51 protein-coding genes (1 of these 51 only partly in view) are annotated in these 49,879 nt (G+C 71.6%); 23 read left to right on the top strand and 28 right to left on the bottom strand.

Translation table 11 applies throughout. The features are described 5' to 3' along the window. Positions 1-237 precede the first annotated feature (237 nt). Genes ACFW16_RS15765 through ACFW16_RS15750 form a run of 4 tightly spaced genes read left to right on the top strand, consistent with a single transcriptional unit; the run spans position 238 to position 4,844 of the window. Positions 238-813 (top strand): lytic transglycosylase domain-containing protein, encoded by a 576-nt coding sequence (locus ACFW16_RS15765; protein WP_380306548.1) that lies wholly within the window; start codon positions 238-240, stop codon positions 811-813. Continuing rightward, positions 810-2,939, top strand: coding sequence for a flagellar biosynthesis protein FlhA (gene flhA, locus ACFW16_RS15760; RefSeq protein ID WP_380306546.1), 2,130 nt, complete (start codon positions 810-812; stop codon positions 2,937-2,939). Before ACFW16_RS15765 ends, flhA begins: the two co-directional genes overlap by 4 nt. A gap of 2 nt (positions 2,940-2,941) precedes the next feature. After that, positions 2,942-3,724, top strand: a complete 783-nt coding sequence (locus ACFW16_RS15755) for a flagellar biosynthetic protein FliR (RefSeq protein WP_380306544.1) — start codon at positions 2,942-2,944, stop codon at positions 3,722-3,724. A gap of 1 nt (position 3,725) precedes the next feature. After that, positions 3,726-4,844, top strand: coding sequence for a flagellar biosynthesis protein FlhB (locus tag ACFW16_RS15750; RefSeq protein WP_380306542.1), 1,119 nt, complete (start codon positions 3,726-3,728; stop codon positions 4,842-4,844). A 1-nt stretch (position 4,845) separates the two neighbouring features. Here ACFW16_RS15750 and ACFW16_RS15745 read toward each other — a convergent pair whose 3' ends face one another. From ACFW16_RS15745 to ACFW16_RS15730, 4 genes are read right to left on the bottom strand one after another with little or no spacing between them, the layout of a single operon-like run. Continuing rightward, on the bottom strand, positions 4,846-5,481 hold the full coding sequence (locus tag ACFW16_RS15745) for a chloramphenicol phosphotransferase CPT family protein (RefSeq protein WP_380306540.1): 636 nt from the start codon (positions 5,479-5,481) through the stop codon (positions 4,846-4,848). 60 nt (positions 5,482-5,541) lie between these two features. Continuing rightward, positions 5,542-6,060 carry a MotE family protein gene (locus ACFW16_RS15740; protein ID WP_380306538.1) on the bottom strand — a complete coding sequence of 173 codons (519 nt, stop codon included), beginning with the start codon at positions 6,058-6,060 and terminating at the stop codon, positions 5,542-5,544. Further along, on the bottom strand, positions 6,060-6,965 hold the full coding sequence (locus tag ACFW16_RS15735) for a flagellar motor switch protein FliM (protein WP_380306536.1): 906 nt from the start codon (positions 6,963-6,965) through the stop codon (positions 6,060-6,062). The genes ACFW16_RS15740 and ACFW16_RS15735 overlap by 1 nt, the downstream gene beginning before the upstream one ends. Beyond that, positions 6,962-7,447, bottom strand: coding sequence for a flagellar basal body-associated FliL family protein (locus ACFW16_RS15730; RefSeq protein ID WP_380306534.1), 486 nt, complete (start codon positions 7,445-7,447; stop codon positions 6,962-6,964). The genes ACFW16_RS15735 and ACFW16_RS15730 overlap by 4 nt, the downstream gene beginning before the upstream one ends. Before the next feature lie 182 nt (positions 7,448-7,629). Here ACFW16_RS15730 and fliF point away from each other — a divergent pair, with 182 nt between their 5' ends. The 5 genes from fliF (at position 7,630) to ACFW16_RS15705 (ending at position 12,170) form a co-directional block, all read left to right on the top strand. Then, complete coding sequence (gene fliF / locus ACFW16_RS15725; RefSeq protein WP_380306532.1) at positions 7,630-9,225, top strand: flagellar basal-body MS-ring/collar protein FliF; 1,596 nt, start codon at positions 7,630-7,632, stop codon at positions 9,223-9,225. After that, positions 9,222-9,827, top strand: coding sequence for a hypothetical protein (locus ACFW16_RS15720; RefSeq protein ID WP_380306530.1), 606 nt, complete (start codon positions 9,222-9,224; stop codon positions 9,825-9,827). The genes fliF and ACFW16_RS15720 overlap by 4 nt, the downstream gene beginning before the upstream one ends. Next, a complete protein-coding gene (fliN, locus tag ACFW16_RS15715) occupies positions 9,824-10,108 on the top strand; it encodes a flagellar motor switch protein FliN (protein WP_380306528.1) in 285 nt (94 codons plus the stop codon). The genes ACFW16_RS15720 and fliN overlap by 4 nt, the downstream gene beginning before the upstream one ends. Before the next feature lie 234 nt (positions 10,109-10,342). Then, positions 10,343-11,125 carry a flagellar type III secretion system pore protein FliP gene (gene fliP, locus ACFW16_RS15710; RefSeq protein ID WP_380306526.1) on the top strand — a complete coding sequence of 261 codons (783 nt, stop codon included), beginning with the start codon at positions 10,343-10,345 and terminating at the stop codon, positions 11,123-11,125. Positions 11,126-11,144: 19 nt separating this feature from the next. After that, positions 11,145-12,170 carry a flagellar motor switch protein FliG gene (locus ACFW16_RS15705; RefSeq protein ID WP_380306524.1) on the top strand — a complete coding sequence of 342 codons (1,026 nt, stop codon included), beginning with the start codon at positions 11,145-11,147 and terminating at the stop codon, positions 12,168-12,170. Positions 12,171-12,514: 344 nt separating this feature from the next. Here the strand turns inward: ACFW16_RS15705 and ACFW16_RS15700 are convergent, their stop codons facing one another. From ACFW16_RS15700 to ACFW16_RS15670, 7 genes are all read right to left on the bottom strand, one after another. Continuing rightward, positions 12,515-13,303 (bottom strand): DUF1217 domain-containing protein, encoded by a 789-nt coding sequence (locus ACFW16_RS15700; protein ID WP_380306522.1) that lies wholly within the window; start codon positions 13,301-13,303, stop codon positions 12,515-12,517. Positions 13,304-13,312: 9 nt separating this feature from the next. After that, positions 13,313-13,714, bottom strand: coding sequence for a flagellar biosynthesis repressor FlbT (locus ACFW16_RS15695; RefSeq protein ID WP_380306520.1), 402 nt, complete (start codon positions 13,712-13,714; stop codon positions 13,313-13,315). Positions 13,715-13,726: 12 nt separating this feature from the next. Further along, positions 13,727-14,077 (bottom strand): flagellar biosynthesis regulator FlaF, encoded by a 351-nt coding sequence (gene flaF, locus ACFW16_RS15690; RefSeq protein ID WP_380306518.1) that lies wholly within the window; start codon positions 14,075-14,077, stop codon positions 13,727-13,729. 86 nt (positions 14,078-14,163) lie between these two features. Further along, positions 14,164-15,000 (bottom strand): flagellin, encoded by an 837-nt coding sequence (locus ACFW16_RS15685; RefSeq protein ID WP_380306516.1) that lies wholly within the window; start codon positions 14,998-15,000, stop codon positions 14,164-14,166. Positions 15,001-15,129: 129 nt separating this feature from the next. Beyond that, positions 15,130-15,636 carry a hypothetical protein gene (locus tag ACFW16_RS15680; RefSeq protein ID WP_380306514.1) on the bottom strand — a complete coding sequence of 169 codons (507 nt, stop codon included), beginning with the start codon at positions 15,634-15,636 and terminating at the stop codon, positions 15,130-15,132. Then, positions 15,629-15,985, bottom strand: a complete 357-nt coding sequence (locus tag ACFW16_RS15675) for a rod-binding protein (protein WP_380306512.1) — start codon at positions 15,983-15,985, stop codon at positions 15,629-15,631. Before ACFW16_RS15675 ends, ACFW16_RS15680 begins: the two co-directional genes overlap by 8 nt. After that, positions 15,985-17,100, bottom strand: coding sequence for a flagellar basal body P-ring protein FlgI (locus tag ACFW16_RS15670; RefSeq protein WP_380306510.1), 1,116 nt, complete (start codon positions 17,098-17,100; stop codon positions 15,985-15,987). The genes ACFW16_RS15675 and ACFW16_RS15670 overlap by 1 nt, the downstream gene beginning before the upstream one ends. A 194-nt stretch (positions 17,101-17,294) precedes the next feature. Here ACFW16_RS15670 and ACFW16_RS15665 point away from each other — a divergent pair, with 194 nt between their 5' ends. Continuing rightward, positions 17,295-17,996, top strand: coding sequence for a winged helix-turn-helix domain-containing protein (locus ACFW16_RS15665; protein WP_380306508.1), 702 nt, complete (start codon positions 17,295-17,297; stop codon positions 17,994-17,996). Positions 17,997-18,095: 99 nt separating this feature from the next. Here ACFW16_RS15665 and ACFW16_RS15660 read toward each other — a convergent pair whose 3' ends face one another. The 6 genes from ACFW16_RS15660 to ACFW16_RS15635 form a co-directional block, all read right to left on the bottom strand. Continuing rightward, on the bottom strand, positions 18,096-19,169 hold the full coding sequence (locus ACFW16_RS15660; RefSeq protein WP_380306506.1) for a flagellin: 1,074 nt from the start codon (positions 19,167-19,169) through the stop codon (positions 18,096-18,098). A 168-nt stretch (positions 19,170-19,337) separates the two neighbouring features. Then, a complete protein-coding gene (gene flgK / locus ACFW16_RS15655; protein ID WP_380306504.1) occupies positions 19,338-20,756 on the bottom strand; it encodes a flagellar hook-associated protein FlgK in 1,419 nt (472 codons plus the stop codon). A gap of 172 nt (positions 20,757-20,928) precedes the next feature. Next, positions 20,929-22,227 carry a flagellar hook protein FlgE gene (locus ACFW16_RS15650; protein ID WP_380306502.1) on the bottom strand — a complete coding sequence of 433 codons (1,299 nt, stop codon included), beginning with the start codon at positions 22,225-22,227 and terminating at the stop codon, positions 20,929-20,931. Between the two features lie 42 nt (positions 22,228-22,269). Beyond that, positions 22,270-23,271: a flagellar motor protein MotB gene (locus ACFW16_RS15645; protein ID WP_380306500.1), complete on the bottom strand. Its 1,002-nt coding sequence runs from the start codon at positions 23,269-23,271 to the stop codon at positions 22,270-22,272. Positions 23,272-23,273: 2 nt separating this feature from the next. After that, positions 23,274-24,140 carry a flagellar motor stator protein MotA gene (gene motA, locus ACFW16_RS15640; protein WP_380306498.1) on the bottom strand — a complete coding sequence of 289 codons (867 nt, stop codon included), beginning with the start codon at positions 24,138-24,140 and terminating at the stop codon, positions 23,274-23,276. Positions 24,141-24,170: 30 nt separating this feature from the next. Next, the gene (locus ACFW16_RS15635; RefSeq protein ID WP_380306496.1) at positions 24,171-26,405 is read right to left on the bottom strand and encodes a hypothetical protein; all 2,235 of its coding nucleotides are present in this window, start codon (positions 26,403-26,405) and stop codon (positions 24,171-24,173) included. A gap of 153 nt (positions 26,406-26,558) precedes the next feature. Here ACFW16_RS15635 and flgF point away from each other — a divergent pair, with 153 nt between their 5' ends. From flgF to ACFW16_RS15600, 7 genes are all read left to right on the top strand, one after another. After that, positions 26,559-27,290 carry a flagellar basal-body rod protein FlgF gene (flgF, locus tag ACFW16_RS15630; RefSeq protein WP_380306494.1) on the top strand — a complete coding sequence of 244 codons (732 nt, stop codon included), beginning with the start codon at positions 26,559-26,561 and terminating at the stop codon, positions 27,288-27,290. Positions 27,291-27,316: 26 nt separating this feature from the next. Then, positions 27,317-28,102 (top strand): flagellar basal-body rod protein FlgG, encoded by a 786-nt coding sequence (flgG, locus tag ACFW16_RS15625; protein WP_380306492.1) that lies wholly within the window; start codon positions 27,317-27,319, stop codon positions 28,100-28,102. After that, positions 28,099-28,758: a flagellar basal body P-ring formation chaperone FlgA gene (flgA, locus tag ACFW16_RS15620; protein ID WP_380306490.1), complete on the top strand. Its 660-nt coding sequence runs from the start codon at positions 28,099-28,101 to the stop codon at positions 28,756-28,758. The genes flgG and flgA overlap by 4 nt, the downstream gene beginning before the upstream one ends. Beyond that, positions 28,755-29,477 (top strand): flagellar basal body L-ring protein FlgH, encoded by a 723-nt coding sequence (gene flgH, locus ACFW16_RS15615; protein ID WP_380306488.1) that lies wholly within the window; start codon positions 28,755-28,757, stop codon positions 29,475-29,477. Before flgA ends, flgH begins: the two co-directional genes overlap by 4 nt. After that, on the top strand, positions 29,477-29,935 hold the full coding sequence (gene fliL, locus ACFW16_RS15610) for a flagellar basal body-associated protein FliL (RefSeq protein WP_380306487.1): 459 nt from the start codon (positions 29,477-29,479) through the stop codon (positions 29,933-29,935). The genes flgH and fliL overlap by 1 nt, the downstream gene beginning before the upstream one ends. Positions 29,936-30,167: 232 nt before the next feature. Beyond that, positions 30,168-30,821 (top strand): MarC family protein, encoded by a 654-nt coding sequence (locus ACFW16_RS15605; RefSeq protein WP_380306485.1) that lies wholly within the window; start codon positions 30,168-30,170, stop codon positions 30,819-30,821. Between the two features lie 85 nt (positions 30,822-30,906). Further along, positions 30,907-31,851, top strand: a complete 945-nt coding sequence (locus ACFW16_RS15600; protein WP_380306483.1) for a threonine/serine dehydratase — start codon at positions 30,907-30,909, stop codon at positions 31,849-31,851. 7 nt (positions 31,852-31,858) lie between these two features. On the opposite strand, the gene ACFW16_RS15595 is transcribed toward ACFW16_RS15600, so the two are convergent. Together ACFW16_RS15595 and ACFW16_RS15590 are read right to left on the bottom strand one after the other, a co-directional pair. Continuing rightward, positions 31,859-32,491 carry a flagellar hook assembly protein FlgD gene (locus tag ACFW16_RS15595; RefSeq protein WP_380306481.1) on the bottom strand — a complete coding sequence of 211 codons (633 nt, stop codon included), beginning with the start codon at positions 32,489-32,491 and terminating at the stop codon, positions 31,859-31,861. Between the two features lie 35 nt (positions 32,492-32,526). Next, positions 32,527-33,714, bottom strand: a complete 1,188-nt coding sequence (locus tag ACFW16_RS15590) for a flagellar hook-length control protein FliK (RefSeq protein WP_380306479.1) — start codon at positions 33,712-33,714, stop codon at positions 32,527-32,529. A 502-nt stretch (positions 33,715-34,216) separates the two neighbouring features. Between ACFW16_RS15590 and ACFW16_RS15585 the strand changes: the two genes are divergently transcribed. Next, positions 34,217-34,753, top strand: coding sequence for a MucR family transcriptional regulator (locus ACFW16_RS15585; RefSeq protein WP_380306477.1), 537 nt, complete (start codon positions 34,217-34,219; stop codon positions 34,751-34,753). 25 nt (positions 34,754-34,778) lie between these two features. Here ACFW16_RS15585 and ACFW16_RS15580 read toward each other — a convergent pair whose 3' ends face one another. The 7 genes from ACFW16_RS15580 to cyoA form a co-directional block, all read right to left on the bottom strand. Next, positions 34,779-35,606: a hypothetical protein gene (locus tag ACFW16_RS15580; RefSeq protein ID WP_380306475.1), complete on the bottom strand. Its 828-nt coding sequence runs from the start codon at positions 35,604-35,606 to the stop codon at positions 34,779-34,781. Positions 35,607-35,931: 325 nt separating this feature from the next. Continuing rightward, positions 35,932-37,362, bottom strand: a complete 1,431-nt coding sequence (locus ACFW16_RS15575; RefSeq protein ID WP_380306473.1) for an aldehyde dehydrogenase family protein — start codon at positions 37,360-37,362, stop codon at positions 35,932-35,934. Positions 37,363-37,528: 166 nt separating this feature from the next. After that, positions 37,529-38,290, bottom strand: coding sequence for an SURF1 family protein (locus tag ACFW16_RS15570; RefSeq protein WP_380306471.1), 762 nt, complete (start codon positions 38,288-38,290; stop codon positions 37,529-37,531). Beyond that, positions 38,287-38,688 (bottom strand): cytochrome o ubiquinol oxidase subunit IV, encoded by a 402-nt coding sequence (cyoD, locus tag ACFW16_RS15565; protein ID WP_380306469.1) that lies wholly within the window; start codon positions 38,686-38,688, stop codon positions 38,287-38,289. The genes ACFW16_RS15570 and cyoD overlap by 4 nt, the downstream gene beginning before the upstream one ends. Continuing rightward, positions 38,685-39,326 carry a cytochrome o ubiquinol oxidase subunit III gene (gene cyoC, locus ACFW16_RS15560; RefSeq protein WP_380306467.1) on the bottom strand — a complete coding sequence of 214 codons (642 nt, stop codon included), beginning with the start codon at positions 39,324-39,326 and terminating at the stop codon, positions 38,685-38,687. Before cyoC ends, cyoD begins: the two co-directional genes overlap by 4 nt. Then, on the bottom strand, positions 39,326-41,338 hold the full coding sequence (gene cyoB / locus ACFW16_RS15555) for a cytochrome o ubiquinol oxidase subunit I (protein ID WP_380306465.1): 2,013 nt from the start codon (positions 41,336-41,338) through the stop codon (positions 39,326-39,328). The genes cyoC and cyoB overlap by 1 nt, the downstream gene beginning before the upstream one ends. Positions 41,339-41,431: 93 nt before the next feature. Next, the gene (gene cyoA, locus ACFW16_RS15550) at positions 41,432-42,448 is read right to left on the bottom strand and encodes a ubiquinol oxidase subunit II (protein ID WP_380306552.1); all 1,017 of its coding nucleotides are present in this window, start codon (positions 42,446-42,448) and stop codon (positions 41,432-41,434) included. 336 nt (positions 42,449-42,784) lie between these two features. Here cyoA and ACFW16_RS15545 point away from each other — a divergent pair, with 336 nt between their 5' ends. Beyond that, the gene (locus tag ACFW16_RS15545; RefSeq protein ID WP_380306463.1) at positions 42,785-44,104 is read left to right on the top strand and encodes an MFS transporter; all 1,320 of its coding nucleotides are present in this window, start codon (positions 42,785-42,787) and stop codon (positions 44,102-44,104) included. Positions 44,105-44,216: 112 nt separating this feature from the next. On the opposite strand, the gene ACFW16_RS15540 is transcribed toward ACFW16_RS15545, so the two are convergent. Further along, positions 44,217-45,359: an L-lactate dehydrogenase gene (locus ACFW16_RS15540; RefSeq protein WP_380306461.1), complete on the bottom strand. Its 1,143-nt coding sequence runs from the start codon at positions 45,357-45,359 to the stop codon at positions 44,217-44,219. A 118-nt stretch (positions 45,360-45,477) separates the two neighbouring features. On the opposite strand from ACFW16_RS15540, the gene ACFW16_RS15535 reads away from it, so the two are divergent. Next, positions 45,478-47,034 (top strand): D-aminopeptidase, encoded by a 1,557-nt coding sequence (locus ACFW16_RS15535; protein WP_380306459.1) that lies wholly within the window; start codon positions 45,478-45,480, stop codon positions 47,032-47,034. On the opposite strand, the gene ACFW16_RS15530 is transcribed toward ACFW16_RS15535, so the two are convergent. Beyond that, a complete protein-coding gene (locus tag ACFW16_RS15530) occupies positions 47,031-47,918 on the bottom strand; it encodes a LysR family transcriptional regulator (RefSeq protein ID WP_380306457.1) in 888 nt (295 codons plus the stop codon). The two genes, ACFW16_RS15535 and ACFW16_RS15530, sit on opposite strands and share 4 nt — an antisense overlap. Before the next feature lie 108 nt (positions 47,919-48,026). On the opposite strand from ACFW16_RS15530, the gene ACFW16_RS15525 reads away from it, so the two are divergent. The 3 genes from ACFW16_RS15525 to ACFW16_RS15515 form a co-directional block, all read left to right on the top strand. Beyond that, positions 48,027-48,893, top strand: a complete 867-nt coding sequence (locus tag ACFW16_RS15525; RefSeq protein ID WP_380306455.1) for an NmrA family NAD(P)-binding protein — start codon at positions 48,027-48,029, stop codon at positions 48,891-48,893. Positions 48,894-48,955: 62 nt separating this feature from the next. Beyond that, positions 48,956-49,786: an oxaloacetate decarboxylase gene (locus ACFW16_RS15520; RefSeq protein WP_380306453.1), complete on the top strand. Its 831-nt coding sequence runs from the start codon at positions 48,956-48,958 to the stop codon at positions 49,784-49,786. A gap of 37 nt (positions 49,787-49,823) precedes the next feature. After that, positions 49,824-49,879, top strand: the 5' portion of a protein-coding gene (locus tag ACFW16_RS15515) for a TauD/TfdA dioxygenase family protein (RefSeq protein WP_380306452.1). It continues 817 nt past the right edge of the window; only the first 56 of its 873 coding nucleotides appear in the window; the start codon lies at positions 49,824-49,826; its stop codon lies beyond the right edge, outside the window.

Genomic DNA, 49,879 nt, shown 5'->3' with positions numbered 1-49,879 from the left:
GACCTCCCCGATTTCAATTCGGTGCTCGCGGCGGCGAAAACCCCCTCCCCCTACCCCCCTCCCGCAGGGGGAGGGGGGACTAAAAAGGGTACTGCGCTCAAGCGGATAGCGCTCACCCTCGCCTGTCTGATTCCGGCCCTCCCCGCCCTCGCCGCCCCGGGCGCGATCGGCGGCAGCTGGGTCACGCCGGCCGCCAGCGGTCCGGTCGCCGACTCGGCGATCTGCGCCCGCGAGATCATGCGCCAGGCCCCGGACTCCGGGGTCGACGCCGCCATGGCGCTGGCGGTCGGGCTGACCGAATCCGGCCGCAAGGTCGAGGACGGCCGCATCGTCATCTGGCCCTGGACCGTGAACGCCGAGGGCGAAGGCCGGCGCTTCGACAGCAAGCAGGCAGCGGTGGACTGGGTGCGCCAGGCCCTGGCCGGCGGCATGCGGTCGATCGATGTCGGCTGCATGCAGGTCAACCTGCGCTGGCACCCGGACGCCTTCGGCTCGCTGGAGTCGGCCTTCGACCCCAAGGCCAACGTCGCCTATGCGCTGGGCCATCTCGGCGACCTGTCGAAGCAGTACGGCGCGCGGCTGGGCATCGGCCGCTACCACTCCGCCACCGCCGAGTACCAGGAGCGCTACCTGGCCCGGATCGATCACAATCTCGGCTACGTCGAGGAGATGCGCCGCCGTGTCCAGGCGGCGCCGCCGGGGGTCGAGCCCGGCGGCTGGGGCGAGGCGGTGCTGGGCGGCATGGCCTTCACCCGCGGCCTGGTGGCCGACGCCGCGCCGCAGCCGCTGCTGCCGAAGGGATTCGCCGATTGAGCGCGCCGCCCCACCCTGCCCGGACCAAGGTGGCCGGCGTGAACGGCGGCAACGGCGCCCTGGCGCGGCTGTCCCTGGCCGGGGCCTTCGGCGCCCGGCACCGCGACGTGCTGTTCGCCATGGGCATCGCCGCCATCCTGTCGGTGCTGCTGCTGCCGCTGCCGGTGGTGCTGCTGGACATCAGCCTGGCCTTCACCTTCGCCGTCTCGGTGCTGATCCTGATGGTGACGCTGTGGATCGGCCGCGCCTCCGACTTCTCCTCCTTCCCGACCATCCTCCTGGTCGTCACCCTGATGCGGCTGGCGCTGAACGTCGCCACCACCCGGTTGATCCTGTCGCACGGCCATGAGGGGCCGGGCGCCGCCGGCCATGTGATCCAGGGCTTCTCCGGCTTCATCATGTCGGGGAACTTCGTGATCGGGGTGATCCTGTTCGCGATCCTGGTGGTGGTGAACTACATCGTCATCACCAAGGGCTCGACCCGCATCGCCGAAGTCGGGGCGCGCTTCACCCTGGACGCCATCCCGGGCAAGCAGATGGCGATCGACGCCGACCTGTCGGCCGGGATGATCGACGAGAAGGAGGCGCGCCGGCGACGGCAGGAGCTGGAGGACGAGAGCTCGTTCTACGGCGCCATGGACGGCGCCTCGAAATTCGTCCGCGGCGACGCGGTGGCGGGCCTCATCATCGTCTTCATCAACCTGGTCGGCGGCATCGTCATCGGCACGCTGCAGCGGGGCATGCCGATCGGCGAGGCGGTGACCACCTTCGCCACCCTGACCGTCGGCGACGGGCTGGTCAGCCAGATCCCGGCGCTGCTGGTCTCGCTGGCCGCCGGCCTGGTCATCTCCAAGGGCAGCAACCGCGGGTCGACCGAGCAGGTGGTGCTGTCGCAGCTCGGCGCCTACCCCAAGGCGCTGCTGGTGGCCGCGGGCCTGCTGCTGCTGCTGGCCATCGCCCCCGGCCTGCCGGCCTTCCCCTTCCTGGTGCTGGTGGCGATCTTCGGCGGCCTGGCCTGGATCATGCCGCGGGTGACGGCCCGGCGGGCGGAGGAGGCGCGCCGGGCCGAGGCCGCGGCGGCGGACCCGCCGAAGACCGCCGAGCAGACGGTGCAGGGCCTGCTTCGGGTCGACGAGCTGCGGCTCGAGGTCGGCGTCGCCCTGGTGTCGATGGTCGGGATGTCGGACGACCTCGCCGACAAGCTGAAGACGCTGCGCGGCCGCTTCGCCGGCGAGTACGGCTTCGTGCTGCCCTCGATCCGGATCAAGGATTCGGCCGATCTCGGCAACACCGCCTACCGGCTGCTGGTGCATGGCGAGGAGGTGGCGCGCGGCGAGGTGCGGCTGGCCAGCCGGCTGGTGCTGGCGCCGGGCGGCACGGTGGCGCTGCCGGGCGAGCCGGCCAAGGACCCGACCTTCGGCCTGCCCGCGTTGTGGATCGACGCCGGCCTGGCCGAGGAGGCCGAGGCGCTGGGCCACACCGTGGTGTCGCCGGAGGGCGTGATCGTCACCCATGTCGCCGAGGCGGTGAAGGACAGCTTCCCTGCGCTCCTGACCTATGCCGCGGCGGAGCGGCTGATCGACGGCATCGATCCGGAATACGCCCGGCTGGTGAAGGAGCTGGTGCCGGCGCAGCTGCCGATGATGGCGATCGTGCGGGTGCTGCAGTCGCTGCTGGCCGAGCGGGTCTCGATCCGCAACCTGCCGGCGATCCTGGAGGCGATCGCCGAGGCCGTGGCCTGGACCCGCAGCCCGCCGCTCTTGGTCGAGCATGTGCGGATGCGCCTGGCCGGCCAGATCTGCCGGTCGCTGGTCGATGCCGAGGGCTATCTGTCGGTCATCACCATGGCGGCCGACCGCGAGCGCGAGCTGGCCCAGGCGGTGGTCGCGGAGGGCGAGGAGCGCCGCTTCGTCCTGGCGCCCGACCGGGTGCAGGATTTCCTCGCGGAGCTGCGCGGCAAGATCCAGGCCCATGCCGGGCGCGACCCGCTGCCGGCCGTGCTGGTCAACCCGGACGCCCGGCCCTTCGTCCGCTCGCTGCTGGAGCGGATCAGCCCGGCGACCGCCGTGATCAGCCACAACGAGCTCGCCCGCCGGACGATGCTGCGCACGGTCGACGTGGTGTAGCGGTGACCATCGACGGCTTCGCCCTGGCCGGGCTGGTGACGCCCTGGGTCTATGGCGCGCTCCTGGTGTTCTGCCGGATCGGCGCGGCCTTCATGCTGATGCCAGGGCTGGGCGAGGCGCAGGTCCCGGCGCGGGCCCGGCTGGTCGCCGCGCTCGCCGTGTCCCTCGCCCTCACCCCCGCGGTCGACGGCATCCCCCTGCCCGTCCCGTCCGACGCCGTGACCATCCTGGCCCACGCCTTGGGCAACATCCTGGCCGGGGCGCTGCTGGGCATCGGCGCCCGGCTGCTGCTGTCGTCGCTGCATGTCGCGGCCCAGGCGGCGGCGCAGCAGATGGGCCTGTCCAACCCCTTCACCGCCGCGGTGCCGGGTTTCGAGGGCGCCTCGGCCCTCTCCTCCTTCTTCGTCATGTGCGGCGTTGCCCTGACCTTCGCCGCCGACCTGCACCACCTGCTGATCCAGGCCCTGGCCGGGTCGTTCCGGCTGGTGCCCATCGACGGCATCGCCGATGGCGGGCTGCAGGCGCAAGCCGTGATCCACGCCGCCGCCCGGGCGATGCGGCTGGCGGTGCAGTTCGCCGCGCCCTTCCTGGTGATCGGGCTCGTGGCCAATGTCGGGCTCGGCATCACCAACCGGATGATGCCGGCCCTGCCGGTCTATTTCGTGTTCTCGCCGCTCTTGATCGCCGCCGGTCTGGTGCTGGCCTTCCTGGTCGCCGGCGCGATGATGGCCCTCTATGCCGACGCCGTCGGCCTGTGGCTGCGCGACGGCGGGATGCCGCCCTGACATGGCCGACGAGGCGCCGGACAAGGACCAGAAGACCCAGGACGCCACCGACCGCAAGCTGGAGCAGGCGCGCGAGAAGGGCAACCTGCCGCGGTCACGCGAGGTCTCGACCTTCCTGATGCTGCTGACGCTCCTGGTGCTGGCCTGGATGGTGTTCCCGGCGGTCGGCGGCGCCTTCGTCCAGGCCGTGCTGCCCTTCATCGAGAGCCCGGACCTGATCCCGCTGGCGACGGCGGAGGACGCCTTCCACGCCGCGGCCGCGATCATCCGCGCCATGGGGCTGGCCCTGGCGGCCGGGGTGGCGCTGCTGGCGGTCGGCGCCGTCGCCAGCGCCTTCCTGCAGGGCGAGGTGGTGGTGGCGCCCGACCGGCTGTCGCCGAAGCCGGAGCGGCTGAACCCGCTGAAGGGCATCGGCCGCATGTTCTCCCGCAACGGGCTGATCGAGTTCGCCAAGGGCATCCTCAAGACCAGCGTGGTGCTGCTGGTCACGGCGCTGTTCCTGCGGCCGAGCTTCGAGCAGGCGGAATGGCTGGTCTCGGTGCCGGTCGAGGGCATGCCGGGCGCGATCCGGTCGCTGGTCATCGGCCTGGTCGCCGTGCTGGTGCCGGTGGCCGGGCTGATCGCCGTCGGCGACCGGCTGTACCAGTCCTGGGACTGGCGGCGCGGCCAACGCATGACCCTGCGCGAGGTGAAGGACGAGCTGCGCAGCACCGAGGGCGACCCGCAGATGAAGGCCCGGCGCCGCGAGATCGGCCGCGGCCGCGCCCGCCGCCGGATGATGGCGCAGGTGCCCTTCGCCAGCGTCGTGCTGGTCAACCCGACCCATTACGCCGTGGCGCTGCGCTACCAGCGCGGCCGCGACGACGCGCCGGTCTGCGTCGCCAAGGGCCAGGACCGGATCGCGCTGAAGATCCGCGAGATCGCCCGCGACAAGGGCGTGCCGGTGGTCGAGAACCCGCCGCTGGCCCGGGCGCTGCACGCCGCCGTCGCGGTCGACCGGCCGATCCCGGAGGAGCACTACAAGGCGGTGGCCGAGATCATCAGCGTCATCCTCGGCCTGCGCCGGCCGGGGCCGACGGCGCCGTCACCGACGGGGCTGATCGGACGGCCGGGGCGGTAGATCAGCCCGCGAGCCGCCGGAAGGCAGTGGGCGGGGCCGGGTCGTCGAGGCGCCGGCGGATCGCCGCGGCGCAATCCTGCGGACTGAGCGCCGATGTGTCGAGCTCGAGGTCGTAGATCCCGGGCCGATGCACCTCGCGCTGCCAGCGCAGCACCGGCTCCGGCACCGGCTCCTCGGCCGAGCCGGTGGCGTATTCGCCCTCCCGCCCCGGCTGCCCGGCCCGGCGGCGGCGCATGATCTCGCCGACCGGGCAGCGCACGCCGACCAGCAGCGCCGGCAGCCCGGCCAGGCGCCGGGCGCAGTCGCGCAGGATGCCGAGCGGCGCCGAATGGGCGTCGTGATGGCCGAGATCGGCCACCACGTTCAGACCGAGGCGGCTGTGCGCGGCGATCGAGTCGTAGAGGGCGGCGTAGAGCACCGGCACCCAAGGCTCGAGCTCCGGCCGCTCGCCACCGGGCCGCAGCCCGATCCCGGGCCTGTATCGCGGCGGCGTGATATGCCGGACATGGACGTCGACCCCCAGATTCATCCAGGGCCCGTCGTCCCAGTCCTGCATCGCCGCGACGATGCTCGACTTGCCCGAGCGCGGCGCGCCGTTGAGGACGACGATCCATCCGGGCTTCGGTTCCTGGGTCATGTGCCCCTCGCGATCTGACGGACCATCCTGCAACGCCGGAGACCGCCGCCGGTTCCGGCTTCAGGAGGGCGGCACCTGGTGCCGTTCCAGGATCAGCCTGGTGACCTCCTGGGCCTTCAGCGGCGTCATGGCGCCGAGGATCGGGGCCGAGCGCCGCTCCGGCATCCGGTCGAAGATCGAGACCACCGTGGCCGGCTCCATCTCGTCCATGATCCGGGCGGCGTCGCGGGCGCGCATCGCCGCATAGGTCGCGCCCATCCGCTTCAGGTCGGCCTCCAGCAGGCCCGATTGCTGCGCCAGCTGGCCCTCGATCTCGCGTTTCAGCACCGCCAGGCGGTCGACCTCGTGCCGGACCCGGGCCTCGGCCACCGCCAGCAGCGCCTCGCGCTCGTCCAGCCTGGCGCGGCGCGCCTCCAGCTCGCCGCGCTCGGCCTCGATCGCAGCCAGCAGCTCGGACGGAATCGGCTCGGCCGCCGGCTGGGCGGACGGAGAGGCCGGCGCGTCCTGGCCGCGGGCCGCCACGACCCCGAGCGGAACGCCGAGGGCCGCCACCACGGCGATGGCCGCAAGGGCGCGCATCAGGAGCGCTCGCCTTCAGGCGCGGCGGGAGATGCGGCCTGCTCGATCCGCAGGGCGCGGACGCCGCGGCTGTGGCCGATGGTGCCGTGGCACAGCGTGCGGCCGCCGGCCACCAGCCGGGCGCGGTCGGCGTCGCCGGCCAGCAGCGGGATCATGTCGCCCGGCCGCCAGCCCAGGATCTCCGCAGGAGTCGCCGTCACCTCGCCGAACACGGCCAGCGCCGGCAGCTCGACCCGGTGCAGCGCCTCGCGGAACCCGGCCGCCCAGTCGGTGTCGGCATCGCCGCGGCGCTGCCGCGCCCAGGCGTCGCGCAGCGCGGTCAGCGACGGCACCGGCAGGACGACCCGCAGCCGGCCGCCCGCCTCTCCGGGTCCGCCGACCTGCACCGGGATCGCGATCTCGATCGCCGTCGCCGTGCCGGGCGCGATCGCCGCCAGGCGTGGGTCCGCCTCGATCCGCTCGACCTCGAAGGCCGTCTCGGCCAGCGGCGCCAGGGTCTGGGCCAGGGCGGACAGCGCCGCGGCCATCACCTCGCGCAGCAGCCGCAGCTCGATCGGCGTCGGCGTGCGGCGCGGCGCCGGCCCGGAAGGCGCGGCGGCGCCGCCGAGCAGCCGCCCGACCAGCGCGTCGTCCAGCCCGGCGTCGAGCAGCAGCATGATCCGGCCGGTCCAGCCGCGGGCGCGGACGACCCCGGCCAGGGCCTCACCTTCCAGCAGCCCGGCCAGCGGGGCCGACCGCACCGCGGCCTTGCCGGTGTCGACCGGCCCGGCGCCGAGGCCGCGCAGCGCCGCGGCCAGATGGAAGGCGAAGCGCTCCGCCACCGGGTCCAGCGCCGGCAGGCCGCCTTCCGCCGCCGCCCGGATCATGGCCCTGATCGCCGCGGCCTGGCCGGTCGTCCCGCTCATTGCAGCACCAGGTCCTGGATCAGCACCTCGACGACGGCGGCATCGCCCGCCAGCGCCCGCGCCCGGCGCAGCAGGTCGCCGCGCATCCGGTAGAGGCCGACCGAGCCGCGCAGATCCGAATCGCCGAGCTGCCGGCAATATTCGAGGAAGGAATCGCGGATCCGGTCCAGGTCGCCGCGCACCGCCGGCTCGGACGCGGCCGGCACCACCAGCGCCACCGAGGTGCGGATCAGCCGGGCCTTCGAGCCGGGCGCCAGGTTGGTCAGGATCTCGGGCACCGGCACCACCGCCCGGCCCGGCTCGCCTGCCGTACCCCCGCCCTGGCCGACGAGGGGCAGCGCCCCCAGCGCCCAGGCGCCCAGGATCGGCGTGGCGAAACCGAGGGCAAAGGCGACGCCGACGGCGATGGCCAGCGGCCGCCAGCGCCGGCGCCCGGGCACGGCGCCCGGGCCGGCCGATTTGTCCTTTATGTCCTTTGCCAACGAATCCTCCGGCTGCCGGCGAAGCGGAGCCCTTTGCTATGAATTCATGAGGTAACAGATCGCTTTTGGCTTGTCATCTTGATGCAGCCGATGGATTCATTCCCATCATGCTCAACCGGCCGCCGTCCCGCTGCGGGCGCTCCGGCATGACCTCTTGACCCGCGGCTGATGGACCTGCCTTCGTGAAAGCCCTGCTCGACAACCTCAAGGCGCTGGGTCCGCGCAGGCTGGCGATTCTCGGCGGCGTCGGCCTCCTGGTCCTGGCCGCGATCGGCTGGCTGGCCTGGGAGGCGTCGCGGCCGAAGCTGGCGGTGCTGTATTCCGGCATCGCCCCGGCCGAGGCCGGGCGGATCGTGTCCCAGCTCGAGGCCATGGGCATCACCGTCGGCACCAGCTTCGACGGCGGCACGATCCAGGTGCCGGCGCCCGACGTCGCCCGCGCCCGCATGGCCCTGGCCGAGAAGGGCCTGCCGTCGGCCTCCGGCATCGGCTACGAGCTGTTCGATGCCGACAACGGACTCGGCCTGACCAGCTTCATGCAGCAGATGAACCGGCTGCGGGCGATGGAGGGCGAGCTGGGCCGCACCATCGCCACCCTGTCCGGCGTCGAATCGGCGCGGGTCCACCTGGTGCTGCCGGAGCGCGAGGCCTTCGCCCGCACCACCCCGACCCCGACCGCCGCCGTGGTCGTGCGCATGCGCGGCGGCTTCGGGCTGGACCGGCAGCAGGCGCGCGCGATCCGCCATCTGGTCGCCGCCGCCGTGCCCAACCTGAAGCCGACCGACGTCACCCTGCTGGACGCCGCCGGCGAGGTGCTGCTGACCGAAGGCGACGACGGCGCGGGCCAGCCCTCCTCCGACGGGCTGAGGGTCTCGCTCGAGACCCGTCTCGCCAAGGCGGTGGAGGACCTGCTGGTGCCGCGCTTCGGCCGCGGCAATGTCCGCGTCACCGTCGCAGCCGATCTCGACATGAGCCACGAGGTGGTGCGGACCGAGCGCTTCGATCCCGAAGGCCAGGTGCCGCGCTCGACCCAGACCGTGGAGGAGCGGCAGAGCAGCAGCGACGGCACCGGCGACCTGCCGACCACGGTGCAGCAGAACCTGCCGGAGGCGCAGATCCCGGGGGCGCCGCAGCCGCCGGGGTCGAACACCAGCTCGCAGTCGCAGCGCACCGAGGAGACGGTCAACTACGAGATCGGCGCCGAACGGCGCGAAAAGGTGCGCGAGGCCGGCGAGCTGCGGCGGCTGTCGGTCGCCGTCCTGGTCAATGGCCGGCACGAGACCGACGCCGACGGCGCCGGCCGCTACGTCCCGCGCACGCAGGACGAGCTGGACGCCGTCACCGCCCTGGTGCGCACCGCCGTCGGCGCCAGCCAGGAGCGCGGCGACGTGGTGACGGTGCAGAACCTGGAATTCGCCGACCTGCTGCCGGCCGGCGCCGATCACGGCCCCGGCTTCTTCGGCGGTCCCTGGGCCGGCCTGTTGGGCACGCTGGTGCAGTGGCTCGCCGTGCTCGGCATCGCCGCGCTGGTCGTGCTGTACCTGCTGCGCCCGCTGCTCGAACGGCTGACCGCCCCGCCGCCGGCGCAGGCCGAGCCGCCCCCGGCCGCCGCGGCGGAACCGGCCGCGGTCTCCCAGGCGGCGACGGATTCGGCCTTCCGGCTCGATTTCGGCGATCGCGAGGAGGCCGTGCGCGCCCTGGCCGACGCCTTCGAGGACTATCCGGAGGAGGCGGCGGCCATCCTGCGCGGCCTGATCCGCGAGGACGCCCCGGCATGAGGCGCCTGACCTGGGACCAGGGCTTCGACGCCGGCCCGGACGCTCCTGCCATTGCCGGCGAGGACATGGCGGAGCGCCGCCTGCGCCGGGCCTGGGAGGACGGCCACGCTGCCGGGATCGAGGCCGGGCGGGCGGAGGGCCGGGCCGAGGCCACGGCCCTGGACGGCGCCCGCTGCGCCGAGGCCCTGGAGCGCCTGCTGCAGACGGTCGGACACGGGGCGGAGGACCTGCGCGCCGCGCGGGACGAGGTCGCCGCCGCCGGCGCCCGCGCCGTCGTCCAGGCGCTGCAGGCCCTGCTGCCCGCCCTCGCCCCGCGCGCCGCCGCGATCCAGGCCGAGAGCCTGATCGAGGCCGCGATCCTGGCCGCGGCCGGCAAGCCGGCGCTCGCCGTCACCGCCGCGCCCGGCCTGCAGCCCGCCCTGGCCCGGCGCTTCGCCGAACATACCGAATCCGACGGCCCCGCCGTCACCGTCACCGCCGATGAGGGCCTCGCCCCCGGCACCGTCGCCGCGCGCTGGGACGGCGGCAGCGCGGAATGGAGCGCCGCCGCCGCGGCGGAGCGGATCGAGGCAGTGCTCGACCGATTGCTGGAGGATCTATGACCGAGCCGACCGAGACCCCCGCTGTGGAGACCGCGGGCGAGCACGCGATCTACGGCGTGCCCCTGACCGTGCAGGTGGTGCTGGGCCGCGCCGTGCTGCGGCTGGACGAGCTGATGAAGCTCGGCCGCGGCGGCGTGGTCGAACTCGACCGCCGGGTCAACGACCCGGTCGAGATCATGGTCAACGGCCGCGTCGTCGCCCGCGGCGAGATCATGGTCTTCGACGAGACCGGCCAGCTCGCCGTCACCCTGTCCGAGATCGTCCGCCACCCGGCGGAGTGAGGCGGAGGGATGCTTCTGACGTCCGACCGCTTCTCTCGAAAGTCCCCCCTCCCCTTGCGGGAGGGGGTTAGGGGGAGGGGGTTGCCGATCGAAGGGCGCGGAAGCCTGTCTCCTGGCTCCGATAGACTCCTCCCTCTCGATCAGACCGGCGGCGGATCGGGCGGCCCGAACCCCCTCCCCCTACCCCCCTCCCGCGGGGGGAGGGGGGACAAGAAAACTGATACCTCTGCGGCAATGGCTGGGCTCGGCCGCCTGGTCCAGATTGCCCTCCTCCTGCTGCTCCCCACCTCCGCCTGGGCGCAGAGCCTGACCATCGACCTGGGGCCGCAGGGCGCCAGCCTGTCCGGGCGGGTGATCCAGCTGGTGGCGTTGATCGCGGTGCTGTCGGTGGCGCCCGGCCTCCTGATCATGGCCACCTGCTTCACCCGGCTGGTGGTGGTGTTCTCGCTGGTGCGCTCCGCCCTCGGGCTGCAGCAGACGCCGCCGAACATGGTGCTGGTCAGCCTGGCGATGTTCCTGACCTGGTTCGTCATGCAGCCGGTGTTCGAGCAGGCCTGGGACGAAGGCCTGCGGCCGCTGATCGACCAGGAGATCTCCGAGGAGGAGGCGTTCGTCCGGATCACCGACCCGTTCCGCGGCTTCATGGAGGCCAATGTCCGGGACAAGGACCTGGCCTTCTTCCGCGACCTCGAGGGCAAGCCGGCCAGGGGCGCGGCCCCCCAGGCCGTGGCCGAGCCCGCCCGGGCCTCCGTCGCGCAAACGGAGGACCGGCCCAGCCTGCGCACCCTGGTGCCGGCCTTCATGCTGAGCGAGCTGCGCCGGGCCTTCGAGATCGGCTTCCTGCTGTTCATCCCGTTCCTCGTCATCGACATCGTCGTCTCCGCCATCCTGATGTCGATGGGCATGATGATGCTGCCGCCGGTGATGATCAGCCTGCCGCTCAAGCTCGTCTTCTTCGTCCTGGTCGATGGCTGGCACCTGATCGCCAGCTCCCTCGTCCGCTCCTATCTCGGCTGATGCCGACCGAGGCCTCCGCATGACCGCAGCCGCCGTGAGATCCCCTGCCCTGTCCGGCGCCCAGCGCGCTGCCGTCCTGATCCTGGCGCTGGGCGAGGAGCGCGGCGGCAAGGTGCTGGCCGCGCTGGACGGGGAGGAGCTGCCGGTCGTCACCCGCGCCATGGCGGAGATGGGCCGGGTGCCGCCCGAGACGGTGACCCGGACGATCCAGGATTTCCTCGGCCGGCTGGCGCGCGGCGATTCCGTCGCCGGCGGCCTGTCCGCCGCGGCCCGGATGCTGGGCCGGTTCCTGCCGGAGGATCGGGTGGCGCAGATCCTGGACGAGATCCGCGGCCCGGCCGGGCGCACCACCTGGGACAAGCTGTCCAACGTCAGCGAGAAGGCGCTGGTGGATTACCTGTCGGCCGAGCAGCCGCAGACCATCGCCGTGATCCTGTCGAAGCTGCGCCCGGACTACGCCGCCAAGGTGGTGGCGGCGCTGGCGCCCGCCCTGCGGCTGGCGGCGATCGAGCGGATGATCGCCCTGAAGGCGGTGCCGCGCGAGGTGCTGGCCCAGATCGAGGAGACGCTGCAGGGCGAGTTCATGGCCGGGTTCGGCGCCGGCTCGGCGCGGCGGGCCGACCCGTCGCGGATCCTGGCCGAGATCTTCAACCGCACCCCGTCCGACCTGCTGGGCGAGGTGATGGCGGCGCTGGAGCCGCGCTTCGGCGCCGAGCTGGAGCGGGTGCGGTCGCTGATGTTCACCTTCGAGGACCTGGCGCGGCTGGACGCGAGGGCGCTGGAGGCGGTGATCCGCGCCGCCGACGGAAGGCTGCTGCCGGTGGCGCTGAAGGGCGCGTCGCCGGGGCTGCGGGAGGCCTTCCTGGGTGCGCTCAGCGACCGCGGCGCCGCCATCCTGCGCGACGAGATCGCGACCCTGGCCAATGTGCGCCTGCGCGACGCCCAGTCGGCCCAGGCGGAGATCCTGGAGGCGGCCAAGCAGCTGGCCGAGGACGGCAGCATCGTCATCCCCGAGGCGGACGAGGACGACCGGGTGATCCCGTAGTCACGGGCCAGTCCGCCGAGGCGGACCGGCCGCGCCCTCCTATGATCCGCTTCCGGTGCTCGCCAGGGCATTGCGGGCTCTCCACCAAGCGCCCGCGATGAAGCCCGCGTTGAGGGCCAGCCAGACGATCCCGGCGAGGATGGTCCAATGCACCACGAATCAGCACTCCACCCGGGCTATGGCCCTGTCCAGGACCGTGACGATCTCTCCCTTGGTCCATGGACGGGGTTCGATGAAGATCGGCATGAGAGCAGTTTCCTTGTTGGTCTTCAGAATCCCCAGCTGTTCGAGGCCGCCTTCCGGTCCATGAGGGAATCCGCCCGGCGCCTCCGGCGTGCCGTCCCTCACCGCAGCCGGACCTTGGTCGCCGCCGCCAGGGTCGCCGGGTCGAAGCTGATGATCTGCGGCGCCGAGTTGCGCGGGACCAGCAGGTTGGGCACCTGCGCCGCCGTCGTGCCCTGGTCCATGTCATAGAAGATGGTGAAGCGCTGCAGCAGGGCCTGGAGCTTCCTCGGATCCTTGAGATCCACGATCGGCATGCGCCTCTCCAGCATCTCCTTCTGCCTGTCGATGTCCATCGCCGCCGTCGCCTGCGGGATGCGGAAGGCGGTGCGGACCACCTCGGACAGCGCCTTGTCGCCCAGCACCTGGTACCAGCTGGTGATGCCCGGCGCCTTGCGCTGGAAGTACATCGCCAGCCGCACCCCGACATTGCTGTCGCCCTGATCGGCCTCGATGCCGCTGGTGACGAAGCGGCCGATCAGGGCCTCGATCTCCTTCGGATCGGTCAGGCCCGGGCCGGCGGCGTCGTCCTTCGACAGATGCAGCGCATCGGCGAGATCGGCATAGGTCTTGTCGGTCATCCGGTTGGCGACCGATTGCGGATCGTCGGTGCCGCCCTCGATCACCTGCTTGATCAGGGCCCGGTACGGGATCTGGTCGCCGAGCCCGAACGCCTTCATCACGAAGCTGTAGAGCCGATAGTCCTTCATCAGGTCGTCGGCGGTCTTCACCGTCGCGATGGTCTTGCGGACATAGTCGATCTCGCGCTGGTTGGCCGCCTGGGCGCTGAAGGTGGTGACCTGCCGGTCATAGGTCCGCTGGACCAGCTGGAAGTCGAGCAGCGTGGACATGCAGCCTCCTCAGGCAGCGGTGCGGCCGAGCACCCGGTCCTCATGGGCGAAGACCTCGCGCAGCGCCGCCAGCGCCTTGTAGAAGTCGTGGCGCGCCAGGGCGGCGGCGGCCTCCAGCACCCGATGGCGGGCCTCGTCGGAGCCGGCGAAGGCGCCGTGCAGCCGCTCGAGCGCCGCGGCGGCCTCCCTCTGCAGCAGCACGGCGTCGCCCTCGCCGAGCAGCAGGAGCTGGATGCGGACATAGGCGGCGCGGCCGGGCGTGGTCGCCTGCTCCGGCTGCAGGATGTCCTTCTCGCGCAGGATCTGCGCGAAATTGTCGACCGTCAGGGTGGTCTGGCGGTCCTCGTTGCGGATGACGCAGCCGTTGACGACGATGCGCTCGTTCGGCCGCAGCTTGAGCTTCAGCGGCATGGTGCGCCCTCCTCAGCCCCGGCCGCGCAGCCCGGCCAGGATCTTGCGGTTGACGTCGACCAGCGGCTCCGCCGTGGCCGTGCCCTCCAGCACCTGGAGCGTGTGGCGGTCGACCCAGAAGGATAGCGAGATCAGCCCCGCCCGCAGCTCCGCCGGCAGGGTGTTGTCCTCGCCGATCAGGTCGGCGCGGAAGGCGCCCCACAGCCGCTGGTTGCGGGCCAGCGCGTCGCGCAGCTCCGGCGTCGCCGGGGCGTCCCCGGCATGGCGCTCCAGCGCCACGGTGACCTGGGCAACGACGCGCCGCTCGATCTGGCGCGGCGTCTCGGTTTCCTTGATGGTCTGGGTATAGGCCGCGATGCTCATCGGATCTCCGGCAGTCCGTCACGGGCGGCTGGTCACGGATGGGAGGAGGCCGTGGGCCGGCCCCCTCCCGCTCCGGACGCCCGTCCTCAGTTGCGGAAGAGCGAGAGGATGCTCTGCGGCGCCTGGTTGGCGATCGACAGCGACTGCATCGCCAGCTGCTCCTGCACCTGGAGCGCCTGGAGACGCGCGGCCTCCTGGTTCATGTCGGCATCGACGATGGCCCCGACGCCGGCATTGATGTTGTCGACCAGCTTGCCGACGAAGTCCTGGGTGCCGGTGATGGTGTTCTGGGCACTGCCCAGGGCCGTCGCCGCGTTGGTCGCCGCGGCGACCTGGGCGGTGGCGGTCTGCAGCAGTGCCCCCAGGGCCGCCGGGTCGGCCGCCGCGGTCACGTCGATCGCCGCCAGCGCGGTGTGCACCGCCGACAGGTCCTGCTGGTTGTAGGTGAAGGTGGTGGTGGCGTAGGTGGCGCCTTCCCGACTGATGCCGGTCACCACGGTCACCGCGTCGGTCGACTTCAGCAGGTTCTGGCCGTTGAAGCTGGTGTTGTCGAGGACGTTCTTGATGTTCGCGACCTCGGCCTTGATCGCGTCCTGGAACTTGGTCTTGTCGACCGCCTGGTCGGCCGTGGCCGCGGCGATGCTCTCGGCGATCTTCTGCGCCGATTTCTGGATCGCCTCGGCGCCCTGGCGGGCGGTGCCGACCGAGGTGCCGACCACGGCGAGGTTGTCGCGGATGGCGTTGAGCACGCCCGCGTCGCCCTTCATCGTCGAGGCCAGCGAGAAATACGCCGCGTTGTCGCGCGCGTCCTGGACCTTCAGGCCGGTCGAGATCCGGCTCTGCGTGGTCTGCAGGCTGGACTGGACGCCCTTCAGGCTCTGCAGCGCGGTGATCGCCTGCAGGTTGGTGTTGATGGAAGCCATGTCGCTTCTGCTCCGTCTGCTTCGCGTTCGTCGCGCCTTCTGGCGCGGCGGGGACGAGGATTCGTCCCTCGCCTCTCCACAATGCCGTGCCGAATCCTAATAAGTTCCCAAGGATCGGCCGGCCCGGGCTCAGTAGGAATCATCCAGCCCGGCGACGGTGCGGTCATGGCCGGCCACGGCGCGGCCGGAGCGGCCGTACATGCCCTCGGCCCGGGTCTCGGTCAGGCTCTTCTTCACCAGGGCCGCGACATAGGAGGCGGCGTCATGCGCCGCCGCCAGGGCCTCGGCGTTGCGCCGGCCGGCGCGCTCCAGCGCCGCGATCGCCGCCGCGGCGCGGGCCGCATGCGGCGAGGCCTTGCCGAAGGCCAGCCCGGCGGCCGCGGCCTGCCGCGCCGAATCCTTCACCGCGCCCTCGGCCTCGTGCTTGCGCCGGATGAACTCGGGCAGCCGGTCGCCATGCCCGGCGATCAGCGCCTCGGCCTCCTCCTCCAGCAGGGCGGCCAGGGATTCGATCGCCGCGAGCCAGGATTCGAGCGGCGGCGGCAGCGGGGCCGGCGGCTCGGGCTCCGACTCGCGCCGGCGCCGCGGCCGGTCGAGGCGGCCGAGCCGGTCGGCCAGCCGATGCGGCTCAGCCACGGGCCGGCCCCTGCGGCAACGAGGGCTGCTGGGCCGGAGTTTCACCCTGCATCCGCCGGATCTCGGCCTCGACCTGGCGGGCGATGCCGAAGCTGCCGGCCTCGGCCGCGCCGCGGGCGTATTCGGACAGGAGGAAGCTGCGCCACAGCTCCTCGGCGAAGCCGCCGCCGGTCAGCGACGGCACCTTCACCCCCTGGAACAGGGTCTCGAAGCTCTGCGCCAGCACCATCGCCTCGAAGTCGACGGCGGTGCGGTGCGCCTTGTCGCCCGCGGCCCGGTCCGGCCGCCGCGCCTCCACCGCCACGGAGCCGGCGCCGCCGAGGCCGGAGATCGCAGCCAGCGGGTCCATCAGATCACCTCCAGATCGGCATGCAGAGCGCCCGCGGCCTTGATCGCCTGCAGGATCGAGATCATGTCGCGCGGCTTGACCCCGAGCGCGTTGAGCCCGGCCACCAGCTCGCGCAGCGTCACCGGCCCGTCGATCACGGCCAGGCCCTTGCCGCCCTCCTCCGCCTGGATGTCGGTGCGCGGCACCACCACGGTCTGGCCCTGCCGGGCAAAGGGCGCCGGCTGGGAGACCTGCGGCGTCTCGGTGACCTGGATGGTCAGCCCGCCCTGCGAGACGGCGACGCGGCTGATGCGGACGTTCTCGCCGATCACCACGGTGCCGGAGCGTTCGTCGACCACCACCCGGGCCGGGGTGTCGGGCTGGACCGGCAGCAGCTCGATCTCCGCCATCAGCCCGGCGATGTCGCCGCGGCGGCTGCCGGGCGGGATCACCTGCACCGTCGCCGGGTCGATCATCCGGGCGGCGCCGGCGCCGATCCGGCGGTTGATCGCGGCCTCGATCCGCTTCGCCGTGGTGAAGTCGGGGATGCGCAGCGCCAGCTTGACCGACTCCAGGCTGCCGAAGTCGAAGCCGACCTCGCGTTCGACGATGGCGCCGTTGGCGATCCGCGCCGCGGTCGGCACGCCCTGGGTCAGCGACGCCGCCTGGCCGGAGGCGGTGAAGCCGCCGACCACCAGCGCCCCCTGGGCCACGGCGTAGACCTGGCCGTCGGCGCCCAGCAGCGGGGTCACGATCAGCGTGCCGCCGGACAGGCTGGTGGCGTCGCCGAGCGAGGAGACCGAGACGTCGATGGTGCCGCCCTGGCGGGCGAAGGCGGGCAGCGAGCCGGACACCATCACCGCCGCGACGTTGCGGGTGCGCAGGTCCTGGTCGCGGACGCTGGTGCCCAGCCGTTCCAGCATGCCCTGCAGGCTCTGCTGCGTGAACGGCGCGTTGCGCAGCCGGTCGCCGGTGCCGTTCAGCCCGACCACGAGGCCGTAGCCGACCAGCTGGTTGGCCCGTACGCCCTCGACATCGACCAGATCCTTCAGCCGCTGCGCCTGAGCCGCCGGCACCAGCCCAGCCCAGCCGACGATCACCGCCACGACGGCGGCCAGAACCGGCCCGACCCGCATCGCTCCCCTCCTGCTCGCCCTCCCCTGTTTGCCGCAGCGCCGGCCGTCCCGCAAGCACTCAATCCATAAAACTTTATATATTTTCCGAATTCTTGAATCGAATCCTATGTGTCCTTGACAATCCTTTTACATGTTTCCTAACGTTGCTGCGGTCGCGGTGGCCTATACCAGCAACTGGGAGACTGGAGCTCGGCATGCAGGTGATCCTGTACGAACCCGACGATGCGGCGCGGTCGAGCCTCGCCTCCTCCTTCTTCAGCAACGGGCTGGAATGCTATCCGGCCTCGCGCGAGGAGATCGAAGGCATGGTCCCGGTCGGGCGCGGCGGGCCCGCCGGCGCCTCGCCCGCCATCATCCTCGGCGTCTGCCCGGAGGCGCGCGGCCTGGTCGCGACGCTGCGCTCCGGCCGCTGCGACAGCCCGATCATCGCGCTGCAGGACGGGCGGTCGACCGAGCGCACGCTGGACCTGCTGATGGCCGGCTGCGACGACGTGGTGCAGCGCCCGGTCAGCCCGCGCGAGCTGGCCGCCCGCATCGCCGCGATCCAGCGTCGCGCCTTCGGCCACGCCGCAGCCTCGGTGACGGTCGGCGGCATGACGATCTATTTCGACGGGCGCGAGCCGGAGATCGGCGGCCGCCCGATCCGGCTGAGCGGCCGCGAGAACGCGATCTTCCGCCACCTCGCCCTGCAGTCCGGCAAGGTGGTCAGCAAGGGCTCGCTCTACGATGCGGTCTACGGCGCCTCGAACCGCATGCCCTTCGACAAGGTGATCGAGGTCCATATCTGCAAGCTGCGCAAGAAGCTGGTCGCGGCCAGCGGCGGCCACGACTTCATCGAGACGGTGTATGGCCGCGGCTACAAGCTGGTGGCGCCGAAGGACAGGGTCGCGGCCTGAGGGCCGAGAGAGAATCGTAGGTTGGGTTCGCCGTGGCGAACCCAACACGGTGCCGCGCGATGGATGTTGGGTTCGCGGTCGCGAACCCAACCTACTCGCTCAGCCCAGCTGCGCCAGCGTCATGCCCTGCAGCTGCCTGGTCAGGTCCAGGCTGGCGGCCAGCTGCTGCTTCAGCACCTCGAGCCTGGCGTTGGCGGTGTAGGGGTCGACCTGCTCCAGCCCGACGATGCGCTCGTTCAGCAGGGTCAGACGGGACTCGTTGCGGGACTTGGCGGCGTCGAGGTCGGCCTGCTGCCCGCCCAGCCTGGCCGTGGCCTGGCGCAGCCCGTCGAGCCCGGTGCCGAGCGTCTGCATCGCCGATTTTATGTAGGCCGCCTGCGCGTCCTCCGGCATCGCCGTCAGGTCGGCGGCGGCGATCATGGTCAGGCCCTGCAGGATGTCGCGCAGCGCCGGGTCGTTGGCCTGCAGCCCGTATTCGATCCGGGTGCCGTCGTCGCTGCGGCCCGACACCCGCGGATTCGGCCGGCCCGAGGCGTCGAGCGCCGGGGTGCCGCGATAGAAGCCGCCCTCGAAGCGCTGGTCCGCCGGGACCGAAGGATCGGAGGCGAAGGCCTTGCCGATGGCCGCGGCCAGGGCCTGCACCCCGGCCGGGTCGGTCGGTGGGTTGGCGGCGATCAGCCCCTTCATGACGTCGATCGGCGACTGCGTCCTGCCGGGTGCGGGCTTCGTCGGGTCCTGCAGCGCCGGCTGGCCGGTGTCGACGCCGGCGAACAGGGACTGCCCTTCGAGCGAGACGTTGAGGGCGCCGACGATGCTGGTCAGGGCCGACAGGGCGCTCTGCGGCAGGGTGCCGACGGTGGAGGAGCCGCCCTCCGAGGCGGCGGCCAGCTCGCCCAGCAGCTTGTTCGCCGCCGCGTCGACCGTCTTCAGGGACTCCGCCATCGCCTTGGTGCGGGTCTGCATCGCGGCGATCGAGGCCTGGTAGGCCTCGATCTGGTCGGTGCTGCCGCGCAGCGACACCGCCTCGGCCATGCGGCCGCCCAGCGCCGCCGCCACGTCGTTGTGGGTGCCGGTGCCGACCTCGTTGGCCAGGGCGGCGACCTGGGCCTGCGAGTTGCGCACCAGGGCGCGCATCTGCAGCGACAGGCCGAGGCTGGAAACCGGGATCGTCATGCTGTCCTCCTGCCCTGGTCCGTTTCAGTGCCCCCGCCCCGCTTCTGTCATCCTCGGGCTTGACCCGAGGATCCAGGGGCTTTCAAGAGCCGCTCTCGGTGGCCCCTGGATTGCCGGGTCAAGCCCGGCAATGACAATGAGGGAAACCGAACGGATGGTTCTGGTCCGCTAGATCTTCAGCAGCGTGTCCATCATCTGCGACACCGACGAGAGCAACTGGGCCGAGGCCGCGTAGCTCTGCTGCACCAGCGTCATCTTCTGCAGCTCGTCGTCGATGTTGACGCCGTCGCGGCCGAGCCGGGCCGATTTCAGGCTCTCCAGCGTCACCGACCTGGCGTCGAGCGAGGAGGAGACGCTGGTCCGCGCCCCTTGCTGCGCCGTCACCAGGCCGGTGGCGTAGCCCTCGATCGTGGCCGAGGCGGCCAGGCCGACGCCGCTGTCGAAGCCGCGCTGCTCGCCGAAGCCGTCGAGGAAGGCCTGCACCTGCCGGGAATCGCCGCTGGCCGGCGGTTCCGCCGCATGCATGCCGCCGGCGACGCGCCACAGCGCCCCGCCCGCCTCCGGCCGCACCAGGTCGTTGACCGCGATCCGGCCGGCCAGCCCGGCGGTGGCCGCCGGGTCGAGCGCCTTGCCGCCGTCGGTGAACAGGCCGGTGTCGTTCGGCGGCGCGCCGACGGTCGAATCCTTGTCCTGGAACAGCGACACCAGCCCCGCTGCCAGCTGGTCGAGCTGGGCCTGGAACCCGGGCATGGTCTCGTCGCGGATCTTCAGCAGGCCGGCCAGCGCGCCGTCCTGCAGCCCGTTCGGATTGCCGCCCCCCGGCGTCAGGTCGACGCCGTCAGCGGTCGACACCCTGCCGAAGGGCGACGCGGTCAGGAGATTGGCGGAGGCGTCGACCAGGGTGGCGCCGCCCTTGGTCATCACCACCATGTCGCCGTCGCGCAGATAGGTGGACACGCCGAGCTCCTGCGACAGGCCGTCGGCCAGCCGGTCGCGCTCGTCCTGCAGCGCCCCGACATCGGCGCCGTTCGGATCCAGGCCGCGGATCGTCCGGTTCAGCTCGGCGATTCGCTGCAGGCCCTGGTTGATGCCGGCGACCTTGTCCTGGATGCTGCGATCCGCATCGGTCCGCGCCTGCTGGGCCGCGGCGTACATGGTCCGGATCGAGGCGGCGGTGTTGGCCGCCGCATCGACGACGGCGCGCTGGAAGTTCTGGTCGCCCGGACGGTCGACCAGGCTCTGGAAGGCCGTCTTCAGCCTGGACAGCAGCGAGGCGACCGACCGCTCGTCCTGCGGCTGGCCGATCGTGTCGGTGTAGCGGGTCAGCAGCTCCTTCTGCGCCGACAGGCTGCCGGTCTCGGACTGTGTGCTGCGAACGTCGCGGAGCAGCCGCTCGTCGACATTGCGCCGGACGCTGACGTCGAGGCCGAGATTGACCCCGGCCACCACCCGGGTGGTCAGCTGGATGTCCTGTCGGACATAGCCGGGGACGGCCGCGTTCTCGATGTTGCGCGAGATGATCGAGGTCTGCGCCTGGCTGCCGCGCAGGCCGGCCAGGGCGCTGCTGATCGCGAGCGAGAGGCTCATGCCCTTGTCTCCGCCGGGTCAGGCCGGTCAGAGACGGTTGGAAATGCGCTGATGTGAGTCGGCTGGTGGTGGTTTCGAGAACCGGAGCGCAGCGGACATCCACGTCCGTGAGCACCGGAAGCGCAGAAACCGCCATCAGACGGCCGCATCAGCAGCATTTCCAGACCGTCTCTTAGCGCTTGAGCTGGGTGGTTTCGTTCAGCATCTCGTCCGCGGTCTGCACGATCTTGGCGTTCGAGCTGTAGGCCCGCTGGGTCTGGATCAGCTGGGTCAGCTCCTCGGCCAGATCGACATTCGAGCTTTCGAGGCTGCCGCCCGCGACGCTGCCGACCGGGCCGGTGCCGGCGCCCCACAGCCGCATCGCGCCGGATTCGCGGCTGATGGTGTAGACGTTGCCGTCCTCGGGGTTCAGCCCGTCCGGATTGGCCACGTCGGCGATCGGGATCTGGTACAGGGTGCGGCGCGCGCCGTTGTCGAAGATGCCGATCAGCTTGCCGGATTCGTCGGCCTCGACCCGGGAGAGGCGGCCGACCGCGGCGCCGTCCTTGCTGATCTTCGGGTTGTAGGTGCCGGCGAACTGCACCACCCCGCCGGCGGTGTTCGGCGCGCCGAGCGACAGGGTGACCTGCTGCGGCGTGCTGCCGTTCGGCACGCTCAGCACCGCCTGGCCGGTGGCGGTGTCGAAGCTGAAGCCGCCGAAGCCGCCGGCGGTGGCGTTGCTCCAGCTCGCCGGCTGGCCGGCATTGGGGCCGCTGTCGTTGAAGGTGACGTCGACGCTGCCGAATTTGTTGCCGGAGGCGTCGGCCACCGTCAGCGTCCACTGGTTCCTGGTGGTCGAGGGCTGCCACTCCAGGAACAGCCGGTCGGAGGCGCCGAGCGGCGAGAAGAACTCGGCCGAGGTCTTGAACGGCACGGTCGGGGCGTCCGGCCCGGTCTGGTCGGCCGGCAGGTTGCCGCTGAACCCCATGGTCGTGGTCGGCTGGCCGGCAGCGGTCATGGTGTTGACGTTGACCACCTGCAGCGACCCGGTGCCGTCCTGGTCGACCGGGCCGATCGTGCCGTCGGCCTTGGCCGGCCAGCCCAAGAGGTAGTAGCCGGCGGTGTTGCGCAGGTTGCCGTTCTCGTCCGGCAGGAAGGACCCGGCGCGGGTCAGCGCCGTCTTCGCCGTCGCCCCGCCCGTCACCGAGTTGGTCACCAGGAAGAAGCCGCGGCCGGAGATGGCGAGGTCGGTGGTGCTGGAGCCGGGGTTGATGATGCCCTGCTTGCTGATCTGCAGCCGGGCATTGGCCGAGACGCCGCCGGCGGCGTAGGAGCCGCCGGCCGAGGGCGTCACCAGGGTCGAGAAATCGACGCTCGCGCGCTTGTAGCCGACGGTGCCGCTGTTGGCGATGTTGTCGGAGATCGACGACATCCGGGCGCTTTGCGAGAACAGGCCCATGACCCCGGCCTGCATGGCGCTTTGAATGCTCATTCCCCGCTCCTCGGCTGACCGTCGCGAATCCTTGCACCCAGTCTAGCGGCGGTTGCTTAAGGACTGCTTTCCGGAATCCTTGGCGACGCGCAGGATCGTGATGCTGATCCGGCGGTTGCGCGGGTCGGCCGGATCCTCTGGCAGCAGATGCACCCGGTCGGCCAAGCCCTCGACCCGGGCAAAGCGCGCCTCGTCCACCCCGGCCGCCACCAGCCCGCGCCGGGCGGCGTTGGCCCGGTCGGCCGACAGTTCCCAATTGCCGTAGCCGGACCGGCCGGCATAGGGCCGGCCGTCGGTGTGGCCGCTGACGGCGACCGGATTCGGCAGCCCGGCGACCGCCTGGCCGACCAGCTGGATCAGCCGCAGCCCCTGGGCGCTGATGCGGCCGGAGCCGACCTCGAACATCGGCGCCTGGCCGCGGTCGGTCAGCTCGATCCGCATGCCTTCGGGCCCCGTCTCGATCCGGACGTTGTCGCGCAGCGCGCCGACGTCGAGATCGGCCGCGACCTCCGCCTGGATGCGCTGCTGCACGGCGGCGAAGCGCGCCCCCTCGACCGTCGGCGTGATCTCGGCGCTGCCGGCCGCCAGCCACGGTCCGGCGTCGCGCCAGGGCGACAGATCGCCCTGCGCCTGGCCCGGCTTCGAGCCGAGCGGCACCAGCGCGGCCGGATCGGCCTGAAGCACGGTCCCCGCCTCGGCCCCGTCGTCGCCGGGACGGCCGGCCTGCGCCTGGCCGGAGAAGACGTCGCTCTCAGGTCCCTCCCGGCTCGACTGGAACACGCCGTCGGCGCCGTCCAGCACGCCCTCGCCGCCGGCGCCGGAGGACCGGCTGGCCATCGGGTTGAAGTAGAGCGCGATGGCGTCGCGCTGCTGCTCGGTGGTGACGTTCAAGAGCCACATCAGCAGGAAGAAGGCCATCATCGCCGTCATGAAATCGGCGAAGGCGATCTTCCAGGCGCCGTGGCCCGCGTGGTCGTCATGCCCGCGCCCGCGGCGGCGCTTGATCACGATCTGCGGCTGCTTCGCCCTCGGCCCGGTCGCCATGGTCAGGCCGCCTCGCGCACGGGGCTGCGGGTCGCGTCCTCGACCTCGAAGAAGCTCGGCCGGATGTCGGAGGTCAGCACCTTGCGGGCATATTCGACGCAGATCTGCGGCTGGTAGCCGTGCAGATAGGCCAGCAGCGCCGAGCGGATGCAGATGAAGTAGTTCACCTCCGCCTCGCGCTGGGCGGCGATATAGCTGGCCAGCGGCCCGACCAGGCAATAGGCCAGCAGGATGCCGGAGAAGGTGCCGACCAGGGCGCCGCCGACCATGTGGCCCAGCACCTCGGGCGAGGAGTTGATGGCCCCCATCGCCTTCACCATGCCCATGATCGCCGCGACGATGCCGAGCGCCGGCAGCGAATCCGACGCCGCCTGCAGCGCCCGCGGCGTCCTGGACAGCTCGCGCGACAGCGTCTCGATCTCCTCGTCCATCAGGGATTCGAGCTCGTGCGGGTTGCGGGTGCCCAGCTGGATCAGGCGGAGGTAGTCGCAGGCGAACTGCAGCGCCCGGCGGTTGCGGTGGACGGTCGGATAGCGCTGGAAGAAGCCGCTGTCGGCCGGCGCGTCGAAATCCTTCTCCAGCTCGTTGAAGCCCTTGGCCCGGCCGGTGCGCAGCACGGTGTAGACCATGGCCAGCAGGTCCAGATAGTCGGACTTCGAATAGGGCCGGCCGCGGAACAGCGAGCCCAGGGCACGGCCGGTGTCGGCCAGCACGGTGCCGGGGTTGGCGATGACATAGGCGCCGATGGTGCCGCCGACGACGATCACCAGTTCCCAGGGCTGCCACAGCACCAAGAGGTTGCCGCCCATCGCGGCATAGCCGCCGACGACGCAGACGACGACGACGACGAGCCCCACGATCGCATTCATCCGGTACCGCCTTTCCTGTTCCCGCGCCGGTCAGCTGCCGGCATCGGCCGCTCCCGCCCTGTCGGGGCCGAACACATCGTCGAAGGTCGCCAGCACCCGCCCGGCCTCCTGCAGCGCCGCCAGGCCGGCCTTGCGGTCGGCCCTGATCGAGACCGGATCGGACCGGGCTCCCGCGAGCAGCCGGGCCGCGGGGCCGCCGAGCCGATCGCCCTGCGCCCGCGCCGTCGCGGCATCGCCCGCGCGCAGCGAGGCGGCGGCCCAGCGCATCCGCTCGGCCGGCGGCAGGACGCTGCCCACGGCATCGACCGCGGCGAAGGCCGCCCGGGTGCCGGCCCAGTCGCCGGCGGTGAAGAGGAGGCCGGCGCGGATGCGCCCGGACTCCGGGTCCTGCCGTCCCGCGATCGCCTTCAGCGCCGCGGCACGGTCGTCCATCGCGGCCAGGGCGCGGGCGCGCAGCGCCGGCACCGCGTCACCGGCGGCGCCCTCCAGGACCTGCAGCGCCCGCTGCGCGTCGCCGCGGTCGAGCCAGGACGCGGCCAGCGCCGCCGGCGCGTCCGGCGCGCCCAGGGCAACGGCCGCGCGGAGCGCATCCTGCGCCGCGAGGCCCAGCCCCGCCCCCTGCAGCACCCGGGCATAGCGCAAGGTCCGGGTGCCGAGCGCCGCCGGGTCGCCTTCCGGGGCGAAGCGGGTGTGGATCGCGACCAGCGCGGCCACCGGAAGGTCCCGCCGTTCGGCCCGGTCATAGGCGGCGTCGAGGGCGGCCTCGAAGCGGCGGCGCCAAGGGTCCCCGGCCAGCGCCGCCAGCCGCGACAGGGCCGACAGCTCCTGCCCCGGGTCGCGGCGGCGGCCGGCGAGGTCCAGGCGCAGGCGCTGCACCCGCTCCTCGATCTCGTCGCCGCGCCAGTCGGCGGCGAGCCCGTCCAGGGCGGCGGCCGCGTCGTCCGGCGCCATCCCGCCGGTGCGCAGCCCGTCCTCGACCCGTTGCAGCCTTGCCCGGGCCGCCCAGGGGCCGGGCAGGCGCGCGGCGGCGGCGAAATCCTCCTCCGCCGGCTGCCGGCCGGCCAGCGCCAGCAGGCCGCGCAGATAGGGCGGCGCCGCCGCATCGATCCGGCTCGCCATCGGCTGCAGCCGGTCCAGCGCGGCGCGGGCGAGGTCGCCGTCCAGGCCGCGGATCGCGGCCTCGGCCAGGCGCGGCAGCAGCGCCGCTTCCAGGTCCGGCCCATAGGCCCGGATGCGGTCGAGGCCGCGGGCGATGTCGTCGCGATCGACCGCCGGCTCGCCGCGGGCCAGCCAGGACAGGGCGGCCAGGGGCGCCCAGTCGGGATGGTCCTTCGGGCCGGCGGCGAGGATCGACGGATCCGGCGGCGGCAGCCCGCCGGCCAGGGCGGCCGCCATGTCCAGCAGCAGCGCCTCGCCGCGGCGCGGGCCGTCCAGGGCCGCCGCGGCGGACGCCGCCTCCCGCGCCGCCGCCCATTCGCCCCAGGCGAGATGGAAGCGGGCGGCGTCGATCAGCGCCCCTTCGCCCGCCTCGCCCTGCAGCAGGGCCTGGCGCGCCTCGGCATAGCCCGGGCCGCGCCAGGCCGCAGGCTCCAGGGCCGGGACGCCCGCCAGGCCGGGCGGCGGCTCGACGGGCGGCGGGAGTGCTACGGGCGCCTCCGAGGGAAAGGCCGGCGTCGGCGCCACCGCGGCGGCCTGGACCTGCGGAGTCGATGCTTCGGCCGGAGCGGATGCCGGGACCGGCTGCTCTCCATCGACCGCGGCGACGGCCTGCTGCACCGCCGCCTGGATCCGCGCCGCATCGTCACCGGGCGCGGCGGCCGGCGCTGGAGGGCTTGTGGCCGGCGGCGCCTCGGCAACCGCCGGGGCCTCGCTGCCGGGGCGCCGCACCGGCAGCGGCGGGATCGGGAAGACGCCACCCGGCCCCGCGGCGATGTCGAGCAGCAGCAGCCCGCCCTCCTGCCGGGTCTTCACCTCGGCGGTGCAGGAGACCGACAGGACCAGCCGGCCCGCCGCATCGACCGCGGCTCCGGCCAGCCGTCGCGACGGCAGCCGGGACGCGGCAAGGTCGCCCTGCCAGGCGATATCCGCCCCCTGCAGCACGATCGCGCAATGGGCGCGGTCGTGCTCCGCCGCCACCGCCGCCCCGTTCGGCCGCACGGCGACGCGCGAGAACTCGGCATGGTCGCCGAAGCTGACCCGCACCGGCGCAGCGGCGACGGCCGGCAGGATCGCCAGCGCGATCGGCGCCCCCAGGGCGATGGCCAACTTCCCTCGCACGCCGCAACCCCCGATCAATGCCGCAGCGAAACCAATTCTTAAGGATCGCCGCATAGGATTCAAAAAGCACTTAAACGATGTCTTGAACATGTTTCAAGAATTCGTCAGGACTCAGTCAACCGAATTCGCGATCGCGGGGCCATGGAAAACGTCACCTATGTCGGATTGTCGTCCGAAGTCGCGCTGCGCCGGCAGCTCGATGTGGTGGGCAACAACCTGGCGAATATGAGCACCGTCGGGTTCAAGGCCGACCGGATGCTGTTCGACACCGCCCTGGCCCAGACCCGCCGCGGCGAGGAGGGCCGGGTCGCCTTCGTGCTGGACCGCAACACCTACACCGACTTCTCGGAAGGCGGGCTGCGGCGCACCGACAACCCGCTGGACGTCGCCATCTCCGGCGACGGCTTCTTCCGCGTCAACACGCCGGACGGCCCCGCCTACACCCGCGACGGCCGGCTGGCGCGCGACCCGGAGGGGCGGCTGGTGACGCTGTCGGGCCACCCGATCGCCGACGACGGCGGCCAGGCCGTCACCGTCCCCGACGACGCGCAATGGATCCAGGTCGCCGGCGACGGGTCGATCACCGCCGACGGGCAGCAGATCGCCCGGCTCGGCGTCTGGTCCTTCGACGACCCGCGGGTGCTCGGCAAGGGCGAGGGCCTGCTGTTCACCGCCGAGGACGGTGCGGCGCCGGTGCCGAACCCGGCCGCGAAGGTCGAGCAGGGCATGGTCGAGGACTCGAACGTCAACGCGATCCTGGAGATGACCCGGATGATGGACGCGACCCGGGCCTATGAGCGGGCCGACCGCATCGACACCACGGCCGACGGGCTGATCCGAAACGCCGTCTCGCGCCTCGGCCGCGTGGCCTGACGCCGGATACAGGGAGGGGGAACGAGATGAAGGTCCTGGGAATCGCGGCGACCGGCATGGCGGCGCAGCAGCTGAATGTCGAGGTGATCGCCAACAACATCGCCAATATGAGCACCACCGGCTTCAAGCGGGCCCGGGCGGAGTTCCAGGACCTGATCTACCAGAGCCAGCGGCGCCAGGGATCGATGTCGTCGGATGCCGGCACCATCGTGCCGGCGGGGGTGGAGCTGGGCCTCGGCGTCAAGCCGGCGGCGGTGACCCGGATCAACACCCAGGGCACGCTGACCCTGACCAACAACAAGCTGGACGTGGCGCTGGAAGGCCGCGGCTACCTGGTGGTGACCCTGCCGGACGGCACCGAGGCCTATACCCGCGCCGGCAACCTGCAGAAATCGGCCGAGGGCCAGGTCGTCACGGTCGACGGCTACGAGATCTCGCCGGGCATCGTCATCCCGGACAATGCCCGCGACATCGTCATCAACCGGTCGGGCGAGGTCATGGCCTATATCGACGGCCAGACCGACCCGCAGCTGCTGGGGCAACTCGAGCTCGCCAACTTCGTCAACGAGGCCGGGCTGGAGGCCTTGGGCGACAATCTGTTTCGCGAGACGCCGGCCTCCGGCCAGCCGCAGACCGGCGTGCCGGGCACCGACGGCTTCGCCACGCTGCGGCAGGGCTATGTCGAGGCCTCGAACGTCAATGTCGTCGACGAGATGACGGCGCTGATCACCGCCCAGCGCGCCTATGAGATGAACTCCAAGGTCGTCCAGGCCGCCGACCAGATGTCGCAGACCGCGACCAACATGCGATGACCCGGCGTCTCCTCCCTCCCCTGCTGGCGGCCCTCGCCCTCCTCTCTTCCTCGGTCTTCGCCGCGGATCCGCGGGCGCTGATCGCCCAGGCCGTGGTCGCTCGCTGGCCGGACGAGGCCGGCGGCCTGGGCGAGATGACGGTGCGCTTCTCCACCGCGGCGCCGGTCGAGGCCGATTCGGTCGAGACCATCCTGTGGGACCCGCGCTCCGGCGGCTTCGACGCGGTGCTGGCCTTCGGCAAGCGGCTGGCCCGGGTGCAGGGCGTGGCCCGGCTGGAGGAGGAGATCCCGGTGCCGGCCCGGCGCATCACGGCCGGCGAGACCATCGCGGCGGACGACCTGACCACCCTGCGCGTGCCCTCGGCCCGGCTGGACGGGGTGCTGACCGACCCCGACCTCGCGGTCGGCAAGGAGGTGCGCCGGGCCCTGCCCCCGGGCCGGGCGATCCCGGCGGCATCGCTGGGCGACCCGCTGGTGATCCGGCGAAACCAGGAGGTGACGATCTCCTATCGCAGCGGCGGCCTCGCCATCACCGCGCGCGGCAAGGCGCTGGGCGATGCGGCGGCCGGCGCCCCGGTCCGGGTGGCGCTGTCGGGCGGCGGCACGGCGATCGACGCCGTCGCCGACGCCGACGGCCGGGTCAGCGTCGCGCCATGAGGCTCCGCCCCGCAGCCCTCCTCCTGCTGCTCGCCGGCTGCGCCCGGCTGGGGGAGATCGGCCAGGACCCGGAGATGAGCGGCATCGGCGACCGGTCGAACATGCCGGAGGCGCGGCTGGTGTCACTGCCCATGCCGACGCCGGTCACGGTGCAGCAGCCGCCCAACGCGATCTGGCGGACCGGCGCGACCAGCTTCTTCGGCGACCAGCGTGCCGCGCGCGTCGGCGACATCCTGACCGTGCTGATCGACATCCGCGACCAGGCCAAGCTGCGCAACGACACCCAGCGCCAGCACCAGGCCACCGAGGCGGCTGGCTTCTCCCACTTCTTCGGGCTGGAGACGCTGTTCGACGACATCTTCGGCAGCGGCGTGCAGGCCGACAAGCTGGTCGGGGTCAGCACCGATTCGCGCACCACCGGCACCGGCCAGGTGAACCGCAACGAGCAGATCAGCCTGAAGCTGGCGGCGATCGTGACCGACGTGCTGCCGAACGGCACGCTGGCGATCGTCGGCCGGCAGGAGATCCGGGTGAACTCCGAGCTGCGCGAGCTGCGGATCGCCGGGGTGATCCGGCCGCAGGACATCACCGCGACCAACACCATCGGCTACGAGCATGTCGCCGAGGCGCGGATCTCCTATGGCGGGCGCGGCACCCTGACCGACGTGACGCGGCCGCGCTACGGCCAGGAGATCTACGACCTGGTGATGCCGTTCTGATGGCGGGCCGGGGATTCCGGCGCCAGGCGAAGGGCTTCGCCGTGGCCGGCGCCTTCCTGGCCGGGGTGGCGGCCGGCTGGTGGTGGCACGCCGCCGGCCCGTTCGGCGGTCCGGCGGCGGAGCCGGCCGGCCTGTCGGGCAGGATCGAGGCGGGCCCGTTCATCGTGCCGGAGCCGGCCGGCGCCGACGGCCGGCGCGGCTACCTGATGGTGCGGCTGGCGCTGGAGCCGGCGGACCGGGCCGGGGCCGACGCCGTCGCGGAGCATCTGCCGCATGTCAGGGACGCGGCGGTGGAAGCGATCCTGGCCCTCTCGCCCGGCTGGTTCGACGGCGTGGAGCTGCGGCCGGACCGGGCCGGGTCCGAGCTGCGCCTGCTGGTCAACCGCAACCTCGGCGCGCCGCTGGTGGCGCGGGCCGTGCTCGAGGTCCAGCGCCGCCTGCCCGCCCCGGCGGGATAGGAGACACCTGAGGCCGGACGCTCCCAATAAGGGCATCTCTCAATTGTCATTGCTGGGCTTGACCCGGCAATCCAGGGGCCACCCAGAGCGGCCTCGACATTCCCTGGATGCCCGGGTCAAGCCCGGGCATGACAGTTTTGGATTGGTTTGGCCGGAAACACACCCTGCCGATCGGACAGTTGCAGCCCGCCGGGCAGATCGGTCAGGCTGTCGCCAACAGCCGGAGTCGCGGATGAGCGGTTCGATCCAGACCTTTCTGCTCACCCTCTCGGCCCTGTTCTCGATCGTGAACCCGATCGGCGCCGCCCTGATCTTCAGCCAGATCACCGCCGACCGGTCGCATGGCGAGCGCCTGCGGCTGGCGCGGACCATCGGCGTCTATTCCGCCCTGGTGATGCTGGGGGCGCTGTGGGGCGGCGCCTATGTCCTCAGCTTCTTCGGCATCAGCCTGTCCGCGCTGCGCATCGCCGGCGGGCTGATCGTCGCCGCCAGCGCCTGGCGGCTGCTGCAGTCGCCGGAGCAGCAGGAGGAGCGCAAGCAGGAGCAGGCGTCCGAGGCCGAGGGCATCGACGCGGTCGCCTTCTATCCGCTGACCATGCCCTTCACCACCGGCCCCGGCACCATCTCCGTCGCCATCGCCATCGGCTCGAACCTGCCGGTCGGGCAGCCGAACTTCCTGCCCTTCGTGCTCGGCGCCTCGGCCGCGGCGCTGGCGATCGCCATCAGCGTCTGGGCCGCCTACGCCTCGGCGGACCGGCTGGTCGCCCTCCTCGGCCAATCCCAGGTGCGCGTCCTGTCCCGGCTGATGGCCTTCCTGCTGCTGTGCGTCGGCACCCAGATCACGCTGAGCGGCATCAGCGATTTCGTCCACTCGCTGGCCCCCTGACGCCGCGATCCGGCCGACCCGCTCTTGCCTTCTCCGGTTCCGGCAATTAGCAATATGGCTAAGTTCCGAAACCAGGAGAGACGAGATGGCCGAGCTGCGGGTGGACCGGGACGGCATCGCGCGGATCGAGAAGGTGATCCGGCCGCATATCCGCCGGACGCCGGTGGTCGAGGCGGCGGGGCGCGATTTCGGCATCGATGCCGGCGCGATCACCGTGAAGCTGGAGCTGCTGCAGCATGCCGGGTCGTTCAAGACCCGCGGCGCCTTCGCCAACCTGCTGACCCGCGACGTGCCCGCCGCCGGCGTCGCCGCGGCGTCGGGCGGCAACCACGGCGCGGCGGTGGCCCATGCCGCGGCGTCGCTGGGCCTGCCGGCGCGGATCTTCGTGCCCAGCATCTCCTCCCCCGCCAAGATCGAGCGGATCCGCCGCACCGGCGCCGATCTGGTGGTCGGCGGCGACCGCTATGCCGATGCGCTGGCCGCCTGCGACGCCTGGGTCGCGGCCACCGGCGCGCTGTCAGTCCACGCCTTCGACCAGGCCGAGACCATGCTGGGCCAGGGCACGCTGGCGCTGGAGCTGGAAAGCCAGGCGCCGGATCTCGACACGGTGCTGGTCGGGGTCGGCGGCGGCGGGCTGATCGGCGGCATCGCCGCCTGGTATGCCGGCCGGGTCAAGGTGGTCGGGGTCGAGCCCGAGGCCGCGCCCACGCTGCACCGGGCCTTCGCAGCCGGCCGGCCGGTCGATGCCGAGACCGGCGGCATCGCCGCCGACAGCCTGGCGCCGAAGCGGATCGGCGAGCGGGTGTTCCCGGTGCTGCGGCAGCATGGGACGGCCGCCGTGCTGGTCGCGGACGAGGCGATCCGCGAATCGCAGCGCGCCCTGTGGCAGGGGCTGCGCATCGTCGCCGAGCCCGGCGGGGCCGCCGCCTTCGCGGCCCTCCTGTCCGGCCGCTACCGCCCCGCCCCGGGCGAGCGGGTCGGCGTGGTGGTCAGCGGCGGCAACACCACGGCGGTCGATTTCGACCGCTGACCGGTCCTCAGCCCGACACCTTCAGCACATCGGCCGAGCGCACCTGGCCGCCGCCCTTCAGCACCAGGACGGCGCTGCCGGTGTCGGGCGAGAAGATCACCTCCGTCACCGTGTCGGTGACCACCACCGCGGCATCGACCGCATCGCCCGCCTCGCTCTTGGCCACCGCCCCGACCAGATAGGTGCCGGCCGGCGCCCTGGTGCCGTCGTCCAGCGTGCCGTCCCAGTCGATCTCGTGCCGGCCCTCGGCGGTCTCGCCCGCGATGTGCCGAACCACCGTGCCGTCCTCCGACTTGATCTGGATCTCGACCGTCTTGGCGTCCTTGCCCACCGCATAGGCCAGGGCGGCCTTGCTGCCGTCGAAGGCGAAGCGGTCGGTCTGCGCCTCGACGCTGCGGCCGAGATAGGCCAGGTCCAGCCGGTTGGTGTTGGCGCCGGTGGCGTCGACCAGCTGCGTCAGCCCCTTGTTGGCGCTGACCAGCTGCTCGACCTGGCTGAAGGTGGCGAGCTGGGTGACGAACTGGGTCGAGTCCATCGGCGCCAGCGGGTCCTGGTTCCTCAGCTGCGCCGTCAGCAGCTTGAGGAAGGTCTGGTAGTCCGTGGTGGTCTGCGGCGTGCTGCTGACGGGATCGACCGCCATCGTGCTGGTCCTTCGGAATGCGGTGCGGCGGGCGCTCACACCAGGATGTCGAGGCCTCGCGGCGTGAGCGCGATGCCGGGCGCGGGTGTGGAGGACGCGGTCTCGGGCCGGGGGCCGGCGGCCGGCTCCTCCATCGGCCCGGCAGGGGCTTGCGGCGACGGCGGCTCGCGGTCGCGCCCGCCGTCGCCGCGCAGGGCGAATTCGATGCCGCGCCGGCCGAGGTCGATGCCGGCATCGGCCAGCGCCTTCTCCAGCACCCGGGCCTCGGTCACCAGCAGGTCCAGCGTCTCGCGCCGGTCGGCGGTGATCCGGGCGCGGCCGCCGCGCCGCTCGGAATCGAGCATGATCTCGACCCGGCCCAGCTCCCGCGGCGTCAGCTCCACCACCAGCCGCGCCGGCGCGCCATGCCCGGCCCTGGCGACCGACAGCGCGATCTGGACGGCCGGCGGCGCCGGACGGGCCTCGGGCGTCTGGGCCGGCCGCGCCGTCGCTGCCGGATCGGCGGCGGAGGGACGCGGGCCGGATGCGGCCGGCTCCGCCGGCCATGTCGGCATCGCCCCCTCCTCCGCTGCCGCCGCGAGGCGGCGAGGCATCGCGACGGAGGGACGGAGCAGGACCGCCGGCTCGACCCTGCCGGGCGCCGCCGGGCCCGGCTTCGACTCCCGGCCGCCACTCGGCGGCGGCACCGGGGCGGCGCGATCGACCGCCCCCTCCCCGGCGGCGACGGTCCATCCGGCCGCCATCGCCGGCGGCAGGACGGACGGCCCGCCCCCGGACACCGGGCTCGCCGGCGTCGAGAGGACCGCGCCCGCGGCCGAACGGATCTCCGCGACGGCGGGCAGCACCTCTTCCGGTATCCCGGCCTGGGGGAGCGGGACCGCCATCGGATCCGGTCCCGGCGCGGCCGCCTCGGCCAGCATCCGCGGCATCTGCGGCCCCTGCGTCGCTGCGATGGTCTCGCCGCCTTGCCCGGCGGCCGCGGCCGCTGCGAGCGGTTGCAGGGCGACGGGAGAACTCGTCGGGATCGGCCAAGGAAAGGCCCAGGCCGCGGCGGGCGGTTCCCTGCGCTCCGCTTCGGACGCCGCCTCGGCGGCCGGCGGAGGCTCGGCGCCGAGCCCGATCAGCGCCGCGAAGGGGGTCTCGGCCTCCCGCCGTCCCGGCTGGCCGCCGGTGCCGTCGGAGGGCAGCTGGCCGATCTGGATGGGAATGAGAGTCGTGACCATGCACCCGATCGGAGCGGAGGAAGGACAACCACCATCTTAGATCCAGGATTCCTAAGATCTGGTTACGCCGGGTCGAGGGAAGGCCGGACTCGCACGGCGTATGCTGCACGGCTCTCCCGCCAGTTCTGGCGTCCTGCGGCCCTCCGGATCGCCGGCGAACGAATCATAAGAATTTATGAAAATCCAATTTGCCCGAATTGCCGGCTGGAATCCGGTGGCGCGCCGGGTGATCGGCATGAGATCGCCCTGGACGCCCGAGCATACGCAAGGAACGATCCAGGTTCTGGCAACAATCATGCCCGGTCGGGATCATATTCCGAAGGCAAGCGGACCGAAGGGAAAGAGTCACAGGACCGAAAACTTTTTTCTGAATCCCATGGAACCTTACGGCTGTTCTTGGCTTGTAGCCTTTGCAGTCGCGAGAGCAGTCTTGGACGGCAGCGGTCGCCGCGGCGGCCGATCAACGGGGGAATGGGGCCACAGGGGTTAGAGGGAAAGCGCGATGTCGACGCTGAGCGAGAACGAGATCCTGAAGTTCACCAAGGAAATCATCGTTGCCCATGTTTCCCACAATGCCGTGGACAGCGAGAGCCTGCCGGATCTCATCCGAAGCGTGCATCTGTCGCTGATCGAGGCCCGCGGCGCCTCCGCCCCGCGGGACCCGGCGGCCTCGGATGAGCCCGAGGCCCAGGGCGTCGAGGGCAGCCCTGGCGCGGCGCCCGATTCCGCGCCCGCCCAGTCCCATGCGGCGTCCCCGGACCATCCGGTCCCCGCCGTGCCGGTTTCGGAATCCGTGACGCCGGACTACATCATCTGCCTCGAGGACGGGCGGCCCTTCAAGATGATGAAGCGCTGGCTGCGCGCCACCTACGGCATGACGCCGGAGCAGTACCGGGCCAAGTGGAACCTGCCGGCGGACTATCCGATGGTGGCGCCGAGCTACGCCCGGTCGAAGTCGGTATATGCCAAGGCCCAGGGCCTCGGCACCACGAAGCTTCGCCGGCACGACGAGAAGCGGCGGACCCGGGCGAGCGGCTGAGGCGCCGCACGCCCCCGAGGCGCCGTCAGGCGGCCACGGCGATCCCGTTGTCCGGCGGCGGCAGAGGCAGGACCCGGCCGTCTCCGACCGCGAGCCCGGCCAGCATCACATCCGGCGGGAAGCAGCAGCGCCAGGACGGCCGGGACCGGTCGTGGAGCGGCGCCGGGCCACCGTCCAGCAGCAGCGGCTGTCCGGCCTCGTCGATCAGGAAATCCAGGGTGCACAGGACGCCGTCCGGCCGGATCTCGCCGCCTTGCGGTCGCGGCAGCAGGCCGTCCTGCCGCATGCGGCCGAACAGGCGCCGCGCCGCGCCCAGCGCCGCGCCGCAGCCGGACGCGCCGAGCCGTTCGGCAGGCATCGATGCCTCCGGATGGACCAGCGAGGCGGCCGCCACCCCGCCCGCGCCGAGATAGACCCGCCATGTCTCCGGGCAGGGCCGCGTATCGCCGGCGATCTTGCGCGGCTCGATCCAGGGACGCAGCCATGCCGCGACCCTCTGCTGCGGCCACAGCAGCGCCTCCCGCGCCAGCCGCGCGTCGCGGAAGCAGGGTCGGACCCGGCCGCGGAACACGCTGAAGCCCCGTTCCGTCCCGACCGGCCGCCGGCCGGCCTGGACCGCCGCGCGCGTGATCTCCAGGCAGCCGATGTCCCAGCGCAGGATGCTCGCCGCCGGGGCGTCCTGCAGCGCCGCGGCCAGGCGCTCCACGACGGCGAGGCCGTCGGCGCTGACCGGATCCTCCGAGTCCCCCGACAGCGCGGCCAGGTCGAGCGCGGCGATGTCGCCCAGCCGCACGGCCGGCACGGCGGCGACCCCGGCTTCCGCCGCCAGGGCCAGCCAGTCGCCGAGCCGCATCGGGCTGAACGGCGCCGGGGAGTCCGGGCGTGCTTCGGATCGTGCGCGACTGGTGGTATGGCAGAAAGAACGCAGGGCAAGCGTCAAGGACACGTCGACCTCCAGGCCCCCCGTTCCGACGTCCCGCCATCGGCGGCTGTCATCGGGTGTGCCGCCAATGCGGCGACACGTATGGGTTGTACGAAGGATACGCGCGAATCCTTACCACTTGGTTTCGTTTTATTGTGGTAAAATTGATATAAAATTATCGCATCCGCGGGATGAGTCCATCCCGAACCAGGACCGAGCGGCCGGAGCCCTCCCGCAGGAGGGCTCCGACAAAGACTCAGGCGGCTTCGTAGCCGATCACGCCCTTGATCTCGAGGAACTCCTCGAGGCCGAACTCGGCGTATTCCCGGCCGTTGCCCGACTGCTTGTAGCCGCCGAAGGGTGCTCCGGTGTCCCAGGCCGGATAGTTGATGTGGACGTTGCCGACGCGCAGCTGCGACGCCACCTGGCGCGCCCGCTCCAGGCTGCCCGACTGGACATAGGCGGCGAGGCCGTAGGGGGTGTCGTTGGCCAGCTCGATCGCCTGCGCCTCGGTCTCGTAGGTCAGGATCGACAGCACCGGGCCGAAGATCTCCTCGCGCGCGATCGTCATGTCCGGGGTCACCCGGGCGAAGACGGTCGGGCGGACGAAATAGCCGCGGTTCAGCCCTTCCGGCCGGCCGGGGCCGCCGGCCACCAGCTCCGCCCCCTCGGCGATGCCGGCTTCGATCAGCTTCTGGATCTTGTCGTATTGCAGCTGGCTGACCACCGGGCCGAGCTGGGTGTCCGCCGCGTCGGCGGGGCCGACCTTGAAGCCCTCGGCCGCCGCGCGGGCGTAGCCGATCGCCTCGTCCTCGCGCTCGAGCGGCACGAACATCCGGGTCGGGGCGTTGCAGGACTGGCCGCTGTTGCCGAAGCAGCCGGCGACGCCCTTGGTCACCGCCCGCTTCAGGTCGGCGTCCGGCAGGATGATGTTGGCCGACTTTCCGCCCAGCTCCTGATGCACCCGCTTGACCGTGTCGGCCGCGGCCTTGGCCACCAGGATGCCGGCGCGGGTCGACCCGGTGAAGGACACCATGTCGACATCGGGGTGGCTGGAGATCGCGGCGCCGACCGTCGGCCCGTCGCCGTTCACCAGGTTGAACACGCCCTTCGGCACCCCCGCCTCGTGCAGGATCTCGGCGAAGATCACGGCATCGAGCGGCGCGATCTCGCTCGGCTTCAGCACCATGGTGCAGCCGGCCGCCAGCGCCGGGCCGACCTTGCAGGTGATCTGGTTCAGCGGCCAGTTCCAGGGCGTGATCATGCCGACCACGCCGACCGGCTCCTTCACCACCATCGACGTGCCCTTGGGCCGCTCGAACCGGAAGGTCTCCAGCGCCTCGATGATCCGGGTCAGATGCGCGTCGCCGGCCCAGGTCTGGGAATCGAGCGCGAACTGCCGCGGCGCGCCCATCTCGCGCGACACGGCCAGCGCGATGTCGGGGGCGCGGCGCTTGTAGATCTCCAGGATCCGGCGCAGCAGGGCCAGGCGCTCCTCGCGGCTAGTGCGGGCGAAGGCCGGGAAGGCCCGCTTCGCCGCCACCACCGCGCGGTCGACATCCGCGGCCGAGCCGAGCGAGATCTGGGCGAAGGCCTCCTCGGTCGAGGGGTCGATCACGTCGAGCGTCTTCGGCGTGATCGGGTCGACCCATGCGCCGTCGATGTAGAATTGCAGTTCGTGCGCCATCAGAACCTCGTTCGGTCGTGGGGCGGAGACGAGCCTGCGGCTCGGCCTCCGTCGCATCCGTCGCATCCGGGACGGTCTGACGGACGTTAGACCACGCCACCGGGGACGGGGAAGCGCCGGCAGGCGGGGACCGGCCATGCGCGGCCCCTGCCCTGCCCGCGCCTTGTCATCCGGCTTCGACCTGCGCCCGCCGGACACGGCGCTCCGACCGCGCGGCGTATCCCACGCCGAAGGCCAGCAGCGCCGCCAGGCCGAACCAGGTGACGGCGTAGACCAGGTGGCTGTTCGGGAAGGAGATCACCGTCAGCCCGCCGACCGGCAGGCCACCCCGGTTGGGCGCGGCGTCGGCGTCGATGAAATAGGGCGCGACATCCGTCAGCCCGCGGGCCTCGGCGATGGCGGCGACGTCGCGGGAATACCAGCGCTCTTCCGCCGGCGCGTTCGAGCGCAGGAACCCGCCCTTCGGCTCGGTGATGCGCAGCAGGCCGGTGACGGTGACGGGGCCTTCGACCTGCCCTGCCGCCCGGGTCGCTGGGTCGCGGTTCTCGGCCGGCACGAAGCCCCGGTTGACCAGGACGACCGACCCGTCCGCCGCCTGCAGCGGGGTCAGCACCCAGTAGCCGGCCCCCTTGGCCGTCGAGGCGACGACCTGGGCCTCGCGGTCGTTGAGGAAGCGGCCGGAGACGCGGACATGGCGGTACTCGTCCCGGTCGGCGGTGACCCGGGGCCAGTCGGCCGGTCCCGGCGGGGCGACGGGCGCCGCCGCGACGCGCTGGTCGACCCGGGCGATCAGGTCGAGCTTCCAGGCCCGCCGCTCGACCTGCCAGACGCCGAGCGCCAGCAGGCCGAGGAACACCGCGAGCGCCGCCACCCCGAGCAGGACCAGGGCGGCGGTCGAGCGAGGCCGATGTGCCTCGCCTTGCGTCACGGCATGTTGCGCATGTCGTGGGCGGAGACCGGCATCATGTTGTGGTTGAGATGGTACATCACCCACAGCGAGCCGGCGAGCGTGATCACCACCAGCACCACGGTGAAGATCAGGGCCAGCATGGTCCAGCCGCCCTCCGACTTCGTGTTCATGTGCAGGAAATAGACCATGTGCACGACGATCTGGACGACCGCGATCGCCATGATCACCAGCGCCGTGGTCTGGGAATCGGCGAACACGTCGCCCATGACCAGCCAGAACGGGATCACCGTCAGGATCACCGCCAGGACGAAGCCGGTGACGTATCCCTTCAGCGTGCCGTGGCCGCTGGCGTCGCCGTGGTGATGGTCGTCGTGGTGGGCGCCATGATGGGCGTGGGTGTGGGAGGGCGCGCTCACGGGAGGGTCCCCATCAGATAGACGAAGGTGAAGACGCCGATCCAGATGACGTCCAGGAAGTGCCAGAACAGGCTGAGGCACATCAGCCGCCGCTTGTTGTCCGGGATCAGCCCGTGCTGGGCGACCTGGACCATCATCGTCACCATCCAGACGATGCCGACGGTGACGTGCAGCCCGTGCGTGCCCACCAGGGTGAAGAAGGACGACAGGAAGGCGCTGCGCCACGGCCCCGCCCCCTCATGGATCAGATGGGCGAACTCGTAGAGCTCGAGGCCGACGAAGGCGACGCCGAACAGGGCGGTGACCGCCAGCCAGAACAGGGTGGCGCCCTTCCGGTTCCGCTCCATCTCCAGCATGGCGAAGCCGCAGGTGATGGAGGAGAGCAGCAGCATCGAGGTGTTGACCGCCACCAGCGGCAGGTCGAACAGGTCGGCTCCGGACGGGCCGGCCGCATAGCTGCGCCCGAGCACGCCGTAGCAGGCGAAGAGGACTGCGAAGATCAGGCAGTCGCTCATCAGGTAGATCCAGAAGCCGAGCATCGTGCTGCCGCCCGAATGCTCGTGCTCCTCCTCTACATGAAAGCGGGGGTCGACGTGGAAGCGGGTTTCGCCGTTCGCGGTGTGATCGATCGCAGTCATCAGGAAGCGGCTCCCGCCCGGGCCAGCACGCGGCTGCGCTCATCCTCGGCCTTGGTCACGACCTCGGCCGGGATGTGGTAGTCGCGCTTGTAGTTGAAGGTGTGCCCGATCGCCACGGCCAGCATCGCGAAGAAGGTCAGCGCGGCCAGCCACCAGATGTGCCAGACCATGCCGAAGGAGAAGGCCACGGCGATCCCGGCCAGGATGATGCCGGTGCCGGTGTTCTTCGGCATGTGGATCGACTTGTAGCCCGAGAGCGGCCGGACATAGCCGTGCTTCTTCATGTCCCACCAGGCATCGTGGTCGTGCACCAGCGGGGTGAAGGCGAAGTTGTAGTCCGGCGGCGGCGACGAGGTGGACCACTCCAGCGTCCGTCCGTTCCACGGGTCGCCGGTCAGGTCGCGCAGCTGCTCGCGCCGCACGAAGCTGACCACCAGCTGGATCAGGAAGGACGCGATGCCGATCGCGATCAGCACCGCGCCAAAGGCGGCGATGACGAACCAGATCTGCAGCGACGGGTCGTCGAAATGGTTCATCCGGCGGGTCACGCCCATCAGGCCCAGCACGTAGAGCGGCATGAAGGCGAAGAAGAAGCCGGTCAGCCAGAACCAGAACGACATCTTGCCCCAGAACGGGTCGAGCTTGAAGCCGAAGGCCTTCGGGAACCAGTAGGTGACGCCGGCCATCAGCCCGAACACCACGCCGCCGATGATGACGTTGTGGAAATGGGCGATCAGGAACAGGCTGTTGTGCAGCACGAAGTCGGCCGGCGGCACCGCCAGCAGCACGCCGGTCATGCCGCCGATGACGAAGGTCACCATGAAGCCGATCGTCCACAGCATCGGCACCTCGAACCGGATGCGGCCGCGATACATGGTGAACAGCCAGTTGAACATCTTCGCGCCCGTCGGGATCGAGATGATCATCGTGGTGATGCCGAAGAACGAGTTCACGCTGGCGCCCGAGCCCATCGTGAAGAAGTGATGCAGCCACACCAGGTAGGACAGGATGGTGATGACGACCGTGGCGTAGACCATCGAGGTGTAGCCGAACAGGCGCTTGCCGCAGAAGGTCGACACCACCTCGGAGAAGATGCCGAAGGCCGGCAGGATGAGGATGTAGACCTCCGGATGCCCCCAGATCCAGATCAGGTTCACATACATCATCGGGCTGCCGCCGAAGTCGTTGGTGAAGAAGTTCGTGCCGACGTAGCGGTCGAGCGACAGCAGGGCGAGGACGGCGGTCAGCACCGGGAAGGCGGCGACGATCAGGACGTTGGTGCACAGCGCGGTCCAGGTGAAGACCGGCATCTGCATCATCCGCATGCCCGGCGCCCGCATCTTGACGATGGTGGCCACCAGGTTGACGCCGGATAAGAGCGTTCCGATGCCGGCGACCTGCAATCCCCAGATGTAGTAGTCGACGCCGACATCCGGGCTGTAGGCGATGCCCGACAGCGGCGGATAGGCCAGCCAGCCGGTCTTGGCGAACTCGCCGATGAACAGCGAGATCATCACCACCACGGCGCCGGCGGTGGTCATCCAGAAGCTGAAATTGTTCAGGAACGGGAAGGCCACGTCGCGGGCGCCGATCTGCAGCGGCACCACGAAGTTCATCAGCCCGGTGACGAAGGGCATGGCCATGAAGAAGATCATGATCACGCCATGGGCGGTGAAGATCTGGTCGTAATGGTGCGGCGGCAGGTAGCCCTCGTTGGCGCCGAAGGCGATCGCCTGCTGCGCCCGCATCATGATCGCGTCGGAGAAGCCGCGCAGCAGCATCACCAGCGCCAGGATCACGTACATGATCCCGATCTTCTTGTGGTCGATGCTGGTGAACCACTCGTGCCAGAGATAGCCCCACAGGCGGAAATAGGTGACGGCGCCCAGCATCGCGATGCCGCCGAGCGCCACCGCGATGAAGGTGACGACCAGGATCGGCTCGTGGAACGGCAGCGAGTCGAGCGTCAGCCTGCCGAAGACGAGCGTCTGGAGATCTAGGTTTGAGAACATCGGGCTACTCTGTCGTTCCGGAGGCCGCCGCTCGAGACGACGGTCTCCGCAAAGGGGTCGGTTGCGCGCGGCCGCGGAGGCCGGCGGCAGGCATCACTCGACGCGGCTCGGGGCCGTCGCACGGCTGAACAGGATCCCCTCCGGCGGCCGGCTCTCCGCCATGTCGCCGTCGGTGGTGCAGATCGCCGCGACATAGGTCCGGACCGGCCCGGCGCCGCGCCGGACGTCCTTGTCGTGGTTCAGCGCCATGACGTTGTCGATCCCGGCCATGCCGCCGCCGCCGCGGGAGTCGATGCTCATCATCTCGTTCATGCACATCTTCGAGCGGTCGACGCACATGTTGAGGATGGCGGCGTAGAGGTCCGGGGCGACCGTGCCGTAGTGGCGCACCGGCTCGCGCTCGCTCGGGCGCTCCAGCGCCAGGTACTCCTCGCGGCCGAGATTGCCGCCTGCGGACTTCACGGTCTGCACCCAGGCGTCGAAATCGCCGGCGGCCAGGCCGTGGAAGGCGAAGCGCATGCCGGAGAAGCCGGCGCCGCTGTAGTTGGCGGAGAAGCCCTCATACTCGCCGGGCTTGTTGATCACGGCGTGCAGCTTGGTCTCCATCCCGGCCATGGCGTAGATCTGCCCCGCCAGCGCCGGCACGAAGAAGGAGTTCATCACGGTGGCCGAGGTGATCTTGAACCGGATCGGCACGTCGACCGGCGCCGCCAGCTCGTTCACCGTGGCGATGCCCTGCTCCGGGTAGAGGAACAGCCACTTCCAGTCGAGCGCCACGACCTCGACGGTCAGCGGCTTCACGTCGGCCGCCACCGGTCGCTCCGAGTCGATCCGTTCCAGCGGGCGGTAGGGGTCGAGCGTGTGGGTGCTGATCCAGGTCAGCGCGCCCAGCGCGATGATGATGACCAGCGGGGCGGACCAGATCACCACCTCGAGCTGAGTCGAATGGTGCCAGTCCGGGTCGTAGGGGGCGTCCTTGTTCGACTGCCGGTACTTCCAGGCAAAGAACAGCGTCAGCGCGATCACCGGCACGATGATCAGCAGCATCAGGATCGTGGAGACCACGATCAGATCCCGCTGCTGCACTGCAATATCGCCGGAGGGAGACATGACCACCATGTTGCACCCGCCCAGAAGGATCAGGAGCGGAAGCGCAGCGAGGCGGCCTAAAGCTTTGATGGGCATGCCGTTGCCTGGAAGAGAGAAAACGATTGGGCGGCGTTGCCTTACCGGACCGCACCGTGAATCGACAGTGGACAGTTTGTCCTACCAGATGCCCGACGGTTGCAGTGCAACATTGTCGCACGGGGGTTGACGGCGGGGTTCCGGGCGGTTCCGGCCCCGCTTCGGTCCGCTTGGTACGATTTGACGCACCGGAATCCTGGGCCATACTCAAAAGAAAAAACAGCGGCATCTCGGCCCGGCCCACCCAGGAGGAACCCATTTATGGCCACTGTCAGTCGAGACTTCGGGTCCCAGCCCCCGACCGCCGCGCCACGGCACCGCGCAGGTGTCCCCCCCGGCGAGATCGCGGTCGGCGTCGTGATCGGCCGGACCGCGGAATTCTTCGACTTCTTCGTCTACGCCATCGCCTCGGTGCTCGTCTTCCCGCGGTTCTTCTTCCCGAACGCGGCGCCGCTGGACGCGATGCTCTATTCCTTCGCCATCTTCGCGCTGGCCTTCGTCGCCCGCCCGTTCGGGTCGGTCCTGTTCATGGAGATCGACCGGCGGCACGGCCGCAGCGTCAAGCTGACCGTGGCGATGTTCCTGCTCGGCGGCTCGACCGCGGCGATGGCCTTCCTGCCCGGCACGGCCGACATCGGCCCGGCGGCGATCGTCCTCCTGTCGCTGTGCCGCATCGGCCAGGGCCTGGCGCTGGGCGGCGCCTGGGACGGCCTGGCCTCGCTCCTGGCGCTGAACGCGCCGCAGAACCGCCGCGGCTGGTACGCGATGATGCCGCAGCTCGGCGCCCCGCTCGGCTTCATGCTGGCCAGCGCGCTGTTCGCCTTCTTCCTGGTCAACCTGCCGGCCGCGGATTTCGTCGACTGGGGCTGGCGCTATCCCTTCTTCGTCGCCTTCGCGATCAACGTGGTGGCGCTGTTCGCCCGGCTGCGCCTGGTGGTCACCGAGCAGTTCGAGCGGCTGTACGAGAGCAAGGACCTGGAAGCGCTGAGCGTGCCCGAGACGGTGAAGCAGCAGGGCCACAACATCCTGGTCGGGGCCTTCGTGCCGCTCGCCACCTTCGCGCTGTTCCACCTGGTCACGGTGTTCCCGCTGAGCTGGGTGACGCTCTACACCGACCACAACGCCGGCAACTTCCTGATGACGGAGTTCGTCGGCGCGATCTTCGGCACGGTGATGATCGTCGCCTCGGGGCTGATCGCCGACCGCACCGGCCGGCGCACCCTGCTGGCGGCCTGCGCCGTGCTGATCGCGATCTTCAGCTTCGTCACCCCGCTGCTGCTCGGCGGCGGGCCGACGGCGCGGTCGGCCTTCGTGATCCTCGGCTTCGGCCTGCTCGGCCTGTCCTTCGGCCAGGCGGCCGGCGCGGTGGCGTCGAACTTCCCGAACAGCTACCGCTACACCGCCTCGGCCCTGACCTCGGACCTGGCCTGGATGGTGGGCGCCGGCTTCGCCCCACTGGTCGCGCTGGCGCTGGCCAGCCAGTTCGGCCTGGCCCTGGTCGGCGCCTACCTCCTGTCCGGCGCCGTCTGCACCCTGGCCGCCCTGCGGGTCAACAAGGAGCTGGAGCTGAGGGGGAACTGACCGGCCGGATTCGTAGGTTGGGTTCGCGGGCCCGCGAACCCAACAATCCAGAGCCTCACAGGCCGATAGGATGTTGGGTTCGCCCTCGGCGAACCCAACCTACGCGACGCCCTCAGCCCCGGATCACCAGGCTGCTGCGGTCGACCTTGGTGATGTCGCCGGTGCCGGTCAGCGCCATGCTGATGTCCAGCTCCTTGCGCATGATCTCCAGCGCCTTGGTCACGCCCGCCTCGCCCATCGCGGCCAGGCCGTAGAGGAAGGCCTTGCCCATCAGGCAGCCGCGGGCGCCCAGCGCCACGGCCTTGAGGATGTCCTGGCCGGACTGCACGCCGCCGTCGAACAGCACCTCGGTCCTGTCGCCGATCGCCTGGACGATCCCCGGCAGGGCCGAGATCGACGACCGCGCGCCGTCCAGCTGGCGGCCGCCATGGTTGGAGACCACGACCGCGTCGGCGCCCGTCGCGGCCGCGATCTTCGCATCCTCCTCGTCCAGCACGCCCTTCAGGATCAGCTTGCCGGGCCAGATGCTGCGCACCCATTCGACGTCCTTCCAGCTCAAGGAGGCGTCGAACTGGCTGGCGGTCCATTCCGAGAGGGTCTTCAGGTTGTCCGCCCCCTTCACCTGACCTTCGAGATTGCCGAAGCTGCGGCGCTTGCCGAACAGCACCTTCATCGCCCAGGCCGGCTTGGTGGCGATGTCGAGCGCGTTGGCCAGCGTCAGCCGCGGCGGCACGGCCAGGCCGTTCTTCAGGTCGCGGTGGCGCTGGCCCTGGATCTGCAGGTCGAGCGTCAGCACCAGGGCCGAGCACTGCGCCGCCTTGGCGCGCTCGATCAGCGACTGCGAGAAGCCGCGGTCGCGCATGACGTAGAGCTGGAACCAGAACGGCTTCCGCACAGCCCCGCGCACATCCTCGATCGAGCAGATCGACATGGTCGACAGGCAGAACGGGATGCCGAAGGCCTGCGCCGCCCGGGCGCCGAGGATCTCGCCGTCGCCGTGGAACAGGCCGGTCAGGCCGGTCGGCGCGATCGCCAGCGGCATCGTGGCGTCCTCGCCCAGGATCTTGGTCGCGACCGAGCGCTTGTCGACGTCGATCATCACCCGCTGGCGCAGGCCGATCGCGGCCAGGTCCGCCCGGTTCGCCCGCAGCGTCACCTCGTCATAGGAGCCGCGGTCGGCATAGTCGAAGATCGCGCGCGGAATGCGCCGGGCCGCCAGCGCGCGCAGGTCCTGGATGTTGGTGATCGTCGGCATCGGGTTCTTCTTGGGCAGGGTTTATGTCTGATAAATCGCAGGAAGGCCGCTGTCACCCGCAATTCCGGCGGCGGCCATCTTTACACATCCCGGCCGGGGCGCCAGGGTGGCGGCCATCATGACGACTGCACTCTCCCGCCTCGACCGCGCCCTCGCCGCCCTTCCCCGCAGCTTCCCCGGGCCGGGCGGCGCCGCCGCCGTGCTGCGGGACGGCGAGATCCTCGCCCGCCACGCCTGGGGCTGGGCCAATGCCGAGCGGCGCATCCCGTTCACGCCGCGGACGCTGTTCCGGATGTGCTCGATCACCAAGCAGTTCACCTGCGGCCTGGTGCTGGACGCCTTCCCGGACCCGACGGTGCTGGATGGTGACGTCCGCGCCCGGCTGTCGCTTCTGGAGGGCCAGGCGCCGGGGGCGCTGCATCTCTGCCACAACCAGTCGGGCCTGCGCGACTACTGGGCGGTGGCGATGCTGCACGGCGCGCCGGCCGAATCCCCCTTCGGCGACCGCGAGGCGGAGAAGGTCATCGCCGGCACCCGGTCGCTGCACTTCGCGCCGGGCAGCCGCTACTCCTACGTCAACCAGAACTTCCGGCTGCTCTCCGACATCCTCGAGGCGCGCACCGGCCGCGGCTTCGGCGAGCTGCTGCGCACGCGGATCTTCGATCGCGCCGGCATGGGCAGCGCCTTCCTGGCCGCAGACACCCGCGCCATGCCGGACGGCACCGAGGGCTACGAGGGCACCCAGGCCGGCGGCTTCCGCGCCGCCGAGAACCGGGTGCTGTGGACCGGCGACGCCGGGCTCGGCGCCAGCCTCGACGACATGATCGCCTGGGAGCGCCACATCGACGCCGGCCGCGGCGATCCCGAGGCGCTGTACAGCCGCCTGTCGGCGCCGGTGGCCTTCTCGAACGGCGCCCCCGCCCCCTACGGCTTCGGCCTGAACCGGGCGACCGAGTTCGGCCGCGCCCTTACCGGCCATGGCGGCGCGCTGCGCGGCTGGCGCAGCCATCGGCTGTACGTGCCGTCGGAGCGCATCTCGGTGGTGGTGATGTTCAACCATCTCTCCGACGCCAATGCCGCGGCGCTGGACCTGTTGGCCGCCCTGCTGGGCGAGGAGCGCGCGAAGCCGGCCGCCGACCTGCCCGCGCCGGGCTGGCTCGGCAGCTACATCGAGCCGGAAACCGGGCTCTCGGCCCGTGCGGACATGGCCGACGGCCGGGTGCGGCTGCGCTTCGGCCATTCGGCGGAGCGGCTGGACCTGCAGCCCGACGGCAGCGCCGGCAACGGCCGCACCCGGCTGCGCCCCGCCGCGGACGGGCTGTGGCTGGACCGGCCGCAGGAGAACCAGAGCTCGCGCCTCATCGCCTGCAACGGCGAGCCCACGACCGACGTCTCCGGCCGCTACCGCTGCGACGAGCTGGATGCCGAGCTGGAGGTGGTCGATGCCGGCGGCGCGCTGTATGGCGGCTTCTCGGGCTTCCTCGGCCAGGGCCGGATGGAGCTGCTCGACCCGATCGGGCCGGATGTCTGGGCCCTGCCCTGCCCCCGCGCGCTGGACCACACCCCGCCGGGCGACTGGACCCTGGCCTTCCGCCGCGACGGCGCCGGCCGGGCGGCCGAGGTCGAGGTCGGCTGCTGGCTGGCCCGCCGCCTGCGCTACGAGCGGATCGGCTAGAGGCGGCTCAGGTCCAGGGTCTCGGCCAGGAAGTCGACGAACAGGCGGGTCTTGGCCGGCGGCAGCCGCGTGGCCGGCCAGACCGCGTGGATCGGTACCTTCGGCACCTCGTAGTCGGTCAGGATCGGCTCCACCACGCCCCGGTCGACAAGGCTGCGGATCTGCCACAGCGGCGTGAAGCCGATGCCGAGCCCTTCCGCCACCGCGGCATGGACGGCCGCGGTGTTGTCGGCCCGGAACCGGCCATTGACCCGCACGGAGCGGGTGCGGCCGCCGATCCGGAACGGCCAGGCCTCGCCCTCGGCCGTCCGAACGACGCATTGGTGCCCGGGCAGATCGTCCGGATGCTGCGGCCGGCCGTGCCGGTCGAAATAGGCCGGGGCGCCGAACGCCACCCGCCGCAACGCGCCCAGCCGGCGGGCCTTGAGCGCGGAATCCGGCAGATCGCCGATCCGCACCGCCAGGTCGAAGGCGCCGTCCGTCAGGTCGACGAAGCGGTCGGAGAGCTTCAGTTCCACCTCGATCCGCGGATGGCGCCGCATGAAGCCGGCCACCACCGGGACCAGGTGGGCCGGCGTGAACAGCACCGAGGCGCTGACCCGCAGCAGGCCCGAGGGCTCGACCCGGCGCTCCGCGGCCTCGGCCCGGGCCTCCAGGATCTCCGCCAGCGCCGGCTTCACCCGCCGGTAGAAGGCGAGGCCGGCATCGGTCGGCGTCGACCGCCGGGTGGTCCGCTGCACCAGCGCCACACCCAGCCCCTGCTCCAGCGTCGCCAGCGACCGGCTGACCGATTGCAGCGACCGGCGCAGGTTGCGCGCCGCGGCGCTCAGCCCGCCGGCCTCGACCACGGCGACGAAGGCGGCAAGATCGTCCAGCCGGTCCATGGGTGCCCTCTCGGATTGCGAGAGAATGTATCACGGACATCGCCTATTCTCACGGACAGCGGGTTATACAAAATCGATCTCCAGAACGGCCCCGCCTGGAGACCGACCATGACCGCATCCACCATCCTCGTCATCGGCGCCGCCGGCCGCTTCGCCGGGCTGGTGGTGCCCGAGCTTGCCCGCCGCGGCGCGGTCGTCCGCGGCCTGGTGCGCGACGACGCCAAGGCGGCTGTCGCCCGGGCCCGCGGCGCGGCCGAGATCGCCTTCGGCGACCTGCGCGACCGGGCCAGCCTCGACGCCGCGCTGCTCGGCGTCGACGGCGTCTTCCATATCGGCCCGGCCTTCGCCCCGGACGAGGCCGAGCTCGGCGTCGCCATGGTCGAGGCCGCCGGCCGCGCCGAAGTCCGGCGCTTCGTCTTCTCCTCGGTGATCCAGGCGACCAACACGGCGCTTGCCAACCACGCCAGCAAGATCCCGGTCGAGGCGGCGCTGCACGGCTCCGGGATGCAGTACACGATCCTGCAGCCGACCAACCTGATGCAGAACATCGGCGCCGCCTGGCCCGGTGTGCTGGCCGGCGGCGTCTTCGCCGAGCCCTTCCCGCGCACCGCACGGGTGGCGCGGGTCGACTACCGCGACGTGGCCGAGGCCGCGGCGATCGCCCTGACCGGCGACCGCCTGGCCTATGGCAGCTTCGAGCTCTGCGCCGACGGGCTGCCGGACCGGGAGGAGATCGCGGCGCTGATGAGCGCGGCGCTGGGCCGGCCGGTCAGAGCCGAGGAACCGAGCTTCGCCGACTGGGTGGCCATGGCCAAGCCGCCCTATGATTCGCGGCAGCTGGCCTTGCTGGAGAAGGTCTTCGCCCACTACGCCGCCCACGGCCAGCCGGGCAACGGCCTGGTGGCGCGCGCCGTCCTCGGCCGCGAGCCGCGCTCGCTGCGTGGCTTTATCGAGGAGTTGGCGGCCGGACGCTGAGGCGCCTTGACCTGCTTCGAACAAAAACGGAACAATGGGTTCCAGCCAATCGGGAGGAACCCATGCCCAGCCAGACCGAGAAGGCCCTCGCCTTCCAGCGCCTGCACGCCCGACCGGGCATCTTCGTGATCCCGAATCCCTGGGACGCCGGCACCGCCAGGCTGCTGGCCGGGCTCGGCTTCGAGGCGCTGGCCACCACCAGCGCCGGCCATGCCTTCACCCTCGGCCGCAGCGACGGCGCGCAGAAGGTGAGTCGGGAGGAGACCCTGGCCAACGCCAAGGCCATCGTCGAGGCCACCAGCCTGCCGGTCTCCGCCGATCTCGAGAACGGCTTCGGCGACGCGCCCGAGGCGGCGGCGGAGACCATCCGCCAGGCCGCGGCGGTCGGGCTGGTCGGCGGCTCGATCGAGGACGCCACCGGCCGCGACGGCGACCCGATCTACTGCTTCGAGCTGGCAGTCGAGCGGGTGCGGGCGGCGGTGTCGGCGGCGCGGTCCCTGCCCTTCCCCTTCACCCTGACCGCACGGGCCGAGAACTTCCTGCACGGCCGGCGAGACCTGGCCGACACGATCCGCCGGCTGCAAGCCTTCCAGGAGGCCGGCGCCGACGTGCTCTACGCCCCCGGCCTGGCCACGCGGGAGGAGATCGAGGCGGTGGTGCGCGCCGTCGACCGGCCGGTCAACGTGGTGATGGGGCTGGTCGGCGCCCGCTTCACCGTGGCGGAGCTGGGCGAGATCGGCGTGAAGCGGATCAGCGTCGGCGGCTCGCTGGCCCGGGCGGCGCTGGGCGGCTTCCTACGCGCCGCCCGCGAGATCAGGGACCAGGGCAGCTTCGGCTATGCCGACGACGCCGTGCCGCACAAGGAGATCAACGCGCTATTCGGCGAGTCGTGACTTTCGGCCGGCGGAAGCGGGTGCCTATACTGCCCTCATGACCAGCCTCGACTCACGCATCAGCATCCGGCCGATGGCCGGGTCGCTCGGCGC

It is taken from the genome of Inquilinus sp. NPDC058860 (assembly GCF_042743185.1).
GTDB lineage: Bacteria > Pseudomonadota > Alphaproteobacteria > DSM-16000 > Inquilinaceae > Inquilinus.
This window is presented reverse-complemented; position numbering and strand designations above follow the sequence as displayed.

Coding starts and splice junctions, on each gene's coding strand:
- ACFW16_RS15765 (WP_380306548.1), top strand. CDS start 238: ATGCGCCAGGCCCCGGACTCCGGGGTCGACGCCGCCATGGCGCTGGCG.
- ACFW16_RS15750 (WP_380306542.1), top strand. CDS start 3,726: ATGGCCGACGAGGCGCCGGACAAGGACCAGAAGACCCAGGACGCCACC.
- ACFW16_RS15745 (WP_380306540.1), bottom strand. CDS start 5,481: ATGACCCAGGAACCGAAGCCCGGATGGATCGTCGTCCTCAACGGCGCG.
- ACFW16_RS15740 (WP_380306538.1), bottom strand. CDS start 6,060: ATGCGCGCCCTTGCGGCCATCGCCGTGGTGGCGGCCCTCGGCGTTCCG.
- ACFW16_RS15735 (WP_380306536.1), bottom strand. CDS start 6,965: ATGAGCGGGACGACCGGCCAGGCCGCGGCGATCAGGGCCATGATCCGG.
- ACFW16_RS15720 (WP_380306530.1), top strand. CDS start 9,222: ATGAGGCGCCTGACCTGGGACCAGGGCTTCGACGCCGGCCCGGACGCT.
- fliN (WP_380306528.1), top strand. CDS start 9,824: ATGACCGAGCCGACCGAGACCCCCGCTGTGGAGACCGCGGGCGAGCAC.
- fliP (WP_380306526.1), top strand. CDS start 10,343: ATGGCTGGGCTCGGCCGCCTGGTCCAGATTGCCCTCCTCCTGCTGCTC.
- ACFW16_RS15705 (WP_380306524.1), top strand. CDS start 11,145: ATGACCGCAGCCGCCGTGAGATCCCCTGCCCTGTCCGGCGCCCAGCGC.
- ACFW16_RS15700 (WP_380306522.1), bottom strand. CDS start 13,303: ATGTCCACGCTGCTCGACTTCCAGCTGGTCCAGCGGACCTATGACCGG.
- ACFW16_RS15695 (WP_380306520.1), bottom strand. CDS start 13,714: ATGCCGCTGAAGCTCAAGCTGCGGCCGAACGAGCGCATCGTCGTCAAC.
- flaF (WP_380306518.1), bottom strand. CDS start 14,077: ATGAGCATCGCGGCCTATACCCAGACCATCAAGGAAACCGAGACGCCG.
- ACFW16_RS15685 (WP_380306516.1), bottom strand. CDS start 15,000: ATGGCTTCCATCAACACCAACCTGCAGGCGATCACCGCGCTGCAGAGC.
- ACFW16_RS15675 (WP_380306512.1), bottom strand. CDS start 15,985: ATGGACCCGCTGGCTGCGATCTCCGGCCTCGGCGGCGCCGGCTCCGTG.
- ACFW16_RS15670 (WP_380306510.1), bottom strand. CDS start 17,100: ATGCGGGTCGGGCCGGTTCTGGCCGCCGTCGTGGCGGTGATCGTCGGC.
- ACFW16_RS15665 (WP_380306508.1), top strand. CDS start 17,295: ATGCAGGTGATCCTGTACGAACCCGACGATGCGGCGCGGTCGAGCCTC.
- ACFW16_RS15660 (WP_380306506.1), bottom strand. CDS start 19,169: ATGACGATCCCGGTTTCCAGCCTCGGCCTGTCGCTGCAGATGCGCGCC.
- flgK (WP_380306504.1), bottom strand. CDS start 20,756: ATGAGCCTCTCGCTCGCGATCAGCAGCGCCCTGGCCGGCCTGCGCGGC.
- ACFW16_RS15650 (WP_380306502.1), bottom strand. CDS start 22,227: ATGAGCATTCAAAGCGCCATGCAGGCCGGGGTCATGGGCCTGTTCTCG.
- ACFW16_RS15645 (WP_380306500.1), bottom strand. CDS start 23,271: ATGGCGACCGGGCCGAGGGCGAAGCAGCCGCAGATCGTGATCAAGCGC.
- motA (WP_380306498.1), bottom strand. CDS start 24,140: ATGAATGCGATCGTGGGGCTCGTCGTCGTCGTCGTCTGCGTCGTCGGC.
- flgF (WP_380306494.1), top strand. CDS start 26,559: ATGGAAAACGTCACCTATGTCGGATTGTCGTCCGAAGTCGCGCTGCGC.
- flgG (WP_380306492.1), top strand. CDS start 27,317: ATGAAGGTCCTGGGAATCGCGGCGACCGGCATGGCGGCGCAGCAGCTG.
- flgA (WP_380306490.1), top strand. CDS start 28,099: ATGACCCGGCGTCTCCTCCCTCCCCTGCTGGCGGCCCTCGCCCTCCTC.
- flgH (WP_380306488.1), top strand. CDS start 28,755: ATGAGGCTCCGCCCCGCAGCCCTCCTCCTGCTGCTCGCCGGCTGCGCC.
- fliL (WP_380306487.1), top strand. CDS start 29,477: ATGGCGGGCCGGGGATTCCGGCGCCAGGCGAAGGGCTTCGCCGTGGCC.
- ACFW16_RS15605 (WP_380306485.1), top strand. CDS start 30,168: ATGAGCGGTTCGATCCAGACCTTTCTGCTCACCCTCTCGGCCCTGTTC.
- ACFW16_RS15600 (WP_380306483.1), top strand. CDS start 30,907: ATGGCCGAGCTGCGGGTGGACCGGGACGGCATCGCGCGGATCGAGAAG.
- ACFW16_RS15595 (WP_380306481.1), bottom strand. CDS start 32,491: ATGGCGGTCGATCCCGTCAGCAGCACGCCGCAGACCACCACGGACTAC.
- ACFW16_RS15590 (WP_380306479.1), bottom strand. CDS start 33,714: ATGGTCACGACTCTCATTCCCATCCAGATCGGCCAGCTGCCCTCCGAC.
- ACFW16_RS15585 (WP_380306477.1), top strand. CDS start 34,217: ATGTCGACGCTGAGCGAGAACGAGATCCTGAAGTTCACCAAGGAAATC.
- ACFW16_RS15580 (WP_380306475.1), bottom strand. CDS start 35,606: ATGCGGCTCGGCGACTGGCTGGCCCTGGCGGCGGAAGCCGGGGTCGCC.
- ACFW16_RS15575 (WP_380306473.1), bottom strand. CDS start 37,362: ATGGCGCACGAACTGCAATTCTACATCGACGGCGCATGGGTCGACCCG.
- cyoC (WP_380306467.1), bottom strand. CDS start 39,326: ATGACTGCGATCGATCACACCGCGAACGGCGAAACCCGCTTCCACGTC.
- cyoB (WP_380306465.1), bottom strand. CDS start 41,338: ATGTTCTCAAACCTAGATCTCCAGACGCTCGTCTTCGGCAGGCTGACG.
- cyoA (WP_380306552.1), bottom strand. CDS start 42,448: ATGTCTCCCTCCGGCGATATTGCAGTGCAGCAGCGGGATCTGATCGTG.
- ACFW16_RS15545 (WP_380306463.1), top strand. CDS start 42,785: ATGGCCACTGTCAGTCGAGACTTCGGGTCCCAGCCCCCGACCGCCGCG.
- ACFW16_RS15540 (WP_380306461.1), bottom strand. CDS start 45,359: ATGCCGACGATCACCAACATCCAGGACCTGCGCGCGCTGGCGGCCCGG.
- ACFW16_RS15535 (WP_380306459.1), top strand. CDS start 45,478: ATGACGACTGCACTCTCCCGCCTCGACCGCGCCCTCGCCGCCCTTCCC.
- ACFW16_RS15530 (WP_380306457.1), bottom strand. CDS start 47,918: ATGGACCGGCTGGACGATCTTGCCGCCTTCGTCGCCGTGGTCGAGGCC.
- ACFW16_RS15525 (WP_380306455.1), top strand. CDS start 48,027: ATGACCGCATCCACCATCCTCGTCATCGGCGCCGCCGGCCGCTTCGCC.
- ACFW16_RS15520 (WP_380306453.1), top strand. CDS start 48,956: ATGCCCAGCCAGACCGAGAAGGCCCTCGCCTTCCAGCGCCTGCACGCC.